The sequence below is a fragment of the Afipia sp. GW823-FHT06G09 genome (assembly GCF_058794875.1).
This window is the reverse complement of record NZ_JBXAHF010000005.1, coordinates 343,078-400,748: the sequence shown is the minus strand read 5'-3', so window position 1 is coordinate 400,748 and position 57,671 is coordinate 343,078. Positions and strand designations below refer to the sequence as shown.

The following is a 57,671-nucleotide window of genomic DNA, read 5'->3' as shown; positions in this document are numbered from 1 at the left end:
CTGCAGCGGCAAGCCGCATCGAGCGCATTGAAGTCGAGCCTGGTGTCCGCCTCGCAGTGGAAGTGCCTGCGGCCTCGAGCAAACCTGTTGTCATGCTGAGCAGTTCGATCGGCGCCAGCATGGGCATGTGGGACGAGATTTCTGACCGTCTGTCCGATCAGGCGAGGATCGTTCGCTACGATACGCGTGGTCATGGCAAGTCGGATGCACCGGCTGTTCCTTATACGATTGAGCGGTTGGGCCTTGATGCTGTTGCCATTCTGGACGCGCTCGACATCGGGCAGGTGGTCTTCTGCGGGTTGTCGCTCGGCGGATTGACTGGCATGTGGCTTGGCGCGAACCGTGGCGAGCGACTGGCGGGATTGGTGCTGGCAAATACCGCGGCGAACTTTCCGCCGGCTTCGATGTGGCAGGATCGCGCGGCCGCGGTTCGCATCAATGGAATGAGTGCGCTGGTTTCGCCGACGCTGGACCGCTGGTTCACCAAGGCGTTTCGAGAGCGGGAACCTGAGCGAATAAAGCAAATGGCCGAGATGATCGGCGCGACCTCGTCGGAAGGCTATGCCGGATGCTGCGACGTTCTGGCGGTTGCTGATCTCAAACCATCCCTGTCTGATATTTCCTGCCCGGTTCGGGTGATCTGCGGTGCGCACGATCCATCGACACCGCCGACGCGAGGAGAGGAGATCGTCGCCGGGATCAAGGGCGCGCAGATGGCGACTCTGGACGCAGCGCACATTGCCGCTGTCGAAGCGCCAGACGCTTTTGCAGGGGAACTAAGAAAAATCATGTCCCGCGCCGTAAGCGCGGCAACATAGTTGGGAGGAAGGTATGATGAGGAAAACCATATTTGCTTTGGGGCTGCTGTCCGCGGTTACTTCGGTGTCGCCACTGGCCGCGCAGGATCTTCCGAAGGTTTCGATTGTCGTGTTCGGCGCGCCTTCCCTGGGAGCTTTCCTGCCGCCGGTGATCAAGGCTCAGAAGCTCGATGAGAAGAATGGCTTGTCCATCAATTTCGAGGAACGGACTCCCGACGCATACACGGCGCAGTTCAACTCCGGAGAGTTCAAGGTTGGCGGCAGTGCCGCACTGCTGACGGTCGGCCTTGCCGACGTGCGTGGCGTCAAGGTCACATACCTGTTCAACCTCTTCGACTATTGGGGCGCGGTTGTCACGTCACGTCCGGAAATCAAGTCGCTGAAGGATCTCGAAGGCAAGGACCTCGCTGCTGCGAAGGGAACGACCAACTATGTGATGTTCGATTGGTTCGCTCGCCAGGTCGGCGTGGATACCAGCAAGCTCTCGGTCATCAACACCGCGACGCCGGGACTGGTTGGCTACGCTCTTGCGGATCGCGCAACGGCGGTTCAGCTCTGGGAGCCTGCCTACACCACACTGCATTCCAAGAAGCCCAGCATCCGAATGCTCGATCTCAAGATCCAGGATAGCTGGAAGAAGATGTCGGGCAGCACCAACATTCCATATCTGGGAGTCGCGGCTCATGTTGACTGGGCCGAGAAGAACAAGGATCTGATTCCAAAGCTCTACACCGCGTACAAGCAGGCGGCGGCATGGGTCACTGCAAATCCCGACGAAGCAGCGAAACTGATCGCAAGCAAGGGAACAGATGACGATCGCAAGGCGATCGCTGAATTGATCCGTGCGAACGATCGTCTCGGCATGAACCTGCGTACGGCGGCTGAGGTGAGCAAGGAAATCAAGGCGGTTTATGCGGCGGGCAGATCAATCGCCTTCCTTCCCTCCGACCCGTCTCCCGCAACGATCTACCAGGGACCGATGAAATGACGGCTGCGCAGTATCAGGAGTCGGGCGCGTCCAGACTGGGCACGGCGGCACTTCGCGGTGTGGCATCCTATGTCGTGCCATTCACCGTGATCGCGGCGATCTGGCAGATCGCCTCGCTGTTCTTCCCGCCGTTTCTGTTTCCGTCGCTGGTGGACGTCTTCTGGCGTTTCATTGGCATCGTCACGGATTGGTCCCAGTTTGTAGATGTTCTCGCGACTGTGCTGCGCATTCTCGCCGGGCTCGCCGGTGCATTTTTGATCGGCGCGTTGCTGGCTGTGCTGATGGCGCGTTCGCGCATGGCCCATGACTTTCTCTCGCCAGCCTTGACTCTGTTTCAGGGTATTCCGGCGCTGTCGTGGGTCGTGTTCGCGATCATCTGGTTTCATGGCATCGAGTCTCGTATTTTCTTCATCATGGTGATGACGACGCTACCGGCGTTTTCATTCCAAGTGCTGGGCGCGCTTCAGGCGATGTCGCGAGATCTTACCGAGATGGTCATGAGCTTCCGTCCATCGCGCACAAAACTGTTCACGGCGATGATTATCCCGGCGATTCTGCCGGACATTCTCACCGCCTGGAAGGTCAACCTCGGAAACGCGTCGCGCGTGGTCGTGGTGGCTGAACTTGTGGGCGCGACAGGTGGGGTCGGTTATCAATTACTTCAGCAGCAACAGGTCTTCGATATGGCAGGAGCGCTGGCTTGGACACTGCAACTCGTTTTCTTCGTTCTTGTTGTGCAGGCGATCCTGACCCTCATTGAGAGCGTCGCGTTCCGCTACCGCGCAATCTCGGAGCGCACGCTATGATGAATGGTCTCGAAAAATCGGCAATCTCTCTCGATCAGGTATCGAAGGTCTTTGGCAAGGCTGGTGGTGCCGGAGCTTTCACCGCGGTTGACACCCTGGATCTGCAGGTCGCGCAGGGACAGATGCTTGCGCTGCTCGGCAAGACCGGCTGTGGCAAGTCCACGATCTTCAACATGATCGCGGGATTGACTGAACCCACCAAGGGACGCGTGACGGTGGATGGTCACGACCCTTTCCGCGATTTCGATGCGTTCCGCGGCAAGATGGCGATTGTTTTCCAGGGCGATCGGCTGTTGCCATGGCGGACGGCGATCGAGAATGTCCAGCTTGGACTGGAGATTCTTGGAAAGTCGAGTGAAGAGCGCAGGTCCATTGCCGAGCGTTGGCTGGAGACGCTGGGGCTTCGTGGACATGAGAACGATTATCCGCACGCGTTGTCGGGTGGTATGCGCCAGCGTGTTTCGATCGCACGTGCGTTCGCCACAAACGCCAACATTCTGCTCTGCGACGAGCCTTTCTCGGCGCTGGATGAGATGACGGCTCGAAAGCTGCGCGCCGAGTTCGTCAAGCTCGTGAAGGAAAACGGCAAGACAGCGGTCTTCATTACGCACTCTATCAACGAAGCGCTCGAGATTGGCGACCGGATCGTGGTCTTAAAGCGGCCAGCCAACATCGCGATCGATGTTTTGCTGACGCCAGAAGCCAAGGCGGACAAGCAGGATGTTATTCGCGGTCAGATCCAGGGCGTACTGGCTGCATAAAAATAAGAAGGTCAGGGAGACGGTTTTGTGAAAAGTGAAATCGAGAAATGGACTGGGCCGATCAAGGCAATCGGCGTCCAGATCGACTGATCATCCCCTGACTGCGGATCGCGCGCTTTTGCGGAGAAAGGCTGCGAATTTGCCGATTGCAGTCGTCCCTAGCTCGTGAGAAAGCTAGTGACGAGGGACGAGCATGTCCTGTTTGTGCATCGGGATTAGCGGCAGTCGACCTCCTGCCAAGTGAGGAAACCAGTATATGGCTACGGCATCTCCGACCATTATCTACACCCTGACCGACGAAGCTCCAGCACTGGCGACGGCATCTTTTCTGCCCATTGTACGCGCGTTCGCTGCGCCGGCCGGCATTGATGTTGCTACGAGCGATATCTCGGTGGCCGCCCGTATCCTTGGCGAATTCCCGGAATTCCTGACTGAAGAACAGCGCCTGCCGGATAATCTGGCCGAACTCGGTCGTCTGACGCTTCTACCGGGCACCAATATCATCAAGTTGCCAAACGTCAGCGCCTCGGTGGCGCAGTTGAAGGCCGCCATAAAGGAACTGCAGGACAAGGGATACAACGTTCCCGATTATCCCGACAGTTCAAAGACCGACGAGGAAAAGGCGCTTCGCGCGCGCTACACCAAGTGCATTGGCAGCGCCGTGAACCCTGTCTTGCGCGAGGGAAATTCCGATCGCCGCGCGCCGCTTGCCGTGAAGAACTATGCGCGTAAGCATCCGCACAGCATGGGCGAATGGAGCCAGGCCTCGCGCTCACATGTCTCACATATGCATCACGGCGATTTCTATCACGGCGAGAAGTCGATGACGCTCGACCGCGCGCGTGACGTGAAGATGGAGCTTATCACCAAGAGCGGCAAGACAATCGTACTCAAGCCCAGGGTGTCGCTTCAGGATGGTGAAGTCATCGACTCCATGTTCATGAGCAAGAAGGCTCTGCTGGCGTTCTATGAGGAGCAGATCGAGGATTCCTACAAGACCGGCGTGATGTTCTCGCTGCACGTCAAGGCCACCATGATGAAGGTTTCACACCCGATTGTGTTCGGTCACTGCGTCAAGATTTTCTATCGTGACGCTTTCGAGAAGCACGGGGCCCTGTTCGAAGAGCTCGGCGTCAATGTCAATAATGGCATGGTCGATCTTTACAACAAGATCGCTTCCCTTCCGCAGAGCAAGCAGGACGAGATCAAGAACGACCTGCACGCCTGCCACGCGCACCGGCCCGAACTGGCGATGGTCGATTCCGCCAAGGGTATCACGAATTTTCACTCGCCGAACGATATCATTGTCGACGCTTCGATGCCTGCGATGATCCGTAATGGCGGCAAGATGTGGGGTGCCGACGGTCGTCTGAAGGACGTCAAGGCCGTCATGCCGGAAAGCACATTCGCCCGCATTTATCAGGAGATGATCAACTTCTGTAAATGGCACGGCGCATTCGATCCGAGGACAATGGGTACAGTACCGAATGTCGGTCTTATGGCGCAGCAGGCCGAGGAATACGGCTCACACGACAAGACGTTTGAAATCCCAGAGGATGGTGTCGCCAACATCACCGATCTTGCGACAGGCGAGGTGTTGCTCAGCCAGAATGTCGAGCAGGGCGATATTTGGCGCATGTGCCAGGTCAAGGATGCCGCTATCCGCGACTGGGTGAAACTTGCCGTGAGCCGTGCCCGGAACTCTGGCATGCCTGTGCTGTTCTGGCTCGACCCCTATCGTCCGCATGAAGCGCAGCTCATCGCAAAGGTCAAAACGTACCTGAAGGAGCACGATGTCTCCGGCCTTGATATCCAGATCATGAGTCAGGTTCGCGCCATGCGTTATACGCTTGAGCGTGTCATCCGCGGTCTCGACACCATCAGCGCAACCGGCAACATTCTGCGCGATTATCTCACCGATCTGTTTCCGATCATGGAGCTGGGCACTTCAGCCAAGATGCTCTCGATCGTTCCACTCATGGCAGGGGGCGGCCTCTACGAAACCGGTGCGGGCGGTTCAGCGCCCAAGCATGTGCAGCAACTAGTAGAAGAAAACCATCTGCGCTGGGATTCTCTCGGGGAGTTCCTCGCGCTTGCAGTCTCGCTGGAAGATCTTGGCATCAAGGCGAACAACTCGAAAGCTAAGCTCCTCGCGAAAACGCTGGATGCCGCCACCGGCAAGTTGCTCGACAACAACAAGTCTCCTTCGCCGCGCACCGGTGAATTGGACAATCGCGGAAGTCAGTTCTATCTCGCGATGTATTGGGCGCAGGAACTGGCAGCTCAGACCGAGGATAAGTCCCTTCAGGAGCGGTTCAAGCCACTCGCTGAGGCGCTTACCCGAAATGAAGAAAAAATTGTAACGGAGCTCCAGGCAGTACAGGGCAAACCTGTAGACATCGGGGGCTATTATCTTCCCGATCGGGGAAAATGTGCGGATGTGATGCGCCCGAGCGCTACGTTCAATACAGCGCTGGATCAGATGGCATCCCAATAGAATTTGATGGGGCCATTGAGGATTTGAATGCGAGATTGCGGTGACACGCCGTGAGAGGCGTGTCCTCGTGGCAGTGTCATGATGTTCGATTCGACCGCTCGAGAAGTTACGTCTGACATCGATTTGGTAGCCAGGTCTCCGGCGGCGCTGGTGAGACCGCTAGCAATGTTCTGATTGCGTCCGAGGCGCCGGCGAAGGGCGCCGGAGCTCAGCTCCAAGCTGACAATAAGAGCAACCGGTCGATGCGACAAGCATCGCCGTGCTTGCCGTACGGCGGAAGGCTGCGTTTGCGGGCGTCGTCAGTACACATCGGTGGACGCGGCATCGGCGCGATGGCGAGATCAAATCGCTACGCCAACCTTCTGATTGCTGGATAGCTTCTTCGCATTCTGCGGCTGTGTAGGCGCCTCCTTTTTCAACCTTCCTCTGTTCGTCTAGCGGTTGTGGGAGGAATTCCACACGACTTGACGGCGGTGTTTTCATTGCTTACGAACATTCGTTAGTAATAAATGTCGCCATTTTAATGGGCGTTTTACAGGAGGCTGCTTATGCACGTTATTATCGTTGGTGCAGGAATTGCGGGCATGACGGCTGCCATTACCCTGCGTCAAAAGGGTCACGATGTGACGGTGCTGGAGCAGGCATCCGCCCTGAAGGAAATCGGTGCGGGTATTCAGCTTGCGGCGAATGGATCGCTGGTGCTTCGAGAATTGGGCCTTGAGGAGGCCGTCGCAAAGGCCGGTGTCATCCCGCAGTCCTATGAGATGCGGGACATCAGCACCGGCAAACTGCTGAACCTGTCACCTCTGGGCGATATGGGGACAAAGCGCTGGGGAGCGCCACTCTACAACATCCACCGCGCTGACTTGATCGATATTCTCGCCCGCGCTGTTCCAGCAGGCGTGCTCAGACTCGGCGCGCAGGTTGAGGATTTCGTTCAGGACAATGATGGCGTTACTGTTCGCCTGACGTCGGGCGAAGAGGTGCGCGGAGATGTCCTTATTGGCGCGGATGGCATTCATTCCGTCGTCCGCAAGCAGCTGCGTGGCGAGGAGCCAACGCACTTTTCCAATATTCTGATGTGGCGGGCGCTCATTCCGGCGGAGAAGTTGCGCCATATCACTCTTGAGGAAAAGGGAAATTATTGGTTCGGACCGGGCCGGACCCTGATCACGTACTGGGTGCGCTCCAATAATCTCTACAGCATCCTCGCTTCGGTTCCTGTCACCGAGGTCCAGCGCGAGTCCTGGACCGAAAGCGGCGATATTGAAGAACTGCAGCGATCGTTTTCGGATATCGAGCCGCGGGCGCGCCAGATGATGGAGCAGATCGAGACCTCCTTCCTCACCGGCATGTATTACCGCGATCCGATCGATCGCTGGACATATGGGCGCGTCACGCTCATGGGCGATGCGGCCCATCCGATGGTGCCCTTCCTTGCGCAGGGCGCCTGCCAGGGTATCGAAGATGCCTGGACGATGGCGACCGTGCTGTCGGATGTTTCAAGCAAGAATGTCGGGGCGGCGCTTCAGGAATATGAGCAGCGACGGCGTCCCCGTACAACGCGCGTGCAATCCGGCGCGCGTGCGATGGTCAAGCTGACGCACGAGTCCGAAGCCGATCGCATCCGGGCGAGAAACGGCCGCTGGAAGGGCATGCAGCATATCGATCCCATGACCGAGACGACATGGGGATTCGTCTGGGGATATGATGTGCTCGCTGCGGTGAAACAGCCTGCTGGTGAAGTTCTCGGTTTGTCGGCGACGCGTGAAGGAAAAAGTCTGAAGCGTCCTGAGAGCCAGCGCGCCTTTTCCCTCTGGAAAAATACCTTCTCGCCGGAGCAGGTCGCCAGAGGTCACGACGGCCTTCGTGAGGGATACGAGGAGTTTCTAGCGAAGAATTTTCCGCTCGCGCAGGATGTTGCCGTCGAGGCGGTCGAGTTGCGTGGTGTTCCGGGGCTACGGGTGCATGCGGCCAAGAAGAAAGCCAATGCGCCGACGGTTTTGCACTTTCATGGCGGCGGATATGTACTTGGTTCGGCCCGCGGCTCCCTGGAGTATGCGCATCGACTGGCTGAAACGGTCGGAGGGACGTGCGTCACCGTCGACTATCGTCTGGCGCCGGACCATCCGTATCCAGCAGCGATCGACGATGCGCTTGATGCGTATCGTGGCTTGATCGAGAGCGGCGTTCCGGCGTCATCCGTCCTTCTGAGCGGAGAATCTTCCGGCGGCGGATTGGCGATTGCGGTGGCTCTCGCGCTCAAGACTGCGGGCGACACGCTCCCGGCAGGAATTATCGGTGTTTGCCCGTTTTCGGATCTTACCTTACGTGGACGGAGCGTCTCAATGTTTGCAGGCGATGATCCTGCGGCGAACAAGGACATGCTGGCCTATCTCGGTGCTTCCTATTTCCAGGGACATGAGCCGACCGATCCGCTGGTATCTCCGCTGTATGGCGATCTCGCCGGCTTGCCGCCCATGTTCCTGACAGCAAGCGAGGGGGAAGTGTTGCTGAGCGACACAACGCGTCTGATCGAGCGGGCGAAAAGAGCGGGCGTCGATGTGACGTCACGGATCGTTGACGACTCCGTTCACGTCTACACGATCTTCCCGTTCCTGCCGGAAACCGTCTCGACCATGAAGGCGATTGGCGAGTGGGCCGGCACGAAAACCGGCCGATAGGCACGAACCGGACAACACACCCAAGCGGTGCTCGATGTTTCTCGAGCATCGCAGCACTCAAAATCAACAAACGCAAACATAAGGAGGCATTCATGAGGGTGCTTGGACGATTGATGGCTGCATCGGCGCTGGGTTTGCTGATGGCCGGAGGCGCGCATGGACAGGGAATTTCAAACGGCACAGTCAAGATTGGCGTGCTGGGCGACATGTCCGGCGTGTTCCAGGATCTCAGTGGTGCAAGCTCGGTTGCGGCTGCAAAAATGGCCGTGGATGATTTCGTCAAGAACGAGAAGCCTTCCTTCAAGGTCGAGCTCGTCACGTCGGATCACCAGAACAAGCCGGATATCGCCGTAAGCCGCGTGCGTGAATGGTATGACGTCGATGGCGTCGACATGGTCACGGATGCAATCAACTCGGCAGTTGCGTTGGCGGTATCGGGCGTCACGCGCGAGAAAAACCGCGTGCTGATGGTGACGGGCGCCGGGACGACCGCGCTCATCAACGAGCAGTGCTCGCCGAACACGATCCTTTACGCCTGGGATACCTACGGTATCTCGAATGCGCTTGCCGGATCGATCACGCGCTCGGGCAAGAAGAACTGGTATTTCCTTTCGGTTGACTATGCCCTCGGCCAAGCGATCGAAAAGGATGCGACAAGGGCTATCGATGCCGCGGGAGGCAAAGTTGTCGGCTCGCGCAAGCATCCGACAGGAACTGCGGATTTCTCGTCGTTTGTGCTGACGGCTCAAAATTCCGGCGCGGACGTCATTGGGCTGGCGAACGCTGGCGGCGATCTCATCAACTCGGTCAAGGCCGCTCAGGATTTCGGTATCACACAAAAGCAGACCATAGCGCCAATGGCTGCGACATTGATGGACATTCACGCGATCGGCCTTGCGTCGTCGCAGGGGCTTATGCTGGTCGAAGGATTTTACTGGAACCGCAACGATGAATCGCGGGCATGGAGCGAGCGATTTTTCAAGGAGCGGAACAGAATGCCTATCATGCTTCAGGCCGGGCTCTATTCCGCAATCACGACCTATCTCAAGGCCGTAAAGGAAACTGGGACCGACGATGCGAAGACGGTTCTCGATCACATGAAGAAAATGGAGATCAACGACCTATTCGCGAAGGGAGGCCGGATTCGCGCCGACGGACGCATGGTCTACGACATGTACGTTCTGGCAGTGAAGAAGCCGGCGGAATCCAAGAAAGCGTGGGACTATCTCGAAATTCGAGACACCATCTCGGGTAAGGACGCCTATCAGCCGCTCTCCGATTCAAGGTGTCCACTGGTCAAGAACTGATCAACGACCTCCCACAACACCTCGTGCCGCGGACGATCTTCGCGGCACGCTGCTTTCCGGGTGCCGGGTTCAATGGAACGGCAAGAGTTTCGGTTTCGATAAAAACTGCGAGCTTGAATATGCGAAGCGACAAGCGATCATTGAAGACGTGGCCTCGCCGGTTGCCCGCATCGATCGAGCCGCCAGCTACATCGTTATGGGACAGTCTTGTGGTGAGCGAGCAGCGTTATCCTGATCGTGCTGCTCTGATCTTTCTCGGAACATCCACAACCTACAGGCAGTTAAGGGAAGCATCCGAGAGACTGGCCGGAAAGTTGTACGCGTTGGGCGTGAAGCGGGGCGACAGGGTTCTGGTGGTCATGCAGAATTGCCCTCAGCTTGTTATTGCGCATCTGGCCGTTGCCCGAGCCAATGCGGTCGTCGTGCCGGTGAATCCGATGAACCGGGCTGAAGAACTACGTCATTATATTACGGACGCGGAAGCCAGGGTCGCAATCACGACAGCTGACCTTGCGGCGGTACTGGCGGCCGCGAGTAACGATCTCGACGAAGGGAATGGACTTTCCCATCTGATCGTTAGCCACTTCACGGACGCGATTGCGGCAGGCGATCAATCCGGCGTGCCAGAACAGTGGCGGGACTGGATGCTCGCGCAGCACGATTTGCCAAAACTAGGCAGGGGGCACGTCTGTCATTGGCGCGAAGCGATGAAGGCGCACGACCCGCTTCCCGAGCTTGCTGTCGCCCGAGGCGATCTTGCACTTCTGCCTTATACCAGCGGAACGACGGGTCTTCCGAAGGGCTGTATGCTGACCCATGGCAACATCATGCACAATGCGGTCGGAGCTTCGTTCTGGCTTGATGGCACACCGGAAATGGTGAACCTCACGGTGCTTCCGCTATTTCACATCACGGGCCTCGTCTGTGTGATGCATGCCTCCATTTATTCGAGCGGAACCATGGTCATCATGCCGCGGTGGGATCGTGAGATTGCCGGCCAGCTCATCACGCAGCATCGAGTGAGCCATTGGACCTCCATCCCGACAATGATCATTGATCTTCTGGCAAGCCCGAATCTGGGGGCCCATGATCTGTCGAGCCTAGTTTATATCGGAGGGGGCGGGGCAGCGATGCCCCAGGCCGTCGCGGAGACTCTCCTGGACAAGTTTGGGCTCAAATTTGTCGAAGGGTATGGAATGACCGAATCGGCCGCGGTTACGTTGTTTAATCCGTGCGACGATCCCAAGCTTCAGTGCCTCGGAATTCCGTTCCTCAGTGTGGATGCCCGAATCATGGATTTCGAGAGCGGAGCTGAGCTTTCCGATGGCGAGCAGGGGGAAATCGTTGTCCACGGGCCGCAGGTTTTCAGTGGATACTGGAAGCAGGCGGATGCGTCCAAGAATGTTCTCATCACGATCGACGGAAAAACGTTCCTGCGTACCGGTGACCTCGGTTACAGGGACCCGGATGGCTACTTCTTCATTACGGATCGCCTGAAGCGGATGATCAATGCTTCGGGATACAAGGTGTGGCCCGCAGAGGTCGAGACCCTTCTGTTCCGGCATCCGGCGGTGCAGGAAGCTTGCGTTATCAGCTCGAAAGATAGCTATCGGGGTGAGACCGTAAAGGCTGTTGTGGTGGTCAAACCGGCTCACCTTGGCGTCAAGGAAGAGGAGATCATCGATTGGTGCCGAACCCAGGTGAGTTCATACAAGGTGCCGCGGATCGTGAAGTTCGTAGACGCGCTTCCCAAAAGCGCTTCCGGAAAGGTGATGTGGCGCGTCCTGCAGGAATCTGAATCGCGGGAAGCCTGATATTTCTGAATGACCGATGGGCGAATTCCAGCAGGAGACCGGTCATCTCAGGGGGACCGAGTTGCCAGTTTGCCAAGGCTCGGTTACCTCTCGCTTGGGCCAGTCGGCCTGTTGGAGCGGGGCTATGAGCCGGACACCGATGAAACGTACCCGGACCGGAGCGCGGGTGCCAGCGGACGAGGCTGCTCTCAGTTACGTCGATCAAGCGGTTGATGAGGGCGCGATTGTCGAGCGGCCGGATACTGCGGCCGGGCGGATGCGAATTCGCATCCTTCTCACAGCTATCGGGTTGGTCGCGGAACGAGGTTATGAAACCTGCAGCATGCGCACCATTGCAAGTGCTGTCGGGCTGCGAGCGCCTACGCTTTACAACTACTATCCATCAAAGGAAGCGTTGCTGGTTGAAGCAATCGATTTTGGAATCGATAATTTCTTTTCGTACGTCTTGAAAGATATTGATCAAAAGGATCGAAGCGGGCGTTTGTTCGAGATCGCGCGGCGCCATATCGATTACAAGCTTCGCCATCAGGTAATTGCCCGCGCCAATGATCGTCTGATTGACCCACAGTTTGCAAAATTGTTTCTATCGGAGAAAGACCGCAAGCACTTCGCCAAGCGGCTGGACAACTATCGTTACAAGATTCACGATCTCGTAAAAGACTTCGTCGGCGATAAATCTCCTGTAGACCCCATGTTCGTTACGCTGTCCATCATGAATCAATGGGACCGAGCCGCTTACTGGTACAATCCCGGTGGCAAGCATACACATGCCGAGACGTTGGACCAGTTGCTGATGCTTACCGCGAGACTACTGGCCACCGGCAAGTTCAAAGGCTGATTGCCCATTCCGGGGATGCATACCCCCTGCCTTGCGCAGATCCATGTCATTCTCGTAGCATACATTACTAAGGGCCGACGGGATTGTGCGTTTACGAGCCCACTCCAAGACCTGCATCCGGTCTGGCATCGCTCGGCCGCACGCACTGACAGAATAGAGAAATGCCTCTGCTGCAAATCCTGCGCCCCGCGCTTCCCATTCTGATCGGTGTCTCGATCATGCTCACGCTCAGCATGGGACTGCGGCAGAGCCTCGGCATCTTCTTGCAGCCCTTGACGCAGGATATCCGAATCTCGGTTTCCGACTTTACGCTGGCGCTTGCGATCCAGAATCTCACATGGGGATTGCTGCAGCCGCTCGCAGGCGCGTTGGCGGTGCGCTACGGCTTTCGCCTGATCATGGTGGTTGGTTCGCTGCTCTATGTCGCTGGGCTTGTCCTGATGGCGTGCGCTTACGGGGTGGTGAGCATCGCGGTCGGGGGCGGACTGTTGATTGGAGCATCGCTCGCCTTTACGGCCACCGCGATGTCGATGTCGGTAACCGCGCGTGCGGTCTCGGAGACGGTGCGCTCGACCGTGCTCGGGATGGTTTCCGCAGTCGGATCGCTCGGTGCGATGCTGGCAGCGCCCATCGGACAGATGCTCAATGAAGGCTTCGGCTGGCGCATGGGTCTTGTCGGCTTTGCGGTGATGGCCCTGTTGATGATTCCCGCGGCTTGGTATGCCGGCCGTGTCGATCAGATTTCGCTGCCAAAGCCTGCCCCTGATGATATCGGCAATGCCACTGCTGGGACCGCTGCCAGGATGGCGTTCAGTAACATATCCTTTGTGGTGATGACCGGCGCCTACATGGTTTGCGGCATGCAGCTCGTTTTTCTCACCACGCATTTGCCGTCTTATCTGGCGATCTGCGGGCTCGATCCGATGCTGAGCGCGCAGACACTCGGCATGATCGGTGGTTTCAACGTGCTGGGTTCGCTTTTCTTCGGCTGGGCCGGCCAGCGCTGGAATAAGCTCGCGCTGCTCGGCGCAATCTACATTCTGCGATCTCTGGCACTTGCCTGGTTTTTCATGCTGCCTGCAACGCCTGCATCCACCCTGCTGTTCGGTGCGATCATGGGATTTCTCTGGATGGGTGTGAGCCCGCTCACGGCAGGCGCGATTGCCGAGATGTTCGGGCTGCGCTGGCAGCCGATGATTCAGGGGCTCGCGTTCATGAGCCACCAGATCGGCAGCTTTCTTGGTGCATATGGTGGAGGTCTGCTCTACGACGCACTGGGCTCGTACACCATGGCTTGGCGTATTGGCGTCACGCTCGGACTGGCCGGCGGGATCGTCCAGGTTGCATTTGCCCTGATCAAACCGTCGCGGCCGCCAGCGTTAAAGACCGCATAGCGAATTAAGCGGCGGCAAACGATAACAGAACAAGGATAATCGACATGAGTTCCGTTGCGAGCAGATCTGGATCTCGTGAACAAGCCCAGCGCGCCGACTTCGGCCGGGTATCGGTTTTCTTCGGAGAGAAGAACGGAAAGTATCCTGATGCCAACCAGGTATTGGTTCGAGGCTCGGACACGCGCGCAGCTTTGGATGCGCCGATCGTGTCGAACTACATCGGAGCCGAGTTTGATGCGACTGAGCTGGTGATCATGGGCCATATCCACGAAGATCACATGGCGGGATTGCATCGTTTGCCCGATGTTCCTGTTCATGTGCACGAAGCGGATTTGGAGGCCGCCCGCAGCTGGGAGGGATTGCTGGCTGCCTTTGGCATCACAGATCAGACCCGCGTCTCAGAAATGCTGGCCCGATTCACGCGTGATTTCTTTTACACTCCACAGCCCGGCGCACGGGGATATGTGGACGGAGCATCTTGGGATCTCGGCCAGGTGCAGATTCGTGCTTTTCACATGCCCGGCCACACGGCGGGCCATTGCGTTCTGCTCGTGGAGCCTGAGGGTGTAGCCTTCATTGGCGATATCGATCTGACCGGGTTCGGACCTTATTACGGTGACGCATCCTCAAGCCTGTCCGATTTTCGCCGTAGCCTGGCGCGGCTGCCGGACATTCCGGCGAAGGTGTGGATTACTGCGCACCACCGCGGTGTCTATACCGATCGTGCGCGCTTCATGCAGGATCTCGCTGCCTACGCTGCAAAACTCGACGAGCGTGAGCAGCGCCTTCTGAAGATGCTCAACGAATCTCCGAAGACGCTGGTGCAGTTGGTCGAGCAGCGGCTGCTATATCCGCCGGGATTTGACGGACCATGGGTGATCGACGCCGAGACCCGCACGATTTCGCAGCATCTGGCCGAACTCGTTGCGGACGGCAGAGTGCAACTGCGTGAAGGTGTATATCGGTCTCGATGATTGAAGTCGCTTGTTAATTCCGTGCGGTTTCGTCGAACTTGACGCCGCCTCCTGGCAATCGGCACACTCGCGGCCAGCATGCCAAGTCTCACTTCGGCGCAAACGCCGGCCCCTATGCTAACCTGATCGCGGTGCGCGCAGCGGACGTGGATAGGCCGTGGGCCAAGGTACCGGTCGAAAGTTATCAGACGCCCGAGGTCCGCGACTTCATCCTTACAAAGTTCAAGGGAGCGGTGCTGTCGGCCTGGTGAATTCCGTCCTGGAAAACATGCAATAGGACGGCCAGTATTCCGTCGGCGCTTCGATTTTTCCTCCGTTAGCAGGTCGCGAGAATCGCTCCGTTGGCGCGGACAGGTCTCACCACTCCGCGGCCGTTGAGGACTTACAAGACGCCCTTTGCGCGATGAATTGCCTCCATCACGCGGCGTGGCGTCATCGGCGAATGCAGTAATTCGACTCCCAGCGATTTGAGTGCGTCATTGACGGCATTGCCAATCGCGGCGGGAGGAGCAATCGCACCGCCTTCGCCAAGACCCTTGACACCGAATTCCGTATAAGGTGATAGCGTTTCCATATGCTCCAGCTGCGGAGATGGAACCTCGGTTGGTCCTGGTAGCAGATAGTCCGCGAAAGTCGATGCCAGCGGTTGACCGGATGGATTGAACGGCATCTCTTCATAGAGCGCTGTGCCTATGCCCTGTGCGAGTCCGCCATAGATCTGGCCATCGACGACCATCGGATTGATCAACTTGCCGCCATCCTCGACGATGACGTAATCGAGAATCTCGATATCACCCATTTCAGGATCAACCGCGACGACGGCTATATGCGCGGCGTAGCTGAAGGTTCCGGAATCGCGTACCGGCTTGTAGCCAATCGTGGTTTCAAGGCCGCGCGGATCGACCGAGGCAGGCAGATCCTGAGGGCGCCGATACCAGGTGTGAGCGATTTCCTTCACAGTCACGCTTCCCGATGGCCCGATCACACAGCCTTCCTCAAGGCGTACGTTAGCAACATCGGTTTGCAGCAGATGCGCCCCGATGCCTTTGATGAGGCCGGCGATTTCCTGCGAGGCGCGTGACACCGCGCCCCCTGCCATCACCGCTGATCGCGAACCCCACGTCCCGGTCGAGTATGGCGTGTATTCGGTATCGCCGTGGACGAGCTTGATCTTCGCAGTCTCGATGCCCAGAATCTCGTGGGCGATCTGCGGCAATGTTGTTTCCATACTCTGCCCGTGCGAATGGACACCGATACGCAGCTCGAGACCTCCATCCGGCGTGACGCGCGCAGTGGCCTGTTCGTGTCCCGGGATCATCGGGATTCCCCAGCCGGAATAGACCGATGTGCCGTGCGCGCCCTGCTCGCAATAGATCGAAAGACCGATGCCGATTAGTCTGTGGGTGTTTTCCTGCTGTTTGCGGATGGCGTCGAGATTGATCCTTGCCATGGCGCGTTTCAAAGCTTCAGGATAATCGCCGCTGTCAAAATGCTTATTGGTAATGTTGTCGAACGGCATCTGCTCAGGCTTCACCAGATTTTTCAGCCGCACCTCCAGAGGATCGAGTCCTGCCTCGCGCGCGACGGCATCCACCATAAGTTCCATGGCATAGCAGACGCCTGTGCGGGCGACGCCGCGATAAGGGAGAATTGGACACTTGTTGGTTGCGACCGACCAAGTCCGGCAGCGATATGACGGAAAGTCGTAAGGCCCCGGCAGGATGCTCGCAATCTGCGCAGCTTCGAGACACGCCGAGAAGGGATAGGACGAGTAAGCACCGGAATCGACGGTTGCTTCGCACTCGATGCCGCGCAGGGTACCGTCGCGGTCCGCGTATGCGGTGATCAGATAATGATGCTCCCGGCAGTTTGCGCTTGCGATGAGATGTTCGCGGCGATCTTCGATCCAGCGAACCGGGTGTCCGCAATGCATCGCAAGCCAGGCGAGGCAAACATCCTCCGGCGGCATGAGAGCTTTATAGCCGAAGCCGCCTCCAACGTCCGGCGAGATGACCCGCACCTGGCTCTGATCCAGCCCCAGACATTCAGAAATACCGGTTCTTATGATGTGCGGTTGCTGCGTGCCGGTGTATAGCACCAGCTGATCGAGCCGCTTGTCCCAGTAAGCAACGGTGGCGCGGCCCTCCAGCGGCGCCATGCATTGCCGCGCTGTTCTGATTTCGCGTGTTACCTTGATTGGAGCGTCGTAGGCGGCCTCCATATTCACGTCGATGTACGTTTCCAGAAAGACGTTGTCGCCCCAATGCTCGTGAATGAGCGGCGCATCCGGTCGCCGCGCGGATAACATTTCGCTGACGACTGGCAGTTCATCGAGATCGAGTTCCACGGCCGCGGCAATGTCCTCCGCCTCGGCGCGTGTACCGCCCACGCACATCGCCACAAGCTCGCCGACCTGCCGGACTTTTTCGTGCGCCAGCAGGGGTTGTTCCGAATGCTTGAAGCCGGGGAGGCCCGACGCCGCAATGATCGGCTTGACGCTGGCGAGATTGGCGGCGGTGAAAACGCGATCTTGGAGTTCCGGCGGGATTCGCACGCCGAGGATTTTTGCATGGGCAAGCGGCGAGCGGACGAAGGCGACATCCCTAAGCCCGGGCAACTTGAGGTCGCCAACATACTGGCCGCGACCGCGTAAAAAACGGTCGTCCTCTCTTCGCAACAGCGACGCGCCGACGCCCTGAGAATCCATCGCCCCTCCGATCTCGCCGCTTGCAACAGGCTCGGTTGCTTTATATCATTCTATTTATAGAACAACAATGAGATAGAGAGACATGGTCCAGATTGTTATTGTTCAGCCCTCCGGAGCTTCGTTTGAACTTGAAGTGCCGGAGGGTTGGAGTCTGATGCAGGCCGCAGTGAAGAACGGCATCGACGGGATCGTAGCGGAGTGTGGCGGTTCCTGTGTTTGCGCCACCTGCCATGTCTACGTCCAGCCGGAGCGCCTCGCGGAACTGCCGCCGCCCGGCGACGATGAACTCGAGCTCCTGGATGAAGTGAAAGCTGAGCGGCGTCCCAGCAGCCGCTTGTCGTGCCAGATCAAGTCTGCTGCCGAGCTTGATGGACTCATCGTCACCATTCCCGAGCGTCAGACATGACCGGTGCGGATTCCCACATCGTTATCATTGGTGCGGGGCAGGCCGGCCTGCAGGCCGCCGAGACACTGCGCAGCGAAGCGTTTGAAGGCCGGATAACGTTGCTTGGCGCTGAACCGTACGCTCCTTATCAACGGCCTCCGCTTTCGAAGTCGTGGCTGACGGACAATCTGGATGCTGATCAGCTCGCGTTGCGCGATTATTCTGTGCTGGAGAGGAAACAGATTGATCTTTGGACCAGAGCATCAGTGTCAGCGATCGATGTGAGGTCGCAATCCGTCCTGCTGCATGATGGGCGCGCGTTGACCTATACCGGCCTCGTTCTCGCCACAGGGGCAACTCCGCGCCAGCTTCCCCAAGCGCGAGACGCCGGCGATCTGGTCTGCACTCTGCGGTCTCGCGCCGATTCAGACGCGATTGCGCAGGGACTTCGGAGTTGCGTGCGGAGGGAATTACCTCTGGTTGTGGTCGGGGGAGGGTTCATTGGATTGGAGGTCGCAGCAAGTGCGCGCAAACTCGGTATCGCGGTCACGATTCTCGAAGCGGCGCCGCGGCTGCTGGAAAGGGTTTTGTCCCAAGATTTGTCCGACTGGTACGCGAGGCTGCATGCTGACCGCGGCACAACATTGATCTTTGGTGCGCGGATCGCTGAAATTCGAAAAACGTCGAACCATGTTGCCGAGGTGGAGTTCGTTGACGGACATTGCATTGTCGCTGGGCTGGTGGTTGTGGGAATTGGCGTGACGGCCAATGATCAACTGGCGCGGGATGCCGGGATCGCATGCGAAGCAGGAATCATTGTGGACGCATGCGGTCGCACCTCAGTTCCGAATATCGTCGCCGCAGGAGATTGCACGGTTCGCCGACTGTCTGATGGTACCATGCTTCGGCTGGAGTCGGTTCAGAACGCGGTCGAGCAGGGCCGGTCGGCAGCACATGCACTTCTCGGCGTCGACAAGCCCAGTCTGGGAGCGCCGTGGTTCTGGTCGGACCAGTATGATATGAAACTACAAATTGCCGGCTTGTCGCGCGGAGCAGACACGCATGTTCTGCGCGGAGACATGGAGAGCCATTCGTTTTCGATCTATCATTTTCGTGAAACACGTCTTGTGGCAGTCGATTCGATCAACGCTGCAAGGGATCACATGATCGCGCGGGACCTGATCGGGCGGCAGATTTCCCCAACCGCGCAGCAGGCTTGTGACACAGCATTCAATCTTGCGAAACTTCGGACCGCTCAAGCCTAGTTTCTGCTGCAAGCAAAATGGAAAGCGGCGGCGGTTTCCAACCCGCCGCCGATCCTTGGCAGTTATTTGCTGACAAGAACGACCTTTCCATCGTCGATCTTCACGAGGTGGGTCGTCGCCGGGCTCTGCCCACTTTCTGAACCTGCCGGGCCAACCTTCTCAAAGACGATGCGGCCGGTCAGGCCGGGGTAATCGACCTGCCAAAGAGCCGCACGGATCTTCTCTGGTTCGGCGACACCGGCTTTCTTAATGGCTGCGGCAAGCACCTGGATGCCGTCATAGCCGCGCGCGCCCTCCGGCAGTCCGGCAAACGGAAGGCCGGTCTTTTCCCACGCCGCGATGAAGGACCTGGCGGCTGCCGGGTCGGCCGATGTTTCCGGAAACCACGGTGCAAACATCGCGTCATGCAGCGAATTGTTCGCCGCCGAGCCGGCTTGAGCAATCAACTGGTCCGGTACGGTTCCACCGGTCGTGATGATCTGCCGCTTGATACCGAGGGCTTGCGCCTGCTTCATCACCAGCGTCATCTGTTCCGGGCCGGACGTCGTGAAGAGCGTATCGCTGTCCGTGCTCTTGATGGTCGAAAGCTGCGAAGACATATCTTGCGCCGCGGCGTCCATATGAAGTGTCTTGTTGACCGTGATGCCCTTTTCCTTGAGCATCTTTCCGAATTCCGCGGCTGCACCGAGTCCCCAGTCATTGTTGACGACAAGGAAATCGACCTTCTTGATCTTCAGCGGTTCGACGAAGCGGGTGAAGCTCTTTGCTTCCATGCTGTTGGTCGGGCTGATCCGGAACACATAGGGGTTGCCCATGGTCGTGATCTTGTCGGCGCTGGAGGTCTCGACCAGCATAGGAACCTTGTATTCCATCAGCTTCGGCATGACCGCGAGTGTATAGGTCGAGCTCCACGCGCCCATCATCGCAGGCACCTTGTCTCGCGTGATCAGCTTCTCCGCGACGTTCGCGGCTTCGGTGGGATTGCTCTTATTGTCTTCGATGATCAGCTGGATTTTTTTTCCAAGCACGCCCCCTTTTGCATTTATGTCGTCCGCTGCGATCCTCGCGCCATTGGTGACGAAATTCCCTGACGCGGCGACCACGCCTGTCAGGGGCTGATTGACGCCGAGCTTGATGGTTTCCTGAGCTATCGCGCCTGTCCCGACGCTGGTTGACAGGATCGCTAGCAATATTCTGGACCAAGACGTCTTCATCGAATGTTCCTCCCTCCGGTTTTCACCCGCCCGCCTGCTAGCGGTGCCAAGTCACACTATCACCCTATTAATAGGATGACCAAGTCACAAATCTGATCGATGCGTGCTATTTATTGAAGCAATCTGCACGAAAATCTTGCTTTGTACGCTTGCTATGTATCTCTATCATACTATAAATGGAATGATTGGATTGACAGGAAGACACTTTTGAAGTGCCGAATGCTGCAAATCAGCGTCGTGACAGCCGCGCGTCCTGCGCGCCAGGTGAGTGCGGAATGGATTTGAAGGTTGCGCATCTTCGTCGTCTCGTTCGGTTGAGTGAAGCCAGGGTGAATCTGCCTGAGCGCATCTTGCTCCATGCCGGACCGCCTTACAAAGGTACTCCCCCCGGAGCCGTCATGGCTGCGGCGGAGCAAGCCGCCGTGATCGGCGGCTTTGCCAAAGATGCCCCGACTGCGCGCGCGATGCTTGAATCGGGTTCGCTTCCGCTCAAGCCAGCGCAGGACCACGGCGTTGCTGTTCCGCTTGCGATGGTTGTTGCTCCGTCGATGTGGTGCTTCGAGGTCGGGGACAGCGATAGCGTCTTCCATTCACCTGTCTCTGAGGGGCCACCGCCAGCGCTGCGTTTTGGTTCAGCAGACCCGCTCTGCGGTGTGCGTGCGCGTGATTGGATCGCGGAAGCGGCTCGCACGATCAATCCGCAGCTTTCCATTCTCCCGGACGTTGAATCGATGATGCGACAGGCGCTGCGCGAGGGCGATGACTGCCATGCCATCACCCGTGCAGGAAATGAACGTTTCCTCGAACTCTTGAGTAAGATGCCGGCGGGGTTGGTGGCCGACATCAGGGCAAATCCGGGATTCGTCTTGGGTATCTGGATGGCATGGGCCGCCTGGAAATTGCATACCTCGGCAAGCGAAGTCGTGGCCATCGGCGGCAACGGTGTTGAATTCGGTTTACGCCGGCGCGGCGAAACACATTGGGCCACTGTACCATCTACGCCACCAACGGGAATTCGTTTCGATCCGCAGCACGGCGCGCCCCCGCTCGGTGCCATCGGCGACAGCGCGCTCGTCGATGTTTGCGGATTCGGCGGGCAGGCACTGAACCATGCGTCGGCGCTTACGTCGGAGTGGGCGCATCTGCTTCCGCTGGATGCGCAGTCGCGCGGGTGCGCAATCATTCATCGCGACCGGGGCGTCATCGATACAGATGCCGTTCGCGCGACAGGTGTTACGCCAATCATCAACCTTGCGATTCTTGACGAAAGGGGCGCTGCCGCCCCGATCGGAAGGGGGTTTTACATCGTGCCGCGCTCACTCTTTGGAATTGGAGGCTAGGAATGGACCTGACGGGAAAGGTGGCTGTCGTCACTGGCGGTGCGATGGGTATCGGTTATGCGATATGTGAGGCGCTCGCGAAGCAAGGTGCGTCGATCATGATTGCGGATCTTAAGGGAGCAGCGGCTGCCGCCGAGAAGCTGCGCCAGAGTGGATATGAAGCCCATCATGTCGATGCGGACGTTTCCAGCGAGAAGGACACCGGACTCATGGCCGCGGCGGCCATCGACAGGTTCGGCCACATCGATGTCCTTGTGAACAACGCGGCGATCTATTCGACATTATCTCTTAAGCCATTCGAACAACTCACTGTCGATGACTGGCAAAAGATGCTGAACGTCAATGTTATCGGGCAGTTTCTGTGCTGCAGAGCCGTACTGCCGGCATTCAAGAAGCAGGGCTCCGGGCGCATTATCAACATCTCGTCCGGTGTCGCCTTCAAGGGAAATCCGGGCATGCTGCACTACGTCGCTTCAAAAGGCGCGATCGTGTCCATGACGCGGACGCTCGCGACAGAACTTGGCGAACATGGCGTTCTCGTCAACAGCGTCGCTCCAGGATTCACGTTGAGCGATGGGGTTCAAAACAACCACGAGTTGGCGAACACGGTATCGGGATTTTCCGTGCGTAACAGGGCGCTAAAGCGGGACATGCTGGCTGGCGACGTCGTCGGCGCTGTCGCTTTCTTTGCGGGCCCGCACGCGGCCTTCATCACCGGCCAGACGTTGGTCGTCGATGGCGGTGCTTACTACCACTGACGGCTGCGGAATTCTTGACTGTCGAAGGGAAGCAACAAAATGAAATACGTTACCAATGCATGGTACCCGGTGGTGTGGGCCGATCGTGTTGGCCGGGAGTTGACTCGGCACGTGGTGCTCGAAGAACCCATCGTCATCTATCGTCTGGAGGACGGAAGCATCGCAGCTCTTCAGGATGCGTGTCCGCATCGTCTTGCCCCTTTGTCGCTGGGCAAATTGAAGGGTGACAACATCGAATGCGGCTATCACGGCATGACATTCGACTGCAGCGGAAAATGCGTCCTCATTCCGGGGCAGGATGTGATTCCGGGCAACGCGCTGGTCCGCTCATACCCGCTTCAGATCAAGTACGGGCTGGTGTGGCTTTGGATGGGCGATCCGAAGAAAGCCGATCTCAGCAAGATGTTTCATCTGCCGCAGTATGAGGCCGAAGGCTGGCACGCCGTGCAGGGCGACACGCTGCGGATCGAGTGCAACTATCTCAGCCTTTGCGACAACCTGCTTGATCCGGCGCACGTCACGTTCGTTCACACAACAACTCTTGGCACTCCGGCCGGTGCCACCGTTCCGGTGAACAACGAATACCGCAACAACGAAATCACCGTGTGGCGATGGATCCGCAACGGGCCGGCGATACCGCTTTTCTCGAAGTACGGCAAGCTCACCGGGTCAGTCGATCGCTGGCACTACTACAATTACTCGACGCCGTGCTACTTCGCGATCGACATGGGATCGTGCCCTGCCGGTTCGATTCCCGATACGGAGGACAGAGATAAGGGCGTTCGGATGTTCGCCTGCCACGTTCTGACGCCGGTCGATGAACGAACGGTGCTTCAGCACTGGTTCCATGTCCGGAATTTCCGCACCAACGAGCACAACATGGACGCCTCGCTGACCGCCGATCTCGATATGGCGTTCAAGGAAGACAAGGTCATCCTGGAGCGAATCCAGCTCGAGGAAGAGCGCGACCCGAACTACAAGCGCATCATTCTGGGAATCGACGCGGCGCCGATGAAGATGCGCCGGATGGTCGATAAACTTATTATCGCGGAACTGGAGTCTGCCGGGTGAGCTGACGATCCATACACAATCGCGCGCGCCAAAGATGATCTCTGGCGCGCGGACACTTCCTCTGTACTGCCTGGGGTTTCGGCCCCAGGATTTTTTCGGGGCGGGGGCTTCGCCGGAGCGTTTGGTTAGCTGCGATTCATCAGATCGCGCCGAAGCGCGAAACAATTCCGGTGGTAATGAAAATCCGCGACATAGATCGCAACATTCCGGTCGTCCAGAAGAACGATCCTGCAGTCGGCGGTGGGCTCGCCAAGTCCGATCTTGAGCAGGTCGGCGACCTCGGGATTCGCTATGCCGATCGTCACCGTCTGATAGGCGTGACTGATCGAGATATCCTTCATCTCCATGATGCGCGGCAGGGCCGGTAACCGCGTGAACTGTTTCCGTTCGCGTGCGAATATCTCCTGCGACAGGTGCAGGTTGACGACCGAGAACGGTTCATCCCCGTTGTACTGCACGCTTCTCAGCAGCGCATATCTATGCGCGGGGACACCTTCGCTCTCGCCGAGGGGAGGGCTGGCAACTTTTTCCTCGATATGGACGATCTCGACGCGATTGTCCTTGATCGAGCTGATAAGGCCGTCGAGGTCATTGGCGATGTTCAGCCAGTGCCGTTCCTTCGGCACGTAGGATACAAAGGTGCCGAGACCTTGCCGGGAATCGAGCATTTTTTCTTCGCGAAGAATCTCGATGGCCTTGCTGATGGTGATCTTGGCGACGCCGAATTCGGCTTCAAGTTCTTCGATCGTCGATATCTTGTCCCCATTCTGCCAGCGGCCCGCTTCAATGCGCTGCCGCATTACCGATGCCAACTGCAAGTACAGAGGCATACGGCTGCGGTCGAAAATGACAGAGAGCTTATTCATCTCTCTATTATAGAGTAGTCCTATATATAAGGCGAGGCGAGTTTCGAGATCTTCTAAGCGCCAACGGATCATGCGAATCTTGACGTGGCGGCCGCGAGCCAACGCTTTGATCCGGACGCAAAAAAGCCCGCCGTTGGCGGGCCTTGAGTGGCAGGTATGACGGAGGCCGCGCGTGTCCTGCGCTGCCTCCGGTTGCACTAGTTGGTCGCGACAGCTTTCGCCGAAATGACCGGAGCCACGTTGGCCTGGCCGGGCTTGGCAGCAAACCCGGCATATGAGAGCAACAAGACGCCGAGAAATGAGACGCCGGCAAGGACGCTGTAGAAGATCGCAAGCGGCCACCATTGTCCGGGATAATTGCTGGTCAGGACGACGCCGATCATCGGCGTGAAGCCACCAAAGATCGCTCCGCCCAGCTGGTAGGCTGCCGAGATTGAGGTGTATCGCACCTCCACCGGAAAGACCTTGCTCGCGTATCCTGCAATCACCGCGTAGAAGCCTGATGCGCAAAGCGTGGCGAGCGAAACGCCGGCGACAATGCCGATCTGGGTTTTCAGTTCGACCAGCAGGAACATCGGGTAGGGTGCGAGCATTGCGAGCGCTGAGGCGATCAGCAGGAATTTGCTGTCACCGATTTTCTCCGCGATCTTTGCTGCGACCAGCTGCCCGATAAACTGAACAACCGCGACCATCGCAAGACACTCCAGGATCAGCGAGCGGTCGAGGCCCAGAGTCCTTGTGGTATAAGCGATAAGGAAGGTGTTGGTGAAATAGAATCCGGCCGTGCCAATTGTGAATGCCAGCAGCGTGAAGATGATAGGTTTAGTCGCGCTGCGAAAAGCCTCGATGATTGGAAAGCGCGACAGCGTCTTGCGTTCGGTGGCTTCGGCGAATTCGGGGGACTCATTGACACCCAGCCGGATCATCATGCCGATGATCAGCAGAACAAAGCTGAGCAGGAACGGGATTCGCCATCCCCATACGGCGAAGTTTTCCCCGGACATGCGGGTGACGATCGCAAATATCCCCATCGACAGGAGCACGGCGGCAGGGCTGCCGAGCTGGGCGAAGGAGGCATACCATGTGCGCTGCTCCTTTGGCGCATGTTCACCGGCCATGAGAACTGCACCGCCCCATTCTCCGCCGACGGAGACGCCTTGCAGAAGGCGGCAGACGATCAGCAGGATCGGCGCCCAGATTCCGATCTGCGAGTAGGTCGGGAGAAGGCCGATGGCTGTGGTGGCCGTTCCCATCAGAAGAAGTGTCGCGATCAGCGAGCGCTTTCGCCCGAAGCGGTCGCCGAGATGGCCGAATAGAAATCCGCCGAATGGTCTTGCGAAGAAGCCGACAGCGAATGTTGCGAACGATGCCAACAGTCCGACACTCGGATCACTGTTCGGGAAAAAGAGCTGCGGAAAGATCAGGGCGGAGGCCGTGCTGTAGACAAAGAAGTCGTACCACTCGATGGTGGTGCCGGCGAACGCCGCGGTTGCCGCCCGCACGGGCTGGCGTTTGACGCTCGCTGATGATGTTGCACTCATTTCGTTCTCCTTGAGGGAATGACAACTTTCAGGTTCGCAAGACCTGTGCCAGTCCCCGCGCGACCCTCCCCAGCAGGTCTGACGGGAATTTTATTCAATTATTTCAAGTGCAAGTTTACAGATGGCGACCGTTGATGGCTTCTTATGGGTTGCCTGTTTTGTATTACTTGCCTGTATAAAAGATTACCAGAATGATAATTTTGAATGCAAGACAAATAATTTTGGATACAATATTTTAAACCAAGTTCGCCAGCGCCACCTGCGGTCGGGTGCGTTTCCAGGCTTCAAAAGCCGGAGACGAAGCGGCCGCGCAGACGGGCATCTGCCTGCCTTGCGGTGCCTGCAAGGATGAAACGGGATTGGATAACAGGCTCAATGGTTGAGAAGATTTACACATCATGCACTCTCGACTGCCCGGATGGCTGCGGTGTCATCGCGCACGTCGAGAACGGGCGAGTGATCAAGCTCGAAGGTCACCCCGATCATGAATTCACGAACGGCTATCTCTGCGCCAAGACTTACAGGTTTCCGCGTCGTGTCTATAGCGCGGAGCGCCAGCTTCATCCGCTTCGAAGGGCTGACAACTCGATAAACTCGCCTTGGGTGCGCATCGGCTGGGACGAGGCGCTGGATCTGGTCGCGCAAAAAATAAGAACATTGAAAGAGACCTCGGGTCCACTTTCCATGATGCATTATCAGCGGACCGGATCTTGGGGCGTCACCAAAAAACTCGGACATCGTTTCTGGAATCTTCTGGGCGGCGTTACGACCGCGAGCGGTTCGCTTTGCAGTGGAGCAGCGCGCGCTGGACAGAAACTCGATTTCGGCGTGAGGCTAGGTCATGATCCATCTGACACGGTCAATAGCAAGCTTGTTTTGCTCTGGGGGCGGAATCCGCTGGCGACGAACCTCCATCAAGTGCCGTTGCTGAAGAGCGTGCGAGAGAGAGGTGGTAGGGTGGTTCTCGTCGATCCCGTGAAAAGCGAGTCCGCGACAATCTGCGATCAGCACATCCAGCCTCGGGTTGCCACAGACGCCGCCTTTGCGCTGGGGCTTGCCAAGATCATTTTGTCGGAAGGCCTCGAAGACCGGGACTTCATTGAAAAGCATACGCACGGGATCTCTGAATTTCGCTCTCTTCTGAAGCGGCATTCTCTGGAGGAGTTGAGTGCTCAGTGCGGTGTAGCCCTATCCGACATGCAGGTGATCGCTCGCGAGTATGCGACAACAAGACCGTCGTCCATTCTGCTTGGATGGGGGCTCAACAAATATAAAAGCAGCGCGGAAATATTCCGATGCGTTGATGCCTTGGCGGCGATCTGTGGCCAGATCGGTATTGCGGGTGGCGGTGTTACGCACGGTTTCGATACCCAACGGCTGTTCGACAAACGCATCGAAGCAGCCGACCGTGCCGAATTTCGTCGCACAATCCCAGAGCCCTTGCTTGGCCGCGGACTCATGGACGCGAGCGAACCGCCCGTCCGAATGATGTTTGTGAATGGAGGAAATCCGGTCAACCAATCGCCGAATTCAAATCTCGTCGCCGAAGCCCTCAAGCGGCTGGAGTTTGTTGTTGTGGTCGACAGTTTCCTCACCGACACGACGGACTATGCGCACGTGTTTCTTCCGACAACGACATTTCTGGAGGAAGAGGATGCGCTCGTCTCCTGGGGGCACAACATTCTTGGCGGTGTCAATCCCGCGATTGAGCCGGTCGGTGAATCCAGATCCGATCTGTGGATATTTCAGCAACTTGCAGACCGCCTTGGTGTCGGCGCTGAGATGGCCGGATCGCCGCGTGAATGGCTGAAGCGGATTCTCTCGCCGATGCAGGAGCGGGGTGTGTCGGTCGATGCGTTGCTCGAAGGGCCGATACGCTGTCCGGTGGCACCGATGGTGCCGTTCGCGGACAAAAAATTTCCGACACGCTCCGGGCGTTTCGAATTTGTCGATGACGTTGAAACGACGCCGCGCGTTGATCCTAACTATCCGCTGACGTTTGTTACCAATTTCAGCAAGAAGTGGCTGCTGTCCCAAATGCTGGAAACCGAGCATCCGAAAACAGCCTCGGTTCGTATCGGACTGGAAGTTGCGAAGGAGGCGGGGATCGAAAATGGGCAGATCGCGCTACTGCGATCGAGCGTCGGCGAGTTGCTAGTCGAAGTCCTGGTTGATCCGCGCGTGGGTGCAGGGATGGTCATCATGCCGGTGGGCACATGGATGAAGCGCGGCGGCGGCGCTAACGTGCTGACGGAAGATATTATGTCGAATTTTGGGGAAATGGCCGCATATGGTGAGACCCGCGTGCGCCTCGAAAGGATTGAGGCTGTGATCGAAGCAGGCAAGGGTGCCGATCTCAATCCTCAGCCGGTTGATTTGCAAATGACGCAATAACGAATTCGCCAGCTTCCAGAATGTGATCGACCATTGCACGTCGGGCACGCGCGGGTTCGCGATCTTCGAGCGCTTTAAGGATTTTTTCGTGCTGAGTGATGTTCGATTCGATTCGGAAGCTGTTCATGCTCAGCGCTGACGATAGCATCACGCTGCGTGCATAGCCCGAGGTGACCTCCTGGATCGTGCGAGCGAGATACCGGTTATTTGAAGATTCACAGATGGTCTTGTGAAACTTGGCATTCATGTCGATCCAGCGTTGCGATGCCTCCTGAAACCAGTCGGGACTGACCCGCGATGCGCGTGTATCGCCGCCACGGTCACTGCGCAACTCTTTCACGGCACTTACAAATTCATCGTGGGCAATTCGCAGTTCTGCGAGTTGTTGGTCAGTGATCCATCGCGCAGATAGTTGAGCGGCGAGACCTTCGAGCTCAGCTCGCACCTGGTACATCTCGCTGATTTCGCGGCTCGATGGCGCGCGTACGACAGCGCTGCGGCGTTGTGCCTGACTGACGATGCCCTTTGCCTCGAGCCGCGAAAGCGCCTCTCTGATCGGCGTGCGGCTCACATCGAATTCCTGCGCAAGCAATTCCTGCTTCAGGCGGGTGCCGGGCGGGTAATCGCCGGCAACAATCTTCGCCTGAATCTTGTTGGCGAGTTCTTCGATCAACTTCGGAGATGCTGCGACTTTCAAGGCTTCAACCGCGTTCTGTGAATCGGCCAGTTTTGCGTAGTCGCTGTATGGCGGATAGGCAAGTGATCCATGGCTCCTCGCTCGAAATAACCTCCAAAACCCAGTGGGATTATCCCAAGCTTTACAAGCATTGTAGAAACCAAAGCTGCTTGACTTTCCAATTCTTGGATACAATAATAATTATCTTGGATGTAAAACTCTGCCGGGAGCATAAGGATGACCAACGAGACCACGACGCACTATGCGCCAGAATTCAAGCATGTCAGCGAAATGGAATGGGAAATGGGTCGGTTCAAAAACAAGACCAAATTTCTGTTTCACCCGAGTCCGGAACGCCCCACCGAGCCGAACGCCGGTATTCTCAACTATGAGCCAGGCGCAAGTTTCCCGTTGCACAAGCACGACTTTGCTCAGGTCTGGTACATTCTGGAGGGCGAATTCCAGTTCGGTGACAAATTGTACAAGCCGGGCACGTTTGCTTTCATGCCGGATCCGCATTTCGAATACGAAATGAAAACGGAAACCGGAGGCAAGATCATCTTCTTGCAGTACCCGGGGCCGACGACCGGCGGCAGACCAGTCTATGCGGGCCGCATGAATCTGAAGGCTGACGAGGTGAAGGCCTACGAACCCGCCGATCTCGAACATTAAAATGATGTGGCTCGTCCGGCTCCGATTCACTCGTGGCCGGACGCCTCGCAATCAAACCGCCGGCACTGCGGGTAAAGCGTTGGCGTGAGCGAGCCCATCGCTCTCGCAATCCGTGCTCGGCACAGAAAATGCATAACGTTCGAGTACGAACGAAACAGGGATGATGGTATTCTCATGGGATCGGTCATTGTCGGTTGCGACGTTGGTGGAACATTCACGGACCTTATTCTGCATGATCCTGCCAATGGCGGATTGCAGTTGGCGAAGGTGCCGACCACAACTGCCAACCAAGCCCACGGCGTGCTTGCTGCTTTCGAGAAGACGGGCCGAAGCGCGGACGGCATAGACCTCTTCATTCACGGTACGACTGCGACGACTAATGCCTTGCTTGAACGCAAACTGGCGAAATGCGGGCTGATCACCACAAGAGGATTTCGCGATGTCCTTGAGCTTGGTCGTCGAACCCGGCCGAATCCTTATGGACTGATCGGAACATTCGTTCCTGTCATTCCTCGCGATCTTCGCCATGAAGTCACCGAGCGCATGGATGCGTCGGGCAACGTCGTCGCAGCGCTCGCCGAAGACGAGCTAAGGGCCGTTGCGAAGAAGCTTCTTGAGCAAGGCGCCGAGTCTGTCGTCGTGCATTTTTTGCACTCCTATGCCAACCCGGAGCATGAGTTGAAGGCCGTCGAGATCATCAGATCGATCTGGCCCAATGAATATGTCACGGCCGGACATCAGATTATTGCTGAGTGCCGCGAATACGAACGCGGTGTAACGGCCGCGGTGAACGGTTCCGTTCAGCCGATTCTCGATCGTTATCTCGACAAGCTCCAGGCGGAACTGAAATCTCGCGGGCTGAAACGTCAGTTGCTGGTAATGCAGGGCAATGGCGGGACTGCCTCTTCCTCCATTGTAACGCATGCGGCGGTTCATACGGTCATGTCAGGCCCTGCGTCCGGTGTGATTGCGGCCGCAAGTACGGCGACGGCAGCTGGCTATCCTAATGTCGTTACCTACGACATGGGCGGGACATCCACCGATGTAGCCCTAATTCAGGATGGTGTGCCGCTCGTCTCATCCGAGCTTGAAATTGAATACGCGATGCCGATCCACGTTCCGATGGTTGATGTTCACACTGTCGGGGCGGGAGGAGGGTCGATCGCTCATGTCAATGAGGCCGGCTTGCTCCAGATCGGACCTAAAAGTGCTGGCGCCATTCCCGGACCGATCTGCTTTGGGCGCGGCGGGGTCGAACCAACAATAACTGACGCCAATCTCGCGCTGGGCCGCCTAAACCCAGAGCGTCTCCTCGGTGTTGAGAAATCAACCACATTGGAAGCAGTGACAGATGCTCTGACGACCCAAGTCGGCGGCCCCCTCAATCTGAGCGGTGAGGAAGCTGCCGCTGCTGTTGTGCGGGTTGCTAATGACAAGATGGCAGGCGCAATTCGTCTGGTCTCGCTTTCGCGTGGTCACGATCCGCGCGATTTCGTTCTGCTTGCATTTGGTGGAGCAGGGCCGTTGCACGCTGCGGCACTCGCACGCGAACTCGGAATTCCAAAAGTTCTGATCCCGGCGCGTCCGGGTCTGACAAACGCTCTTGGATGCCTGGTTGCCGACCTCCGTCACGATTTCGTGCGTACCGTCAACAAGCCGCTTCCGTTGCTAAGCGAGGCGGATGTGCTTGGAATACTCGACGCTCACATCGAAGAGGGGCAACGCATCGTCCGGCAGGAAAATGTGGAAATCGAGAGTGTTCACGTCTTCCATACCGCGGACATGCAATTCCAGGGTCAAACGCACATCCTGAATGTCGCTGTTTCGGGCAAGGATGTGAAGATCAGCGAACTCCACGATGCGTTTGCCAAGGCCTACTGGAATCGCTTCAGGGTCGCGTTGCCGGAGATCAAGCCCGTTTTGGTGAATCTGCACACGGCGGTCATCGGCAAGCGAAAACCGTTTCCGGTGGATGCGCTGACATCCAGGAAGACGGGGAAAACAGTTGCTGATGCACAATTAAACACGAGGCGTGTCTGGTTCGACGGCGGCTGGTTCCAAACCCCAGTTTACGACCGCGACCAGCTTCCGCTTAACAGTGAATTCGATGGCCCCGCAATTCTCGAACAATTGGATGCGACGACGGTCGTCCATCCTGGCGATCGCGTTCATGTCGATCATCTCGGAAACGTCATTCTGCAAGTAGCTGAAGGAAAGTAACGTGAAAACCATCGACCCAGTCACTCTTGCGGTTATTCAAAACGGCTTGCAGCAGGTCTGCAACGAAATGGACATGGCCTTCGTTCGCGCGGCTTTCAGCCCGGTGATTGCTGAAGGCCTCGATCGTTCGGACGGAATTTATCATCGCTCTACCGGGGAACTGATCGCCCAGGGCGAGCTAGGCTTGCCGATATTCGTCGGAACGATGCAGTTCTCGACCCGTGCGGTCATCGATCGCGCCAAGACGGTCGACGACGGTGACATCTTCATTCTCAACGATCCGTATCTCGGCGGCACGCACCTGATGGACGTCAAGTTCGTCAAGCCGTTCTTATACAAAGGACAGTTATTCGCGTGGCTTTCGAATACCGGGCATTGGCCGGATACAGGCGGCATGGTGCCCGGTGGGTTTTCGGCGAAAGCGACCGAGGTTGAGCAGGAGGGGTTGCGGCTTCCGCCGGTCAAGCTGTTCAAGAAGGGCGTCATCGATGAAGAGATCCTCTCGATTATCCTGTCGAACATTCGCATCGCCGATCAGCGCATCGGTGACATCCGGGCGCAGGCTGCGGCGCTTGAGATCGGCGAGCGGCGCTTGACGGCGCTCCTCGATCGCTATGGCGCCGATACCGTCGAACAGGCGATTGATCTTCTCAGGCAGGGTGCTGCTCAGCAGATGCGCGCGAAAATCGCGACGATTCCTGACGGTGAGTATCGCAGCACCACGATTGTAGACTCAGACGGGGTTATTGATGCGCCGCTCGAGATCAATCTGATCATCCGGAAACGTGGCGAGAGCCTTGAATTTGATCTCTCAGAATCGAGCCCGCCGTGCCGCGGCCCGATGAACAGCGTCATCGCAACAACGAAATCTGCGATCTATCTGGCGGTCAAGCACATCTTCCCGGAGGTGCCGATCAACGCCGGGACTTTTGAACCTCTCAATATCCCCGTTCCTGTAGATACGTTTCTGGATGCGAAATATCCGCGGCCGGTGTCGGGATGCGCAGCCGAAGTGAGTCAGCGTATTGCCGAAGCGGTTTTCCTCGCACTTGCCGAAGCGCTGCCAGAACGTCTGTTCGCCGCGCCGGCAGGCACGAGCGGGAATCTGGCGATCGGCGGCGTCGATCCGGAAACCGGTAATGGTTTCGTCATGTACATTGTGACCGGCGGCGGATACGGCGGTTCTGCCGAACTCGATGGCATATCCAATGGCTGTTCGACCATTGGCATTGCCAAGACGCCTCCGATTGAAATTCTGGAGCAACGCTTTCCCGTCCTCTTCAAGGAATTTTCCATTGCCGAGGGATCCGCTGGTTCAGGCCGCCAGCGCGGTGGGTTTGGTGTGCGTTACGCGGTGGCGCTTCGCCGCGGCGATGCGCGCGCATCGTTCGTGATGGATCACGGCAGGGTGGGGCCGCCGGGAATTCTCGGAGGTGATCCGGGGCAGCCGAACCGCATTGAAATCTTTCAATCGGGAAGAAAGGTTGTGCCGCTTCACCTGTCCAAGGATCAGGACATTGAGATGCATGCAGGCGACGTCATCCGCGTGCAGACGCCGGGCGGCGGCGGATACGGACCGTCGTCGGACAGGTCATCGTTGCTGATTAAGCGAGACAAGCAATACGGATACGGCGAAAGCTCGTCGCTGGATCCATTTGGAGACGATGTCAAAAAGCAGCATGCTGCTGAATAGCGGGACCGGGATGCACAGGCGCTGAGTATCGTGATCTCAGCGCCTGCCTTGCGCGTTGAGGTGCGGGCTCTGACAAAGGCCGGTGTCCCGCCGCAGTGAGAAGCCTCCTTGACCTTGCGGCGTGGTGCAATCACACTCATCGGCGTGATCATTGCGCCGCTTTCGTTGCGCAACGTCGACATCCATCAAACCATCATCGGACGCTCTGCGCGCAGCATAATTATTGCGTTGCTTCCGCGCGGTATCCGCGGCAATGCGTCCATATTGTGAATGTTCTCGAATTTCGCCGAAACAAGAAGGCCTCGGACAAGAAAACGATCGCATCGCGTTGACGGACCTTACCTGAAGAGATCGAAGCTGATGCACTTCGAGTGCGCCAGCTTCGTCGTTTATCAGGCGCCGACAACAATCCTTTGAGCCGTGCCGCTGGCTTGAGCATCTCCGCCGAGATAGGCGGCTTCGAGCGAGGGGTCTTCCGCGATGGTTTCCGCCAGTCCGGCTTTCACAATCGCGCCCGTCTCCAGGAGATAAGCCCTGTCTGCCAGGGCAAGAGCCTGTCCGGCCATTTGATCGACAACGATCAGCGTCATGCCTTCAACGCGAAGGCGTTCGAAGGACGCAAAAAGCTCGTCGACCACAAGCGGTGCGAGGCCGAGCGAGGGCTCGTCCAGCATCAGCACCTTCGGCGACGTCAGCAGACCGCGAGCAACGGCCAGCATTTGCTGTTCACCGCCAGAGAGGAGACCGGCGCGGTGATCAATACGCTGGTTCAGGCGCGGGAAGCGGGCCAGCATGGTTTCGACTTCGGCATCGAGATCAATACCCGTGCGGGCATAAGCCCCGAGCTGCAGGTTCTGCCGGACAGTGAGTTCCGGGAATACCTGTCGTCCTTCCGGCACCAGCACAATACCAATACGAGCACGCGCATGCGCTGGCAGGCTGTCGATACGTTTGCCGGAAAGCGAAATCTCCCCGGTTGCACGCGGCGGTTCCAATCCCGCAATCGAGCGCATCAGTGTGGTTTTGCCAGCGCCGTTTGCACCAAGAACGGCTATGGCTTCGCCGTCTCCCACAACGACGTTAATGTCTTCGAGCGCCTGCGACAGACCATAGAATGCATCGAGTTTCTTGATATCGAGTACAGCCTCTTGTCCGGCCTGACGTGCGGGGCGGCGCTGTTTTTCGCTTGCCGTCGCATCGCCGAGATAGGCTTTCCGGACCAGAGGATCGTTTCGAATGGCCGCAGGCTCGCCGACGGCGATGCATTTGCCGCCGTCGAGCACCACGATGTGATCGCTGAGTGACATAATCATCGGCATGTCGTGCTCGACAATAATCACAGCGACACCGAGGTCTGCGATGCGTCGCAGCAGTGTTGTCAGCCGCTGCTTGTCGCCCTTTGATAAACCGGCGGCCGGCTCGTCCAGAAGGAGGACCTTTGGTCGCAGCGCAAGTGCCCGTGCGATTTCAACCAGGCGCTTCTCGCCGTGCGGCAGGGATTCCGCGAGCCGGTCGAGATCGCCGTCAACTCCTGCGAATCGCAACAGCGACTGTGCGAACCGTTCTGCGTCCGGATTGCGAAGGGGTGAAACGATGCCACCGAGCTTGCCTGCGGTTTCCGCCAGGAGTGTGTTCTCGATAATGGTGAGAGAACCGAACAGTTGCGTGGTCTGGAATGTCCGCGCCACGCCGGCGCGGGCGAGGACGTGCGACGGAAGGCCGGTCAGGTCCCTGTCGCCGAGTTTCACCGTGCCAGAGCTTGGCCGATAAAACCCGCAGAGAAGGTTGAGCGCGCTCGTTTTGCCGGCGCCGTTGGGACCGATCACACTCGTGACAAGCCCCGGTCGAGCTGCAAACGACACATTCTGCACCGCCCGAACACCTCCGAATGCGATCGAGAGATCCGTTACGTTGAGCGGCGGAATGGAATTTTTTTCCACGCGAAGTCCGGTGCCGACGTCGCCAATCGTAGACACAGCCTCGGCGCCGGATTGTGATCGTACGGCCGGATTGAATTTTGCGAAGAGTTGTCCAACGAGACCTGCAACTCCGTTTGGAGCGAGGCGCAGAACAGCGAACAGCAAAAGGCCAAATGCAAGCAGGCGATATTCCGCCAAATCGGACAGAAGCTCCGGCAGCAGCACGACAAGCACTGCACCGATGACCGGACCGAGAGCCGAACCTGCTCCGCCGATCATGACACCGAACAGCAGTAGAATCGACTGCAGGAAGGGGAATGAACTGGGGCTGATGTAGCCCTGAAGCGGGGCGAACAATGATCCCGCCAGCGCCATGGCTGCTGCTGAAATGACAAAAGCCATGGTACGCACGCGAACCAGATCGATGCCGACCGAGCGCGTTGCAACTTCGGAGTCGCGCGCGGCGCGCATGGCATAGCCCCAGCCGCTGCGTTTTAGCCGATCGAACAGGATGACGCCCGCAAACATCAGGACGACGCTCGCAATTGCGAGGCCCCGCTCAGACAATGGCATTCCGAAAACGCTCGGCGGAACGGTGAGGACCAGGCCATTGCCGCCACCGGTAAGGTCTCGCCATTCGATAGTGCCGTGTTCGACGATGAAGCCGAATGCGATCGTGACCATGGCCAGATATGGTCCTCGGACGCGTAGTGCCGGCATGGCAAGAAGGCCGCCGATGATGCTGACAAGCACGATGCCCGCTCCAGTGGCTACCAGATAAGGCCAGCCGGCCTTTTCCATCAGAAGCACCGTGGTGTAGGCGCCGATTGCCATGAAGCCGATGTGCCCGAGCGAGATCTGTCCGGCCAGTCCGAGCAGGACGTTGAGGCCGATGCAGGCAATGGCAGTCAGCGAAATGGTGGCGATGAGAAACACCGCGTAACTGTCGGCAACAGCGGTATAGCCAAGACCGATCGCAAGTACGGCGCTGCCGATGAGAATAGACGTGCGGGAAGTCATACCTTTTTCACTCCAGCGCGGCCGAGCAGCCCATGAGGCAGAACGACAAGAATCACGATAACGGAAGCGAATGTGATGATCTGGGTGTAAACGGAGCCGAGATAGCTGGTGGCGAACACCTCGATGAGTCCGAGACAAAGTCCCGCCAGCATGACGCCCCATGCGCTGCCGAGGCCTCCGATGATCGCAGCGGCAAATGCCTTGATGCCGAACAGCGTGCCCATTTCCGAAGAGACGTTGAACAGCGGCGCGATCAGGAGGGCGGCGATCCCGGCGAGAACCGCCGATATCGCATAGCTTGCCGCGATGGCGCGGCCAACATCGATGCCCATCAGGCGCGCGGCATTTGGGTTTTGCACGACCGCAAGCATGGCGACGCCGTGGCGCGTACGGCGGGTAAAAAGATGAAGCGCCGTTGCCAGCAGGAGGCCAACCACCGGTATCAGAAGCTGAAGCGGATAAACGCCAGCTCCCTCGACGATCTGAATAGGCTTCACCGCGAGCATCGAGGGGAAGCCGCGTGGCTCCTTTCCGAACACAAACAGCATCAGGTTGTCGACGATAATACCCACGGCGACAGTGGCCATCAGCCAGTTGTCCGATCCGCGCTGTACGAATGGGCGCACGGCGTAGCGCTCGATGATCAGGCCATAGATGGCACAGATCGCAAGAACGGCCGGAATGCCAAGTGCACCGGGCCATCCCCACAGGACAAGGAAAAAGTATCCGGCAACGGCTCCCAGAGTCATCGAACTGCCCTGGGAGAAGTTCACCGTTCCGGATACGGCGTAAGTAACGTGAAAGCCGAGCGCGAGCAGCCCGTACATGCTGCCGAGCGCCAGTCCTGTGATGATCGCAGGAAGAAGTGACATGTGCTGACCGCCTTGTTTATCGGTTAACGGGCCGGTTACTTCTTCACGAACGGCAGGATGTGATTGTCCTCGAAGCGCGTCCAGATGTAGTCGTTCTCCGTGAGCGCATCGTGCTTCGTCTTGGTGAACGGCTTCTCATAGGTCTTGATCAAACCGTCGACGCGGTCGATTGCATAGAGGCCATCGCGAATTGCGACTGGCTCTGCTTTGCCGGCCTTCTCGATCGCGCGCGCGATGACGAGGACGGAGTCGTAAGCGTTGGCAACGCCGACGGCAGGCGTGATGTCGGCCGGACCCTTGATGTCAGGATATTTCGCCTGGAGCGCCGCGATGACTTTCTTTCCGACGGGCGAAAGGTCGCCGAAAAAGCTGTAGGTCTGAACGAAAATCACGTTCTTGGCGTTTGGCCCTGCAAGCTCGGTGAAGCGGCCTCCGGCCGGACCCCAATGAGAGACGATCGGCGGGGTCCAGCCCATCCGGTCCAGCGACTTTACCACCTGCGAGGCAGGACCGACGTTGCCGACCAGGAACAACGTATCGGCCCCCGCCTGCTTCAATCGTGACAGTTGCGGCACGACGTCGACATCGTTGCCCTCGAATTTCTCGATGCCGGCAGGTTCGGTGCCGGATGCTTTCATCGCAGCTTTGAGGCCGTGTTCGTTCGACTCGCCCCATGGATTATTGACCAGGATCAGACCCGGCTTTTTGGTATCGTAAGTCTTGCGCGCGAACTGGACGATGGCTTTGTCGACTTCGTCATCCATCGCCGACACACGGAATACGTAGTTATCGGCAGCGCCGTTCTGCGTGATATTGGTGCCTGCGGCCCATGGCACGACGAAAGGCATCTTGGCGTTGTTGACGAACGGCACGATGGCGAGAGCAACTGGTGTATCGAGACCGCCGAGTAGGGCTGAAACCTTCTCTCGCTGGATTAGTTCGCGTGCAGCAATGAGTCCTTTCGCTGGATTGCTTTCGTCGTCGCGGCGAACAAGTTCGAGTGGCCGGCCGAGAATGCCGCCCTTGGCGTTGATCTCTTCGATGGCGATGGTCGCTCCACGCGTTAGAGCTTCGCCAGCCCGTGCCGATTGACCGGAAAGGGCGGTGACGAGACCAATTTTGATGGGATCGGCGGCATGAACAGGTGAAGCGGCCAGCGTTACGGCGAAAGCCGCGCCCATCATACCTTGCAGGATCGAAGGACGAGGAAAGGCACGGTTCGATGATGTCGAATTGTAGCGCATTCTGTTATTCCTCCCGATAAGGCGATCGCTCTCCGTATCGAGAACAAACTCGCCGGCGTTTCCGCCGTTCGTCGTTTCGCGAACTTGACGGAAGTAAAAACTTTCTTCAACTATAGTCGGAATGTCAAGCGGCCATAATTACTTTGAAGGAGTTTTCGGATGGTCGAGAAAACGTTCAGGCCACCAGAGGCGAGGAATGTGCCCATATCTGCGGCAGTTGCCGATACGTCGGGCACTCCGAAAAGTCAGATGCCCGCGCGTGCCGGGAAAGTTCTCGAGATTGCTTCGCACGGGCGATATGGCTACAGCGCGATCGTCAATCGGCCGGATTTCAATTGGCCCGATGGCAAGCGCCTTGCCGTCTATATCGGTTTAAATCTTGAGCATTTCACATTTGGCGATGGACTTGGCGCGGAGTTGTGTCCCGGTGGGCCGCACCCGGATGTTCTCAACTATGCGTGGCGCGATTACGGTAACCGCGTTGGTGTCTGGCGGCTGATCGATCTCTTCGACGAACTTTCGCTGCCTGTATCCGTGCTCGCAAACAGCAGCATCTACCACTACTGCCCAGAAGTGATGGATGCTTTCCGGAAGCGGGGAGCAGAGGTGGTCGGTCACGGGCGTACGAACTCCGAACGGCAAGGCACATTGCTCGAAGCGGAGGAGCAGCAACTGATCGCCGAGTGTACCGGGGTCATTGTCGATGCTGAGGGGTGTCAGCCGGCAGGTTGGCTCGGTCCCTGGATTTCGCAATCCCATCTCACGCCGGATTTGTTGGCCGAGGCTGGCTACGGCTATCTGCTCGACTGGTGCATGGACGATCAGCCGATCTGGTTTTCAACCCGCAATGGCGGAAGAATTCTTTCGGTGCCCTATCCGCAGGAGTTGAACGACATCCCTTCCATCGTTGGACGAAAGGATTCGGGTGAGCAGTTCGCGCAAATGATAGTCGATAACTTCGAAGAAATGTTGGAGCAGTCGGCGAAACAATCTCTCGTGATGGGGATAGCGCTCCATCCTTACCTGGTGGGGCAGCCCCACCGCCTGCGGCCGCTGCGGCGTGCGCTTCAGGCTATTGTCGCAAAGCGCAGTGATATCTGGATGACCACGTCTGGCGGCATTGCTGATTATTGCCGAACGTTGCCGGAAGGGATCATTCAGTCGTGATGCTGCGTTATCGCGCCGGCAACTGACAACACCCTCGTACACTTGAGGATATCAATTGACTGACATCGATACCCTGTTTCAAAACGCGCGACTGCCCGATGGGCGAACGGCCGATATCGCTGTGAAAAACGGACAGATACTTGCCATAGCGCCCGGTTTGCGCGTTGCGGCACGAGAGAGTTCTGATCTGAAGCATCGCCTCGTATTGCCGGGTTTGGTCGATGGTCATATTCATCTCGACAAGGGATTCATCGGTGACGGATGGAAGCCGCATCGCCCATGTACCGCGGGTTTCAATGTCCGCGAACGGGTTGAGTTCGAGAAGCAGGCGCTTGCCGAGGCAAAGCCGATTTCCGTGCGCGCCGCTGGCTTGATCGAATTGTGCGTCTCGCAGGGAACGACCCACATGCGCAGCCACGTCGATATCGATCCGCAGATCGGGTTGCGTAATCTTGAACAGGTGTTGGCGGTACGCGATGCGCATCGGGGCAAAGTGTCGATCCAGATCGTTGCCTTTCCGCAAAGCGGCATCGTGACTGCGCCCGGCACGCGCGAACTGCTTGAGGAGGCCGTCCGCAATGGGGCTGATCTTGTCGGCGGTCTCGACCCCGCCGGCTATGACGGTGACATCGCGGGACACCTCGATGCAATCTTCGATGTCGCGGAGCGTCATGGTGTCGGCATCGATATCCATCTGCACGACGGCGATCTGCTCGGGGTGTTCGAAATCGAGGAGATCGCGCAGCGCACGAAGGTGCTTGGACTTGGAGGCAGGGTGACGATCAGTCACGCCTATGCGCTGGGTCAGGTTCCGCGCGATGTCGCACTACGGGCGGCAAATCAGCTCGCGGGGGCTGGAGTTTCGATTCTGACGAATGCGCCCGGCGCTCACGCCTTTCCGCCTGTCCTGCTGCTTCACGAGGCTGGCGTGAATGTCTTCGCGGGCAACGACAACATTCGCGATTCCTGGTGGCCTTACGGCGACGGCGATCTGCTGGAACGGGCGATGATCGTGGGATACCGCTCCGGCTTCAATACCGACGCGGAACTCGCGCTTGCATTCGACATGGTGACATCACAGGCGGCCCGTGCCCTTGGCATTAAGGGATACGGTCTCGTGGAAGGCGGGCCGGCGGATTTTCTCGTGATCGATGCGCAGCATGTTCAGGAGGCGGTTATCGCGCGGCCGAAGGCCCGTGACGTCTACAAAGCCGGCCGTCTGATCGCCCGCGGCGGTGCGACGGTTATTTGATTGCTGTTGCGGCGATGTGGTAGCTAGGACCCATATTGCCCACAGAATGCAATTTCAGAGGTCGAATGACCCTGCCGGTAACGGCAACTGTGTTAAAGTCATCAAATGCTTTCATGGTGTTGACCAGGTGCACGAATGAACGAGACGTCAGCAAAGAAGCAGCCCGCGCGAAAGAAAGCCACTGGGGGCAAGCGTAAACGGGATTCCGCTCTTACCAAGGAATCGATCCTGCAAGCCGCGACTTATGAGTTCTGTCGCAACGGACTTGGTGGAGCGCGTGTCGACGCGATTGCCCACCGCGCAAAGGCCAATATGCGCCTGTTATATCATTACTTCGGCGACAAGGACGGACTGTACCTGGCTGCTCTGGAGCACGTCTATACGGATATCCGCGCCGCCGAACAGCAGCTCAATCTCGATAGTCTCGATCCCGCAGTGGCTTTGCGTGAGCTGGTCGATTTTACATTTACGTTCTTCCAGAATCATCAAGACTACGTCGCGATGATCAACACGGAGAATCTGCAGCGCGGAAAGTATCTTCGCAAATCCCGCAAGATTGCCGCGTTGACGATGCCGCTTGTATCGAACATCGAGAATATTCTTCGCCGGGGCGCTGCGGCCGGCGTTTTCCGTAGTGGGGTGGACCCTATCCAGCTCTACGTGACAATTACGGCATTTAGTTATTTCCATGTGTCGAACCGGCACACGCTGTCGTTGATGTTCGACAAGGATTTGGCCGATTCAAGTTGGCTTGAAGATCGCCGCAAGCATGCTCACGATGTGATTGTAACGTGGCTGACGGCTCCTGATGCGTTGCGCAAGGACGGAAAGAAGGTTTCCTCGCCGAAGCTTTCTCCTGTGCAGGGAAAAGCACCCAACCTCGTTTAGCCCCGTCTTGGTGCGGCTCGGCGGACGCGTGGTCCATAATTCCGGGCGATCGTGCCCTTGACGCTAGCCGGATCCATGCGCGGTGCGGCCTTGCCGTTTGACATCATTAAGTAAGAATATTATTACTTAGCTGCTTTCGGGCGCGGATCGTCGAGAGGCAGATGTGGAAATAGCGGATCGAATTCAGGGTTCGGTATCAGTGCCGCGACGAGTCGGACCCCGGCCCTTGCCGGCGATTCTCGAAATGGGGCTTCTCGCCAGGAAGGCTCTTCGGAGCGAGAGCGAGGGGCGGGTCGCTGCTGTTTTCGAAAGTTCGTTTTATGCTGTGCTTGGCAGCCAATGGATTTGTGTTGGCCTTCCGCATCTTGGCTCGGGTCCGTTGCATGTCTTGTGTGAGCAACGGCCGGAATTCTGGCCAGTGGTAGGTGCTGCGGCCGCAGTGCTCGGCTCGATTCTCGTTATCGACAACCAGCCGTTTGCTACCTTCAATAATGCTTTCATCTGGGAACCAGAGCTGACGTTAGGTTGGACGCTTGCCGGTTTGCGGTGCGGGCTTGGAGCTGTTGACGCACTTTGGCGGGTGGGTCCGGGGGAGGCGGGGTTGGGGGCGGTGGGATGTGTTCAACTTCCAACGAAGCTTACGCCACTTGCTATCGCCGCTGCGCCGGGAATCGTTGCTCTTGATCGAATCGTTATGGACGCGCTCCATGAACGCACGCCGTCTCCTGTCGACTGTTCTGCACTTGTAAATCTGATCGGCCTTGGGCCCGGTCTCACACCGTCGGGTGATGACCTGGTCGGAGGCGCGCTAATTGCGCTCGCGGAACTCGATTTACCGAATATCCGGGATGTGCTCTGGAGTACCTTCCGCAATCATCTTGGTCGCACCAACGACATCAGCAGGATCCATTTGCAGACGGCGGCGCAGGGTTATGGAGCCGCCGCGATGCATGGTGCAATTCAGGCCACCATTCAGGGTGATGGATATCGTGTGGCGCCGGCTTTGGCCGCGGTATCAGCGATCGGACACAGTTCGGGCAGGGATGGCTTTGCGGGTGCCCTGATGGTGATAAGGGCTGTCGAACGGTATTTCGCCTGTGAAGAGGTGCCTGCGGTTCTCTGTAATATTTAGCGCCTCCACGTCCGACGGATTTCTCCCAACTTGGCTGCTTCGGGGCCGTGCCCGGAGCAGCCCTTTCTTTGCTGAGTGATGCTTTCAGCGTCAAAGTGTTCTCAAAGCTGCGCCGTCCGATCGCGTCGGGTTACTCGCATGTTGGAGCTCTTGACGATTAATAAGTAAAAACATTATTACTTATTCTTCTGCGGAGTGGTCTGATGTTGCAGACGAAGAGAAGCTATCGAGGTATGGTCACGGCGCCGCATCACCTTGCGGCCCAGGCCGGTCTTTCCGTCCTGTCGGACGGCGGCAATGCGATTGAGGCAATGATTGCCTCGGCTGCGGCAATCGCCGTCGTTTATCCTCATATGAACGGCCTCGGCGGGGATAGTTTCTGGCTGATCGGCAAGCCGGGATCGGCTCCGATCGGAATTCAGGCGTGCGGGCGCTCGGCGATGGCCGCTGATCGCAACTGGTACCGGCAGCTTGGATGTACAGCCATTCCGGGACGTGGTCCGCTGGCGGCGCTGACTGTTGCTGGCACCGTTGACGGCTGGGACAAGGCGCAAAATCTCAGCCGTCGGCAGCACGGCGGCCGTTTGCCGATGTCGCGGTTACTGCAGGACGCAATTCGCTACGCGTGGGAAGGCGTGCCGGTTCCGCAAACCCTGCACGAAAACATCAAGAAGAAGCGCCCCGAGCTGCAGGACGTGCCGGGCTTCGCCGACGTCTATTTGCCGAATGGCGGTCCTCTTGCTGTGGGTTCAAAGCTGCGGCAGCCACGCGTCGCGGACACCCTCGCGCGCCTGTCGCAAGCGGGCTTGTCGGATTTCTATCGCGGTGATCTCGCCCGATCGATGGCCGCGGATCTTGAAAGGGCTGGCAGCCCGATCCGCCTGGCTGATCTTGAGCGTCATCAGGCCACGCTGGTAACCCCGTTGTCGCTCGATGTGGCCGGTCACAAGGTCTTCAATATGCCGCCGCCGACACAAGGTCTTGCGTCGCTCTTGATCCTAGGGCTTTACGCGCGACATATCGCCAACGTGGCCGATGGCGTCGATCATTTGCACCGGCTGGTTGAATGTACCAAGGCGGCGTTCCGTGTCCGCAACCGGCATGTGAAGGACCCCGATTACATGGAGCGAACTGCAGCCGACTTCCTGACGGACGAGGCACTCGCGGCTCTCGACGAAACTGTTGCTACCGAACGCGCTGCCCCGTGGCCGCATCCTTCCAAGCAAGGCGACACGGTTTGGCTCGCAGCGACCGATCGCAGCGGCCTAAGCGTCAGCTTCATTCAGAGCATTTACTGGGAGTTCGGCTCGGGTGTCGTTCTTCCTCAGAGTGGCGTGACCTGGCAAAATCGCGGAACAAGCTTCGGCCTCGGTGAGAACGATACAAACCGGTTGGAGCCGTGGCGGCTGCCCTTCCACACCATCCAGCCCGCGATGGCAGAACTGAGCGATGGTCGCCTGATGTCCTATGGCACGATGGGCGGCGAAGGACAGCCCCAAACACAGGCCGCAATCTTTTCGCGCTATGCGCTGCACGGCCAGGACCTCCAGTCGACAGTTACGGCTCCGCGCTGGCTGCTCGGGCGCACGTGGGGTGAGGTCAACAACAATCTGAAAATCGAATCCCGCTTTGACCCGGGAACGATCGAGGCGATGCGCAACCTTGGGCACGACGTGCAGGTCGTGGGCGCATTCGAGGAATTCATGGGACACGCTGGTGCAATCGTGCGGCATCCGGACGGATTGCTTGAGGGTGCAAGCGACCCCCGCAGCGATGGCGTGGTCGCCGCGAGATAGCTGCGATTTGCGGTGTGGCGTCGTCGGAATCTGATCGTTGAGGTGTGATCTCGTGAGCCGATCACGCGGCGTCTTCGATATGGCCTGGCCGCCGCAGGCGGCCTTCAACGCTGTTGTTACAGCATCCTTTATCCACTCATGACTTTCATCAGATCCATGAAGTTCTGTTGCATTGACATTTGACAAAGTAAGAATTTTCTTACTAATCTTGAGGCGTCGACGAAGAGAGTGGAGGAATAACGTTCGTGGCAACCCAGAAAAATGCGCCATACCAGGTTCTGCTGACGAGCGACGTGAAAGTCGTGAACGTCGGGCTAGAAGGTTTTGTGAAGGATCTGCGCGATTGCGACATCGAGGTCGTCCACGTCGACTGGTCGCCCCCGGCCGGCGGTGATCCCGAGATGGCCGCACTGCTCGCAAAGCTTGGCGTATGAGGGGGCGTTCATGAAGCTGATCGAAGACGCAAACAAGCAGGCGCTGGCGCGCATTCTCGAGGGCGAGCCGAAGCTGATCGATATCGTTCCGGCACGGGATGTGTTGAAGGGATTGAAGGATCGGATGGTTCTTCATGCCGGGCCGCCGATCACATGGGACAAGATGTGCGGTCCGATGCGGGGCGCGGTCGCCGGCGCAATTGTCTTTGAAGGCTGGGCGTCAGATCTCGAGGCTGCCACCAAGCTCGCCGCCAGCGGCGGTATCGAATTTCATCCGAACCATCATTTCGGCGCGGTCGGTCCGATGACCGGCATGACGACGGTGTCGATGCCGTTGTTTGTTGTCGAGAACACCAGGTTTGGTAATCGCGCCTATTGTGCGATCAACGAGGGACTTGGGAAGGTGATGCGCTTTGGCGGCAATGACGCGAGTGTACTCGCGCGACTTGCCTGGCTGCGCGATGTGTTTGGACCGGTACTCGCCAGGGCGATCCGGGCGCGGGGCGGAATTGAACTCAAGTCGATCATCGCGCGCGGTCTCTCGATGGGCGACGAGATGCACCAACGCAATCTCGCCTGCTCGAGCGTGTTTCTGAGAGAGGTGGGGCCGTCGCTGGCGCGAACTTCGACTGACAACGAAATTCTCGCCGATTGCATCGCCTTCATTGCGCAGAACGATCAGTTCTTTCTCAATATCGCGATGGCCATGGGCAAGGCGATGACCGATCCGGCGAAGGGCATTCGCGGCTCGACCATCGTCACCGCCATGTGCCGCAACGGAACCGACTTCGGTGTGCGTGTCAGCGGCCTCGGCGACCAGTGGTTCACCGCGCCGGTCGAAATGCCGGAGGGTCTCTACTTCGCTGGATACTCTGAAAAGGACGCCAATCCTGACATGGGCGACTCCGCCATCGTCGAGACCATCGGCCTTGGTGGTTTTGCCATGGCCGCGTCACCAGCAGTCGCGGGCTTCATCGGTGCCGGTGCGCCGTCGTCAGCGGGAAATTTCACGCGAGCGATGGGCGAAATCACGGTGGGTCAGAATCCTGAATGGACGATCGCCGCGCTCGACTTCGCCGGCGTTCCGACCGGAATCGATGTGCGGCTGGTGGTCGAAACCGGGCTGGCGCCGGTGATCAATACCGGCATTGCCCATCGAGAGCCTGGGATCGGTCAGGTGGGCGCCGGCGTGGTGAAGGCGCCGATGGCCTGCTTCCAGCAAGCCGTCCGGGCCATTGCGAAAGATCTGGGGGTATCATGAGCGCATTCGTTCTGAATGAAATTCGAAAAGGCTTCTATCTGGATTCGGTCGCACTGATGCGGCTGTCGCGTGAGATCGCTTCGGCACCCGGCATTCTGGAAGCCGCATTGATGATGGCGACGCCGTCCAATGTGGCCATCATGCGCAACGCGGGACTTCTTGAAGGCGACGTCGCTGCGCAAGGCAACGATCTGATTCTTGCGGTCAAGGCCGAGAGCGAGCAGGCGGCGCGGGCTGCGCTTGGCGATGCGCTCAAGGCGCTCGACAAGCCGAAGACACAAGGTTCGGGCGAGACAGCCGCATGGCGACCACGTAGCATCGGTGCCGCAGCCAAGGCCACGCCAGGCGCCAACCTGGCGCTGATATCCGTTCCCGGTGAGTTCGCCGCGGCGGAAGCCCGCAAGGCGCTCAACCGCGGACTTCATGTGCTGATGTTCAGTGACAACGTCTCGATCGCAGACGAGTTGTCGCTGAAGCTGCATGCACGCGAATTGGGGTTGCTGATGATGGGGCCGGATTGCGGCACGGCGATCATCGGCGGTGCGCCGCTGGCGTTCGCCAACAAGCTGAAACGCGGCAGGATCGGAATTATCGGCGCGTCAGGAACCGGCACGCAGGAAGTCTCGTGTCTCATTTCGGAAGCAGGCGAGGGCATCTCGCATGCGATCGGTGTTGGCGGTCGTGATCTGAAAAAGGAAATCGGCGGCATTACCACCTTGATGGCCATGGACGCGCTGGATGCCGATCCAGAGACAGATCGTGTGGTGCTGATTTCAAAGCCGCCGCATCCGGATGTTGCGAAGATCGTGATCGCGCGCATTGCCCGAAGTCCGAAGCCGTACACGGTGTGCTTCATCGGCGCAGCTACGGCCGATCTTCCGCCGAATGCGAAGTTTGCGCGTACTCTCAAGGACGCGGCGGAACTCGCGCTCGGGGGCCGGACTATCGGCGGCAACTTCAATGTCACGAAGCTGGCCACGCGCTTGCCCCGGCGCAGAGGGGAGCGACGGATCGAGGGTTTGTTTGCGGGAGGAACACTCTGCGCCGAAGCGCAGGTCATCCTTGGAGCTGGCGGACGGAAGGTGGCGTCGAACGCGGCGATTCCCAACGTTCCTTATCTCGATGCGCCAGAGAGCGCTGGCCGGGATCGGATCATCGATCTCGGGGCTGATGAATATACCCAGGGCCGGCCGCATCCGATGATTGATCCGTCGGTACGCGATGATGCCTTGCGTGCGGCACTGATCAATCCTGAGGTTGCGGTCATTCTCGTCGATCTCGTGATCGGTTACGGCGCGCATGCCGATCCTGCGGCACATCTGTCGGAGATCGTGGCAGATCGAGCTGATAGCGCGCCCGTCATTGTCGCTTCGGTGACCGGCACCGAGCTCGATCCGCAGGTGCGCTCCGCACAGGTCCGGCGTCTGGAGGCGGCGGGTGTTATGGTCGCGCCGTCGAACGCGCAGGCTTGCGACCTCGTGCTTGCTCTCGCTGCCAATGACATGAAGGTGAGCCGTTATGCGAACACTTAATGAAGTTCCGCGCCGCCTTGTGATTGCCATCGGCGGGAACGCCGTGCATCCGGAAGACATCAGCGGCACTTCCGAAGAGCAGAAGTCCGTCGCGCAGCAGACCGCAGAAGCCCTGCTGCCGTTGGCCCAGATCGACAATGAGCTGGTGATCACGCACGGCAATGGCCCCGTGGTCGGCAAAATTATGATGCGTCAGATGCTGACCATGAGCCGCATTCCGCCGATGTCGATGGATATCTGCGTGGCGCATAGTCAGGGCGGGATCGGGTACCTCCTGATGCAGGCGATCGAGAACGCCTTGCGGGAACAGGGTAATCAGCGGCACGTTGCAAGTCTACTGACCCAGGTGGAAGTCGATGCCGACGATCCCGCCTTCCGCAACCCGACCAAATTTGTCGGGCCTTTCTTTACGGAAGATGAAGCCAAGAACATCAGCAAGGAACTGAATTGGGCGATGCGAGAGGATTCAGGTCGCGGCTGGCGACACGTTGTGCCTTCTCCGAAGCCAAAGCATGTCTGCGACATCTCGCTGGTCGATGCACTGGTCAAGCGCGGGACTATCGTTATTGCCGGTGGCGGTGGCGGCATGCCGGTGATCCGCGATGCAAAGGGCGTGCGCACAGGGGTGCCCGCGGTCATCGACAAGGATCTGACCTCCGCGCATATCGCAAACGTACTCGATATCGACGAGTTGCTGATCCTGACGGCGGTGCCGCGTGTCGCGATCAATTTCGGCAAGCCAAACCAGAAGGAGCTTGCGGAGGTGACGCTCGATGAAATCAAGGCCTATCACCGGGAGGGGCATTTCCCGCCCGGCAGCATGGGGCCGAAAGTCGATGCGGCGATCCGCTTCCTGGAGGGCGGCGGCAAGCGGGCGATTATCAGTCACCTTGACCATGCGATGCCTGCACTGCGCGGCGAAACAGGAACGCATATCGTGCGGAACCCATAGCCGCTTTCGTACTCACAATAAAAAAAGGCTTCGCTGACTGGGAGAAAAGAACCGTAACTCGCCCTGGCATGGATTCAATGATCGCGCCTTGACGATCTCGCCACGCCGGCAAATGGGAAGGGATCACCAATGAACCATGTCACGAATAGAGCCCTCTCGCGAAGAGAGCTTCTTGTCTCGTCGGCGTTTGCGGCCGTTGCGGCGGCGATGCCGGCCCCGGTACGTGCGCTCACCAATCCGTCGGCGCTTGCCCAGTCCACGAAGGGCATTGTCACAAGCCCGCACGAACTGGCCACGCAGGCTGGCCTTGAAGTCCTGAAAAAGGGTGGCAACGCCATTGAGGCCGCCATTGCCATCGGCGCGACTCTTTGCGTGACCTACCCGCACTTCACCGGTCTTGGCGGTGATTCGTTCATGGTCATGAGCGATCGCAGGGGCAACATCCGCACATTGTCCGGGGTGGGGCAGGCTGCTGCAAACCCTCCGAATTACAGTGGCAGCGTGCCGATACGGGGACCCGGATCGACGCTGACCGCTGCTGCCACTGTCGATACCTGGGATCAGGCTTTCGACTTCAGCCGCAAGTCATGGGGCGGTAAGCTGAGCTGGGCGTCGCTGTTCGACCGCGCGATCGAATATGCTCGCCAAGGATTTCCCGTCACACCTTCGCAGCGTTTCTGGCAGGAATTTGAAACCAAGAATCTGAAAGACTGGCCCGACGTTCAGCGCATCTTTATGCCAGCCGGGAAGATGCCGGAAATTGGCGAAACGCTGGTGCAGCCCGAGCTCGCCAATTCTCTGGAAATGCTGGCCGCAAATGGCGGGCGTGATTTCTACGAAGGTCAGCTCGCGGAACGCATCGTTGCCGGGTTGAAGAAGATCGGCTCGCCGCTGACAGCCGAAGACCTCGCTCGCTGCCGTGCACGCGATGAAGCTCCCTTGCGTGTCAGCTATCGCGGCGGCGAACTAGTCGGGCTGCGCCCGCCGACGCAAGGCATCACCACCCTCGAGATCATGGGCATTCTCGATCGTTTCGATCTTGCAAAATATCGGGAAGGAAGCGCGGATTATTATCATTTGATGGTGGAAGCCGTGAAGTATGCTTTCATCGACCGCAATCGCTACATTGCCGATCCGGAGTTCGTCGACGTTCCCGTCAACCGGCTGCTTTCGAAGGAAAGCCTGGAAGCTCATGCCAAGGCCATCAGCATGGAAAAGGCGATGTCCTGGCCGCACGTCTTCAAGAGAGGGGACACAGTCTATATCGCGGCAACGGATCAGAACGGAAATTGCGTCAGCATGCTGCAAACGGTCTATTTCGACTGGGGCAGTGGCATGGTCGCAGGCGATACTGGAATTCTCTGGCACAACCGCGGCGCCTCATTCAATCTCGATCCCGCGAGCCCGAATTGCCTCAAGCCAGGCAAGCGTCCGTTCCACACGCTCAATCCGGGCATGTATCTCAAACAAGGAAGACCTCATCTTCTCTACGGAACACAGGGCGCGGATGGTCAGCCGCAAACACTTGCAGCGGTGCTGACACGGCTGATCGACTACAATATGGACCCGCTCACCGCGCTATCCCGGCCGCGCTTCCTTCTCGGCAAGACGTTCTCCGATTCACGCGACAGCCTGAAGCTGGAAAAGGACGCCGGTGAAGAAGTGTTCAGGAAACTTGCGGAGCGGGGTCACGAAATGAGTCCGCTTCCTGCGCAAAGTCCGCTGGCCGGACATCCCGGCGCCATCCGCATCGAATCCGATGGACGGATGACCGGAGCCCACGATCCGCGCAGCGACGGGCGAGCACTAGGCGTGTAACGGCCCAAGCGTTTCCGCTGTTGACGACAGAGTCACAGCGGAAACGGTTCGGCGGTTGGCTTACGGCTTGTCGCGCCCCCAGGGGAGCAGAGAAGCCGGGAAATCCGCGGCATAACGCCGTCCTTTTGGCGCGCGGGGTGGTTCCTGATAGGGATTTGGATCCGGCTCCAGTGCTTTGCGATATAGATGCCAGGTCGCATGTCCGAGTACCGGAAGAACGACGGCGAGACCGAGGAACAGTGGGATCGATCCGATCACCAGCAGCGCGGCAACAATCAGTCCCCACGTTGCCATGGCAACAGGATTCTTCATCACAACCCGCAGCGAGGTCCGGATTGCGTCGATCGTATTTGCATGTCGATCGAGCATCAGCGGAAACGCCACAACGCTGATGCACAAGGCGATGACAGCGAACAGGAAGCCGACGCTGCATCCCACCACCATCAGCATTAGTCCTTCCTTGGTCGTGAAAATGCGTGAGGCAAAATCGGGAATGCTTGCAGCAGGGGTGTTGCCGAAGATCGCAACGTAAATAGAATCTGCGGTGGTGACCCAGACAACAAAGAGAATGAGCAGGATCACACCCAGACCGAGCATCGCTCCGAAGGACGGTGATCTCAACACGGCAAAAGCGTCCCACGCTGAAGGCTCTTCCCCGCGTTCGCGGCGGCGGCTGAGCTCATAAAGACCAAGCGCGGCGAAGGGGCCAATCAACGCGAAGCCAGCGGCCAGCGGAAACAGGAGCGGCAACACCGAATAGCCCAGCACCGTCCTCGCTATCACAAGTCCAAGCACCGGATAGATAATGCACAGGATAATCGCGTGACTTGGAATCGCCTTGAAGTCCTCCCAGCCCAGCCGCAAGGCTTCACGCAGGTCAGATGTGCGGATGTCGCGAACGACAGGCGTTGTTGCGTTATAAGACGCGTCCGGTCCAGCCTGTGAAATATTGTCGGAATACGGTGTGGCCATGGTCACAATCCCCCATGCGTTCGCACCGGCGAGATTGGGCGTCTTTTTCAAGCGACGTTCAATCGCCTTCGTGCGCAGAAATGGCGACCAGACAAACGGCCAAGTTCACGAAAGAGCTTTGCCGGGCAAAAGCGGGTCGCGACCTGTGAAACAAGTATAGCGCAGCCTGATAAGAATAGCACGCGTTGTTAGATCCATTGTGCATCTGCAAAATTTACCCTGTGGAAGGAGCGCGCTTGGCTGATCCAGATTGCAATGCGGCATCGCACGCCGACGCCGCGATCAACAAGCATCATCCATCCGCATAACCCGGTCTATTGACAATCAAGCCTGCCGAGGAACATCCTCTGGTGGTAATGCCCGCAGTTCAATGACACCAGCGATCGTGAATTGAACCCGACCGGCTTGAACCGCTCTTGAAATGACTACGTCGGGTTCGATGTTGCGACCGGTTAAGGGGCAAGGCGGCCAGCATTGCGATGGCTAGGTCAAAGTTGTGCCATCCATGTCGACATGAGCCGTGCCCCTTAAGTCTTGTCCGTAGCCTCCAGAGGCAAGGATGAACAAGGGATGGCTGTAGCACTCATACTGCTTTTGGTCGCGGTCGCTTCCGTGCTGTTCCACCTCTGGAGTCCCTGGTGGTGGACGCCGATTGCTTCAAACTGGAGCTACATCGACGATACAATCACGATGACGTTCTGGATCACTGGAGCGGTGTTCTTCGCGGTCATCGCGTTTATGGCCTATTGCGTCTTCCGCTTTCATCACAAGGAGGGACGGCGGGCGGCCTACGAGCCGGAAAACAAGAAGCTCGAATTGTGGCTTACGATAGGAACCGCCATCGGCGTCGGCGCCATGCTCGCCCCTGGTCTAGTCGTCTGGCACCAGTTCGTCACCGTTCCGGCCAACGCCACCGAAATTGAGGTCATGGGCCAGCAATGGCGCTGGAGCTACCGCCTTCCGGGTAAGGATGGCCGGCTCGGTACATCCGATGCCCGCAACGTCAGCGCCGAAAATCCCCTTGGACTGAATTCAAATGACCCGAACGGACAGGATGACGTCGTGATTGAAAACGACGATCTGCATCTGCCTGTCGGAAAACCGGTGAAGGTATTGCTGCGCTCGATCGACGTCTTGCATGATTTTTACGTGCCTGAGTTCCGGGCGAAGATGGACATGGTGCCCGGCTCCGTTACCTATTTCTGGTTCACTCCAACACGAACCGGGACGTTTGAGGTTCTCTGCGCAGAGCTGTGCGGCATCGCGCACGCGCAAATGCGAAGCAAGGTTATCGTTCAGGAAGAGAAGGACTATCACGCGTGGCTTGAGAAGCAGCAGACGTTCGCGGAGCTATCCGGTCAGCGCAACATCATGAAGGCAACTTTCAAGACAGGCAGTGAATAAAAATACTGACGAAGAGGCGCGGCACCTCGTGAAGCAAACTCTTCTCGGATGAGTGGAAGACCAAGGAGGACATTTCGATGGTTGATGTCCCGTCTGACGTGCTCGCAGGAATTCCGCCTGCTGAAGTGGGTGAGGTCGATCTATATCATCCGCATAGCTGGTGGACGAAGTACGTCTTCTCACAGGATGCGAAGGTCATCGCGATCCAGTATTCGCTCACTGCGATGGCCATCGGCATGGTCGCGCTGGTGCTCTCTTGGCTGATGCGGCTGCAACTCGGATTCCCCGGTACGTTTTCATTCATCGATCCAAGCCAGTATCTCCAGTTCATCACCATGCACGGCATGATCATGGTGATCTATCTTCTCACGGCGCTGTTTCTCGGAGGTTTCGGAAATTATCTTATCCCGTTGATGGTCGGCGCTCGCGACATGGTTTTCCCGTACGCCAATATGCTGAGCTACTGGATCTATCTGCTTGCCGTGCTGGTGCTGGTGGCGACCTTCTTCGTGCCCGGCGGACCGACCGGCGCCGGATGGACGCTCTATCCGCCGCAGGCAGTTCTCTCCGGAACGCCAGGGCGGGAGGCCGGCATCATCATGATGCTGCTGTCGCTGATTCTGTTCATCATCGGCTTCACCATGGGCGGCCTGAACTATGTGGTGACGGTGCTGCAGGCCCGCACCCGCGGGATGACGCTGATGCGGATGCCGCTGACGGTGTGGGGAATTTTCACAGCCACCGTGATGGCGCTGCTCGCGTTTCCCGCTCTGTTCGTCGCCTCGGTGATGATGCTTCTTGACCGGCTTCTCGGCACCAGCTTCTTCATGCCCACGCTGGTGGAAATGGGCCAGCAGATGAAATACTCCGGCGGGAGCCCGCTTTTGTTCCAGCATCTGTTCTGGTTCTTCGGTCATCCAGAAGTCTACATCGTTGCGCTGCCGGCTTTCGGAATCGTCTCCGATCTCATCAGCACCCACGCGCGCAAGAACATTTTTGGCTATCGCATGATGGTGTGGGCGATCGTCGGAATCGGCGCGCTGAGCTTCGTGGTGTGGGCGCACCACATGTATGTCAGCGGCATGAATCCGAAATTCGGCTTCTTCTTTGCGACGACGACGCTGATCATCGCGGTGCCGACTGCGATCAAGGTCTACAACTGGGTTCTGACCCTGTGGCGCGGCGACATTCATCTCACCATACCGATGCTGTTCGCGCTCGCGTTCATTGTCACCTTCGTCAACGGCGGCTTGACCGGCCTCTTCCTCGGTAACGTCGTTGTGGATGTTCCGTTGTCCGACACGATGTTCGTCGTCGCACATTTTCACATGGTGATGGGCATTGCGCCGATCATGGTCGTGTTCGGTGCGATCTATCACTGGTACCCAAAAGTCACCGGGCGGATGCTGAACGAATCGCTCGGGCGTTTTCACTTCTGGGTGACGTTCATTGGCGCCTACGCAGTGTTCTTCCCCATGCACTATCTCGGCCTGCTGGGTATGCCGCGCCGCTATCACGACATTGGTGAAACGGCGTTCGTCCCGGCATCCGCGCACGATCTGAACGCATTCATGAGCATTGCAGCCTTGATCGTGGGATTTGCCCAGCTTGTGTTCGTGTTCAATCTGTTCTGGAGCCTGCGCAAGGGGAAAGAGGCTGGCGGCAATCCGTGGCGGGCGACCACGCTGGAATGGCAAACGCCTGAAACTCCGCCGGCGCATGGCAACTGGGGCAAGGAACTCCCCGTGGTTTATCGCTGGGCCTACGATTACAGCGTGCCTGGTGCTGCGCAGGATTTCATTCCGCAGAATGAGCCACCGGCTGCTCTGGCACCGAAGGGGGCGCACCCGTGACAGCGATTGTCCTGTTCATGGCTGGAATCGCGGCCATTGCGGGATGGTGGCTCTCGCAGCAGCGCCTTGCCGCCAAGCCATGGCTGGAGGAGGGCGTCATCGGCGATTTTCCCGGTGGGAGCGTTTCGTCGCTGCCGCCCGCGAAGATTGGACTGGGTGTATTTCTGGCGGTTGCCGGATCGCTGTTTGCCCTCTTCATCAGTGCGTACTCCATGCGCATGGAGCTGATTGACTGGCGGTCGCTGCCGGTACCGAAGCTGTTGTGGTTCAACACCGGCGTTCTGATCGTAAGCAGCGCAGCACTTCAATGGGCGCAAGTCGCGGCGCGTCGGGATGACGGTGAAAATGCGCTGATCGGCCTGCTCGCAGGAGGCGTCTCTGCCGTCGTTTTTGTGTTTGGCCAGTTGCTGGCGTGGCAACAACTCAACGTAGCCGGCTATTTTTTGACGGCTAACCCGGCCAATGCCTTCTTCTATCTCATCACCGCGGTTCACGGACTGCATGTGCTGGGCGGCCTCGCAGCGCTGGGCAGGACCGTCGCCAAGGCCTGGCGCGGCGTTGAGGTCTCGCGGCTGCGCCTGAGCGTCGAACTATGCACCATGTACTGGCACTTTCTGCTTCTGGTTTGGCTGATCCTGCTCGCGCTGCTGACCGGTTGGGCGGATGATTTCGCCGCTGTCTGCCGCCAACTGCTGACCTAGGGAGATGGGACGGATGGCAGAGACTGTGCTGACAAACACCGGACAATCCCACGCACGGGCCAAGGGCTGGCGAGGTTTTGCGGCCGACTGGTCGTCAGATCAGCGGGCCTTCAAGAATGTCTCTTGGGGGAAGGCCATGATGTGGATCTTCCTCCTCAGCGACACCTTCATTTTTGGCTGCTTCCTGCTGTCGTACATGACGGCGCGCATGTCGACGACGGTGCCGTGGCCGAACCCCAGTGAAGTGTTCGCGCTCGAGATCGCTGGACATCACATGCCGCTGATCCTGATCGCCATCATGACCTTCGTGCTCATCAGCAGCAGCGGAACCATGGCGATGGCCGTCAACTGCGGCTATCGCCGCGACCGCCGCAAGACTGCGATCCTGATGCTGGTGACGGCTGCATTCGGCGCGACATTCGTTGGCATGCAGGCCTTTGAGTGGACAAAGTTGATCATGGAGGGTGTCCGGCCATGGGAGAATCCGTGGGGGGCGGCGCAGTTCGGCTCATGCTTCTTCATGATTACGGGCTTCCATGGAACCCACGTCACCATCGGCGTGATCTTCCTCATCATCATCGCGCGAAAGGTCTGGCGCGGGGATTTCGACACCGAGCGGCGCGGCTTTTTCACGAGCCGGAAGGGACACTACGAGATCGTCGAAATCACCGGACTCTATTGGCATTTCGTGGATTTGGTGTGGGTCTTCATCTTCGCATTTTTCTATTTGTGGTGAGGTGACAGATGGCTGAAGTCACGATGAACGGAGTTTCTCATGCGGCACCTGCCGCTGCGCCCGCTGCGACGCATGCGGAAGGACAACAGCACCCGATCAAGCTGTATCTCGTGGTCTGGGCATGGCTGTTTGTCCTGAGCGCCTGTTCGTATCTCGTCGATTATTTCGGTTTTCACGGATATCTGCGCTGGTCGCTGATCCTGCTGTTCATGATTCTGAAGGCAGGTTTGATCGTTGCCGTTTTCATGCATATGGCCTGGGAGCGGCTCGCGTTGAGTTATGCCATCCTGCTGCCGCCGCTGGTGTTGCTGGTGTTCGTGGCCATCATGGTTCTGGAGTCGGACTACACGTTGTTGACCCGGATCGTGTTCTTCAAGTCAGGAGCTTGAGACTGGTGGGGGCCTCGTACGTACGGAGGACTGCCATGACGACATATATCATGCTGGCGAACTGGACCGACAAAGGCGTGCAGGCCGTGAAGGATTCGCCGCGCCGCTTGGATGCGGCGAAGAAGGCGCTCAAGGATATGGACGGCGAGTTCAAATCATTTTTCCTGACCATGGGACAATATGACATCGTCGCGGTTTACGAAGCCCCAGACGACGCGGTCGCCGCGCGTTTCAACCTGCAACTTGGAATAATGGGAAATATCAGGACGCGCACGTTGAAGGCGTTCCCCGAAGCAGCTTACCGGGAAATCATCAATTCGCTGGGCTAACCCGCCCAGCCAACAGCGCGCTCGTTTCAGATTTGGTTTTCTCAGCCGTTCTGTTTTTCAGACATGGAGTGGTCGCATGCGCGTTTTCGTTCTCGTCGTAGGAGCAGGGCTTCTCTCGGTTGTTCCCGCCATCGCCCAGGATGTCGCCGCGGGGGAGAAGGTTTTTGCTCAATGCCGGGCGTGCCACCAGATCGGCGAAAGCGCGAAGAACGCCGTCGGGCCCGTGCTCAACGGACTGTTCGGGCGCAAAGCCGGGAGTATTGAAGGCTTCAACTACTCGGCGGCGAACAAGAACTCCGGCCTCACCTGGGATGAAG

47 protein-coding genes and 1 pseudogene (2 of these 48 only partly in view) are annotated in these 57,671 nt (G+C 58.1%); 39 read left to right on the top strand and 9 right to left on the bottom strand.

What is annotated here, in order from left to right:
• The 12 genes and pseudogenes from pcaD to AC1Q67_RS22700 form a co-directional block, all read left to right on the top strand.
• Window positions 1-818: the 3' portion of a 3-oxoadipate enol-lactonase gene (gene pcaD, locus AC1Q67_RS22755; RefSeq protein WP_492237196.1), read on the top strand. It extends 4 nt beyond the left edge of the window; the window shows 818 of its 822 coding nt (coding positions 5-822); its start codon lies beyond the left edge, outside the window; its stop codon occupies window positions 816-818.
• Window positions 819-831: 13 nt separating this feature from the next.
• The gene (locus AC1Q67_RS22750) at window positions 832-1,806 is read left to right on the top strand and encodes an ABC transporter substrate-binding protein (RefSeq protein ID WP_492237197.1); all 975 of its coding nucleotides are present in this window, start codon (window positions 832-834) and stop codon (window positions 1,804-1,806) included.
• Window positions 1,803-2,612: an ABC transporter permease gene (locus AC1Q67_RS22745; protein ID WP_492237198.1), complete on the top strand. Its 810-nt coding sequence runs from the start codon at window positions 1,803-1,805 to the stop codon at window positions 2,610-2,612. The genes AC1Q67_RS22750 and AC1Q67_RS22745 overlap by 4 nt, the downstream gene beginning before the upstream one ends.
• A complete protein-coding gene (locus AC1Q67_RS22740) occupies window positions 2,609-3,373 on the top strand; it encodes an ABC transporter ATP-binding protein (RefSeq protein ID WP_492237199.1) in 765 nt (254 codons plus the stop codon). The genes AC1Q67_RS22745 and AC1Q67_RS22740 overlap by 4 nt, the downstream gene beginning before the upstream one ends.
• A 256-nt stretch (window positions 3,374-3,629) precedes the next feature.
• Entirely contained in the window at window positions 3,630-5,870 is a 2,241-nt protein-coding gene (locus AC1Q67_RS22735; protein ID WP_492237200.1) for an NADP-dependent isocitrate dehydrogenase, read from the top strand.
• Between the two features lie 548 nt (window positions 5,871-6,418).
• Window positions 6,419-8,554 carry an FAD-dependent oxidoreductase gene (locus AC1Q67_RS22730; protein ID WP_492237201.1) on the top strand — a complete coding sequence of 712 codons (2,136 nt, stop codon included), beginning with the start codon at window positions 6,419-6,421 and terminating at the stop codon, window positions 8,552-8,554.
• Between the two features lie 92 nt (window positions 8,555-8,646).
• On the top strand, window positions 8,647-9,861 hold the full coding sequence (locus AC1Q67_RS22725) for an ABC transporter substrate-binding protein (RefSeq protein ID WP_492237202.1): 1,215 nt from the start codon (window positions 8,647-8,649) through the stop codon (window positions 9,859-9,861).
• Between the two features lie 119 nt (window positions 9,862-9,980).
• Window positions 9,981-11,675, top strand: coding sequence for a long-chain-fatty-acid--CoA ligase (locus AC1Q67_RS22720; RefSeq protein ID WP_492237479.1), 1,695 nt, complete (start codon window positions 9,981-9,983; stop codon window positions 11,673-11,675).
• 124 nt (window positions 11,676-11,799) lie between these two features.
• On the top strand, window positions 11,800-12,513 hold the full coding sequence (locus AC1Q67_RS22715) for a TetR/AcrR family transcriptional regulator (RefSeq protein WP_492237203.1): 714 nt from the start codon (window positions 11,800-11,802) through the stop codon (window positions 12,511-12,513).
• Between the two features lie 161 nt (window positions 12,514-12,674).
• Window positions 12,675-13,907, top strand: coding sequence for an MFS transporter (locus AC1Q67_RS22710; protein WP_492237204.1), 1,233 nt, complete (start codon window positions 12,675-12,677; stop codon window positions 13,905-13,907).
• Between the two features lie 44 nt (window positions 13,908-13,951).
• On the top strand, window positions 13,952-14,881 hold the full coding sequence (locus AC1Q67_RS22705) for an MBL fold metallo-hydrolase (protein WP_492237205.1): 930 nt from the start codon (window positions 13,952-13,954) through the stop codon (window positions 14,879-14,881).
• Between the two features lie 107 nt (window positions 14,882-14,988).
• Window positions 14,989-15,132, top strand: a pseudogene (locus AC1Q67_RS22700) (MetQ/NlpA family ABC transporter substrate-binding protein); the annotation flags it as partial.
• Between the two features lie 131 nt (window positions 15,133-15,263).
• On the opposite strand, the gene AC1Q67_RS22695 reads toward AC1Q67_RS22700, so the two are convergent.
• Window positions 15,264-17,588 carry a xanthine dehydrogenase family protein molybdopterin-binding subunit gene (locus AC1Q67_RS22695; RefSeq protein WP_492237206.1) on the bottom strand — a complete coding sequence of 775 codons (2,325 nt, stop codon included), beginning with the start codon at window positions 17,586-17,588 and terminating at the stop codon, window positions 15,264-15,266.
• An 82-nt stretch (window positions 17,589-17,670) separates the two neighbouring features.
• On the opposite strand from AC1Q67_RS22695, the gene AC1Q67_RS22690 reads away from it, so the two are divergent.
• On the top strand, window positions 17,671-17,994 hold the full coding sequence (locus tag AC1Q67_RS22690; RefSeq protein WP_492237207.1) for a 2Fe-2S iron-sulfur cluster-binding protein: 324 nt from the start codon (window positions 17,671-17,673) through the stop codon (window positions 17,992-17,994).
• Entirely contained in the window at window positions 17,991-19,238 is a 1,248-nt protein-coding gene (locus tag AC1Q67_RS22685; protein ID WP_492237208.1) for an NAD(P)/FAD-dependent oxidoreductase, read from the top strand. Before AC1Q67_RS22690 ends, AC1Q67_RS22685 begins: the two co-directional genes overlap by 4 nt.
• A 62-nt stretch (window positions 19,239-19,300) precedes the next feature.
• On the opposite strand, the gene AC1Q67_RS22680 is transcribed toward AC1Q67_RS22685, so the two are convergent.
• Window positions 19,301-20,452 carry an ABC transporter substrate-binding protein gene (locus AC1Q67_RS22680; RefSeq protein WP_492237209.1) on the bottom strand — a complete coding sequence of 384 codons (1,152 nt, stop codon included), beginning with the start codon at window positions 20,450-20,452 and terminating at the stop codon, window positions 19,301-19,303.
• Between the two features lie 275 nt (window positions 20,453-20,727).
• On the opposite strand from AC1Q67_RS22680, the gene AC1Q67_RS22675 reads away from it, so the two are divergent.
• The 3 genes from AC1Q67_RS22675 to AC1Q67_RS22665 are packed head-to-tail and all read left to right on the top strand — an operon-like array spanning window position 20,728 to window position 23,621.
• Entirely contained in the window at window positions 20,728-21,792 is a 1,065-nt protein-coding gene (locus AC1Q67_RS22675) for an oxamate carbamoyltransferase subunit AllG family protein (RefSeq protein WP_492237210.1), read from the top strand.
• Window positions 21,793-21,794: 2 nt separating this feature from the next.
• Entirely contained in the window at window positions 21,795-22,550 is a 756-nt protein-coding gene (locus AC1Q67_RS22670) for an SDR family NAD(P)-dependent oxidoreductase (protein ID WP_492237211.1), read from the top strand.
• A gap of 39 nt (window positions 22,551-22,589) precedes the next feature.
• Window positions 22,590-23,621: an aromatic ring-hydroxylating dioxygenase subunit alpha gene (locus tag AC1Q67_RS22665; protein WP_006019401.1), complete on the top strand. Its 1,032-nt coding sequence runs from the start codon at window positions 22,590-22,592 to the stop codon at window positions 23,619-23,621.
• Between the two features lie 125 nt (window positions 23,622-23,746).
• Here the strand turns inward: AC1Q67_RS22665 and AC1Q67_RS22660 are convergent, their stop codons facing one another.
• On the bottom strand, window positions 23,747-24,487 hold the full coding sequence (locus AC1Q67_RS22660) for a GntR family transcriptional regulator (protein WP_024575816.1): 741 nt from the start codon (window positions 24,485-24,487) through the stop codon (window positions 23,747-23,749).
• A 197-nt stretch (window positions 24,488-24,684) separates the two neighbouring features.
• Entirely contained in the window at window positions 24,685-26,028 is a 1,344-nt protein-coding gene (locus AC1Q67_RS22655) for an MFS transporter (RefSeq protein ID WP_492237213.1), read from the bottom strand.
• Window positions 26,029-26,403: 375 nt separating this feature from the next.
• On the opposite strand from AC1Q67_RS22655, the gene AC1Q67_RS22650 reads away from it, so the two are divergent.
• Window positions 26,404-28,422: a molybdopterin-containing oxidoreductase family protein gene (locus AC1Q67_RS22650; RefSeq protein WP_492237214.1), complete on the top strand. Its 2,019-nt coding sequence runs from the start codon at window positions 26,404-26,406 to the stop codon at window positions 28,420-28,422.
• Here the strand turns inward: AC1Q67_RS22650 and AC1Q67_RS22645 are convergent.
• Window positions 28,385-29,095: a GntR family transcriptional regulator gene (locus AC1Q67_RS22645; protein WP_051373157.1), complete on the bottom strand. Its 711-nt coding sequence runs from the start codon at window positions 29,093-29,095 to the stop codon at window positions 28,385-28,387. The genes AC1Q67_RS22650 and AC1Q67_RS22645 overlap by 38 nt on opposite strands.
• A gap of 240 nt (window positions 29,096-29,335) precedes the next feature.
• Here AC1Q67_RS22645 and AC1Q67_RS22640 point away from each other — a divergent pair, with 240 nt between their 5' ends.
• The 4 genes from AC1Q67_RS22640 to AC1Q67_RS22625 all read left to right on the top strand — a co-directional run bounded on the left by AC1Q67_RS22640 (window position 29,336) and on the right by AC1Q67_RS22625 (window position 33,953).
• Window positions 29,336-29,770 carry a cupin domain-containing protein gene (locus AC1Q67_RS22640; RefSeq protein WP_492237215.1) on the top strand — a complete coding sequence of 145 codons (435 nt, stop codon included), beginning with the start codon at window positions 29,336-29,338 and terminating at the stop codon, window positions 29,768-29,770.
• A 174-nt stretch (window positions 29,771-29,944) separates the two neighbouring features.
• The gene (locus tag AC1Q67_RS22635) at window positions 29,945-31,990 is read left to right on the top strand and encodes a hydantoinase/oxoprolinase family protein (protein WP_492237216.1); all 2,046 of its coding nucleotides are present in this window, start codon (window positions 29,945-29,947) and stop codon (window positions 31,988-31,990) included.
• Between the two features lies 1 nt (window position 31,991).
• On the top strand, window positions 31,992-33,683 hold the full coding sequence (locus AC1Q67_RS22630; RefSeq protein ID WP_492237217.1) for a hydantoinase B/oxoprolinase family protein: 1,692 nt from the start codon (window positions 31,992-31,994) through the stop codon (window positions 33,681-33,683).
• A gap of 108 nt (window positions 33,684-33,791) precedes the next feature.
• On the top strand, window positions 33,792-33,953 hold the full coding sequence (locus tag AC1Q67_RS22625) for a hypothetical protein (RefSeq protein WP_492237218.1): 162 nt from the start codon (window positions 33,792-33,794) through the stop codon (window positions 33,951-33,953).
• Between the two features lie 122 nt (window positions 33,954-34,075).
• On the opposite strand, the gene AC1Q67_RS22620 is transcribed toward AC1Q67_RS22625, so the two are convergent.
• Genes AC1Q67_RS22620 through AC1Q67_RS22610 form a run of 3 tightly spaced genes read right to left on the bottom strand, consistent with a single transcriptional unit; the run spans window position 34,076 to window position 38,738 of the window.
• On the bottom strand, window positions 34,076-36,622 hold the full coding sequence (locus AC1Q67_RS22620) for a branched-chain amino acid ABC transporter ATP-binding protein/permease (protein ID WP_492237219.1): 2,547 nt from the start codon (window positions 36,620-36,622) through the stop codon (window positions 34,076-34,078).
• Complete coding sequence (locus AC1Q67_RS22615; RefSeq protein WP_024575824.1) at window positions 36,619-37,494, bottom strand: branched-chain amino acid ABC transporter permease; 876 nt, start codon at window positions 37,492-37,494, stop codon at window positions 36,619-36,621. The genes AC1Q67_RS22620 and AC1Q67_RS22615 overlap by 4 nt, the downstream gene beginning before the upstream one ends.
• A 35-nt stretch (window positions 37,495-37,529) precedes the next feature.
• The gene (locus tag AC1Q67_RS22610) at window positions 37,530-38,738 is read right to left on the bottom strand and encodes an ABC transporter substrate-binding protein (RefSeq protein WP_492237220.1); all 1,209 of its coding nucleotides are present in this window, start codon (window positions 38,736-38,738) and stop codon (window positions 37,530-37,532) included.
• A gap of 249 nt (window positions 38,739-38,987) precedes the next feature.
• On the opposite strand from AC1Q67_RS22610, the gene AC1Q67_RS22605 reads away from it, so the two are divergent.
• The 10 genes from AC1Q67_RS22605 (at window position 38,988) to ggt (ending at window position 50,970) form a co-directional block, all read left to right on the top strand.
• The gene (locus tag AC1Q67_RS22605) at window positions 38,988-39,905 is read left to right on the top strand and encodes a polysaccharide deacetylase family protein (protein WP_492237480.1); all 918 of its coding nucleotides are present in this window, start codon (window positions 38,988-38,990) and stop codon (window positions 39,903-39,905) included.
• A gap of 55 nt (window positions 39,906-39,960) precedes the next feature.
• The gene (locus AC1Q67_RS22600) at window positions 39,961-41,157 is read left to right on the top strand and encodes an amidohydrolase family protein (protein ID WP_492237221.1); all 1,197 of its coding nucleotides are present in this window, start codon (window positions 39,961-39,963) and stop codon (window positions 41,155-41,157) included.
• Between the two features lie 135 nt (window positions 41,158-41,292).
• A complete protein-coding gene (locus AC1Q67_RS22595) occupies window positions 41,293-42,045 on the top strand; it encodes a TetR/AcrR family transcriptional regulator (RefSeq protein ID WP_492237222.1) in 753 nt (250 codons plus the stop codon).
• Between the two features lie 226 nt (window positions 42,046-42,271).
• Window positions 42,272-43,177: an oxamate carbamoyltransferase subunit AllH family protein gene (locus AC1Q67_RS22590; protein WP_492237223.1), complete on the top strand. Its 906-nt coding sequence runs from the start codon at window positions 42,272-42,274 to the stop codon at window positions 43,175-43,177.
• Between the two features lie 203 nt (window positions 43,178-43,380).
• Window positions 43,381-44,973, top strand: coding sequence for a gamma-glutamyltransferase family protein (locus AC1Q67_RS22585; protein ID WP_492237224.1), 1,593 nt, complete (start codon window positions 43,381-43,383; stop codon window positions 44,971-44,973).
• Between the two features lie 245 nt (window positions 44,974-45,218).
• Window positions 45,219-45,407: a hypothetical protein gene (locus AC1Q67_RS22580; RefSeq protein ID WP_192817782.1), complete on the top strand. Its 189-nt coding sequence runs from the start codon at window positions 45,219-45,221 to the stop codon at window positions 45,405-45,407.
• 10 nt (window positions 45,408-45,417) lie between these two features.
• Window positions 45,418-46,668, top strand: coding sequence for a YlbE family protein (locus tag AC1Q67_RS22575; protein WP_492237225.1), 1,251 nt, complete (start codon window positions 45,418-45,420; stop codon window positions 46,666-46,668).
• On the top strand, window positions 46,665-48,200 hold the full coding sequence (gene fdrA, locus AC1Q67_RS22570; protein ID WP_492237226.1) for an acyl-CoA synthetase FdrA: 1,536 nt from the start codon (window positions 46,665-46,667) through the stop codon (window positions 48,198-48,200). The genes AC1Q67_RS22575 and fdrA overlap by 4 nt, the downstream gene beginning before the upstream one ends.
• Complete coding sequence (gene arcC / locus AC1Q67_RS22565) at window positions 48,187-49,152, top strand: carbamate kinase (RefSeq protein ID WP_492237227.1); 966 nt, start codon at window positions 48,187-48,189, stop codon at window positions 49,150-49,152. The genes fdrA and arcC overlap by 14 nt, the downstream gene beginning before the upstream one ends.
• 207 nt (window positions 49,153-49,359) lie before the next feature.
• A complete protein-coding gene (ggt, locus tag AC1Q67_RS22560; protein WP_492237481.1) occupies window positions 49,360-50,970 on the top strand; it encodes a gamma-glutamyltransferase in 1,611 nt (536 codons plus the stop codon).
• 60 nt (window positions 50,971-51,030) lie between these two features.
• Here ggt and AC1Q67_RS22555 read toward each other — a convergent pair whose 3' ends face one another.
• On the bottom strand, window positions 51,031-51,942 hold the full coding sequence (locus AC1Q67_RS22555; protein ID WP_492237228.1) for a DUF2189 domain-containing protein: 912 nt from the start codon (window positions 51,940-51,942) through the stop codon (window positions 51,031-51,033).
• Window positions 51,943-52,512: 570 nt separating this feature from the next.
• Between AC1Q67_RS22555 and coxB the strand changes: the two genes are divergently transcribed.
• The 7 genes from coxB to AC1Q67_RS22520 all read left to right on the top strand — a co-directional run.
• Window positions 52,513-53,346: a cytochrome c oxidase subunit II gene (coxB, locus tag AC1Q67_RS22550; RefSeq protein WP_492237229.1), complete on the top strand. Its 834-nt coding sequence runs from the start codon at window positions 52,513-52,515 to the stop codon at window positions 53,344-53,346.
• A 77-nt stretch (window positions 53,347-53,423) separates the two neighbouring features.
• Window positions 53,424-55,199, top strand: coding sequence for a cytochrome c oxidase subunit I (gene ctaD, locus AC1Q67_RS22545; protein ID WP_492237230.1), 1,776 nt, complete (start codon window positions 53,424-53,426; stop codon window positions 55,197-55,199).
• Window positions 55,196-55,900, top strand: a complete 705-nt coding sequence (locus AC1Q67_RS22540; RefSeq protein WP_492237231.1) for a cytochrome c oxidase subunit 3 — start codon at window positions 55,196-55,198, stop codon at window positions 55,898-55,900. The genes ctaD and AC1Q67_RS22540 overlap by 4 nt, the downstream gene beginning before the upstream one ends.
• A gap of 13 nt (window positions 55,901-55,913) precedes the next feature.
• Window positions 55,914-56,636, top strand: coding sequence for a heme-copper oxidase subunit III family protein (locus AC1Q67_RS22535; protein WP_492237232.1), 723 nt, complete (start codon window positions 55,914-55,916; stop codon window positions 56,634-56,636).
• 8 nt (window positions 56,637-56,644) lie between these two features.
• Window positions 56,645-57,025, top strand: coding sequence for a cytochrome C oxidase subunit IV family protein (locus AC1Q67_RS22530; RefSeq protein WP_024575841.1), 381 nt, complete (start codon window positions 56,645-56,647; stop codon window positions 57,023-57,025).
• Between the two features lie 35 nt (window positions 57,026-57,060).
• Window positions 57,061-57,354 carry a GYD domain-containing protein gene (locus tag AC1Q67_RS22525; RefSeq protein WP_492237233.1) on the top strand — a complete coding sequence of 98 codons (294 nt, stop codon included), beginning with the start codon at window positions 57,061-57,063 and terminating at the stop codon, window positions 57,352-57,354.
• Between the two features lie 76 nt (window positions 57,355-57,430).
• On the top strand, window positions 57,431-57,671 hold the 5' portion of the coding sequence (locus AC1Q67_RS22520) for a c-type cytochrome (protein WP_492237234.1). 182 nt of this gene lie beyond the right edge of the window; 241 of the gene's 423 nt are visible here — the first part of the coding sequence; the start codon lies at window positions 57,431-57,433; the stop codon falls past the right edge of the window.

What these genes read in the sequence shown, in the direction of transcription:
- AC1Q67_RS22620 (WP_492237219.1), bottom strand. Translation starts at nt 36,622, where the DNA reads ATGACTTCCCGCACGTCTATTCTCATCGGCAGCGCCGTACTTGCGATC.
- AC1Q67_RS22685 (WP_492237208.1), top strand. Translation starts at nt 17,991, where the DNA reads ATGACCGGTGCGGATTCCCACATCGTTATCATTGGTGCGGGGCAGGCC.
- AC1Q67_RS22670 (WP_492237211.1), top strand. Translation starts at nt 21,795, where the DNA reads ATGGACCTGACGGGAAAGGTGGCTGTCGTCACTGGCGGTGCGATGGGT.
- AC1Q67_RS22610 (WP_492237220.1), bottom strand. Translation starts at nt 38,738, where the DNA reads ATGCGCTACAATTCGACATCATCGAACCGTGCCTTTCCTCGTCCTTCG.
- AC1Q67_RS22595 (WP_492237222.1), top strand. Translation starts at nt 41,293, where the DNA reads ATGAACGAGACGTCAGCAAAGAAGCAGCCCGCGCGAAAGAAAGCCACT.
- AC1Q67_RS22720 (WP_492237479.1), top strand. Translation starts at nt 9,981, where the DNA reads ATGCGAAGCGACAAGCGATCATTGAAGACGTGGCCTCGCCGGTTGCCC.
- AC1Q67_RS22750 (WP_492237197.1), top strand. Translation starts at nt 832, where the DNA reads ATGATGAGGAAAACCATATTTGCTTTGGGGCTGCTGTCCGCGGTTACT.
- AC1Q67_RS22605 (WP_492237480.1), top strand. Translation starts at nt 38,988, where the DNA reads ATGCCCGCGCGTGCCGGGAAAGTTCTCGAGATTGCTTCGCACGGGCGA.
- AC1Q67_RS22680 (WP_492237209.1), bottom strand. Translation starts at nt 20,452, where the DNA reads ATGAAGACGTCTTGGTCCAGAATATTGCTAGCGATCCTGTCAACCAGC.
- AC1Q67_RS22695 (WP_492237206.1), bottom strand. Translation starts at nt 17,588, where the DNA reads ATGGATTCTCAGGGCGTCGGCGCGTCGCTGTTGCGAAGAGAGGACGAC.
- AC1Q67_RS22535 (WP_492237232.1), top strand. Translation starts at nt 55,914, where the DNA reads ATGGCAGAGACTGTGCTGACAAACACCGGACAATCCCACGCACGGGCC.
- ctaD (WP_492237230.1), top strand. Translation starts at nt 53,424, where the DNA reads ATGGTTGATGTCCCGTCTGACGTGCTCGCAGGAATTCCGCCTGCTGAA.
- AC1Q67_RS22715 (WP_492237203.1), top strand. Translation starts at nt 11,800, where the DNA reads ATGAGCCGGACACCGATGAAACGTACCCGGACCGGAGCGCGGGTGCCA.
- ggt (WP_492237481.1), top strand. Translation starts at nt 49,360, where the DNA reads ATGCCGGCCCCGGTACGTGCGCTCACCAATCCGTCGGCGCTTGCCCAG.
- AC1Q67_RS22575 (WP_492237225.1), top strand. Translation starts at nt 45,418, where the DNA reads ATGAAGCTGATCGAAGACGCAAACAAGCAGGCGCTGGCGCGCATTCTC.
- AC1Q67_RS22525 (WP_492237233.1), top strand. Translation starts at nt 57,061, where the DNA reads ATGACGACATATATCATGCTGGCGAACTGGACCGACAAAGGCGTGCAG.
- AC1Q67_RS22745 (WP_492237198.1), top strand. Translation starts at nt 1,803, where the DNA reads ATGACGGCTGCGCAGTATCAGGAGTCGGGCGCGTCCAGACTGGGCACG.
- AC1Q67_RS22675 (WP_492237210.1), top strand. Translation starts at nt 20,728, where the DNA reads ATGGATTTGAAGGTTGCGCATCTTCGTCGTCTCGTTCGGTTGAGTGAA.
- AC1Q67_RS22730 (WP_492237201.1), top strand. Translation starts at nt 6,419, where the DNA reads ATGCACGTTATTATCGTTGGTGCAGGAATTGCGGGCATGACGGCTGCC.
- AC1Q67_RS22705 (WP_492237205.1), top strand. Translation starts at nt 13,952, where the DNA reads ATGAGTTCCGTTGCGAGCAGATCTGGATCTCGTGAACAAGCCCAGCGC.
- AC1Q67_RS22735 (WP_492237200.1), top strand. Translation starts at nt 3,630, where the DNA reads ATGGCTACGGCATCTCCGACCATTATCTACACCCTGACCGACGAAGCT.
- AC1Q67_RS22710 (WP_492237204.1), top strand. Translation starts at nt 12,675, where the DNA reads ATGCCTCTGCTGCAAATCCTGCGCCCCGCGCTTCCCATTCTGATCGGT.
- coxB (WP_492237229.1), top strand. Translation starts at nt 52,513, where the DNA reads ATGGCTGTAGCACTCATACTGCTTTTGGTCGCGGTCGCTTCCGTGCTG.
- fdrA (WP_492237226.1), top strand. Translation starts at nt 46,665, where the DNA reads ATGAGCGCATTCGTTCTGAATGAAATTCGAAAAGGCTTCTATCTGGAT.
- AC1Q67_RS22740 (WP_492237199.1), top strand. Translation starts at nt 2,609, where the DNA reads ATGATGAATGGTCTCGAAAAATCGGCAATCTCTCTCGATCAGGTATCG.
- AC1Q67_RS22585 (WP_492237224.1), top strand. Translation starts at nt 43,381, where the DNA reads ATGTTGCAGACGAAGAGAAGCTATCGAGGTATGGTCACGGCGCCGCAT.
- AC1Q67_RS22690 (WP_492237207.1), top strand. Translation starts at nt 17,671, where the DNA reads ATGGTCCAGATTGTTATTGTTCAGCCCTCCGGAGCTTCGTTTGAACTT.
- AC1Q67_RS22650 (WP_492237214.1), top strand. Translation starts at nt 26,404, where the DNA reads ATGGTTGAGAAGATTTACACATCATGCACTCTCGACTGCCCGGATGGC.
- AC1Q67_RS22665 (WP_006019401.1), top strand. Translation starts at nt 22,590, where the DNA reads ATGAAATACGTTACCAATGCATGGTACCCGGTGGTGTGGGCCGATCGT.
- AC1Q67_RS22615 (WP_024575824.1), bottom strand. Translation starts at nt 37,494, where the DNA reads ATGTCACTTCTTCCTGCGATCATCACAGGACTGGCGCTCGGCAGCATG.
- AC1Q67_RS22725 (WP_492237202.1), top strand. Translation starts at nt 8,647, where the DNA reads ATGAGGGTGCTTGGACGATTGATGGCTGCATCGGCGCTGGGTTTGCTG.
- AC1Q67_RS22640 (WP_492237215.1), top strand. Translation starts at nt 29,336, where the DNA reads ATGACCAACGAGACCACGACGCACTATGCGCCAGAATTCAAGCATGTC.
- AC1Q67_RS22660 (WP_024575816.1), bottom strand. Translation starts at nt 24,487, where the DNA reads ATGAATAAGCTCTCTGTCATTTTCGACCGCAGCCGTATGCCTCTGTAC.
- AC1Q67_RS22655 (WP_492237213.1), bottom strand. Translation starts at nt 26,028, where the DNA reads ATGAGTGCAACATCATCAGCGAGCGTCAAACGCCAGCCCGTGCGGGCG.
- AC1Q67_RS22555 (WP_492237228.1), bottom strand. Translation starts at nt 51,942, where the DNA reads ATGGCCACACCGTATTCCGACAATATTTCACAGGCTGGACCGGACGCG.
- AC1Q67_RS22530 (WP_024575841.1), top strand. Translation starts at nt 56,645, where the DNA reads ATGGCTGAAGTCACGATGAACGGAGTTTCTCATGCGGCACCTGCCGCT.
- arcC (WP_492237227.1), top strand. Translation starts at nt 48,187, where the DNA reads ATGCGAACACTTAATGAAGTTCCGCGCCGCCTTGTGATTGCCATCGGC.
- AC1Q67_RS22635 (WP_492237216.1), top strand. Translation starts at nt 29,945, where the DNA reads ATGGGATCGGTCATTGTCGGTTGCGACGTTGGTGGAACATTCACGGAC.